This is a genomic window from Vibrio sp. S457-15 (assembly GCF_000960545.1).
In the GTDB taxonomy this organism is placed as follows: Bacteria; Pseudomonadota; Gammaproteobacteria; order Enterobacterales; family Vibrionaceae; genus Vibrio; species Vibrio parahaemolyticus.
Map to the genome: position 1 here is coordinate 115344 of NZ_JYOQ01000005.1, position 57671 is coordinate 173014.

Sequence of the window (57671 nt, forward strand, 5' to 3'; positions counted from 1 at the left end):
AGAATATCTCACGGGTTGCTTTTCGAGCATAAATGCCATCGCGACATACGCTAACACCACTAAGAATGTACCACCTAATAGGGCAGCAGAAATCACTACAATACGAATCAACCAAACTTCTGCACCAAAGTAGTTGGCAAATCCGGCACAAACACCGGAGATTTTGCCATTTACTGGATCACGATACAGTTCTCGATTATTCATACTTACGTCTCCATGTTGGTGACTCAGCATCTAAGATGCGCTCCAATGTATCAACTCGAGACTGCATCGCTTCCGCTTTTTCAGACAGTACCTGAAGGCGCTCTAAGTCTTGGCTCGACAGTGCACTATCCGTTTTGCGTTTACTGCGATAGTGTAAGAAGAGCCATAGTGGAGCGACAAAGATTAAAAAGACAATCACTGGTCCTACTAAAAAAAATGCCGACATAAATGGCTCCTCTCTTATTTATCTTGCGATGACATCTGTTCTTTCAGTTTTGCCAACTCTTTTTCAATTTCGTCTTGAGCCTGAAGCTCTGCAAACTCTTGCTCTAGCGATTTTGCATTCCCAGTTTGAGCGTACAAATCGGCTTCCGCTTCCATTTCGTCAATTTTACGAGAATATTGATCGAACTTCGCCATTGCTTCATTTGTGCGGCTAGTATGCAGATGCTTTTGAACATCGCGACGGTTAGACGCTGTTTGATTACGAATCGCTAGTGCTTGTTGCTTTGCACGTGTTTCTGCGATTTTGTTCTCAAGCTTACCGATTTCACCAGTCAACTTGTTGATCGTTTCTTCCACCAGCGTTTGCTCTGTGTGCAAACCTTTTACGACTTGCTCAAGTTTTTGCTTTTCAATTAGGGCTGCACGCGCCAAATCTTCGCGCTCTTTAACCAACGCTAGGCTCGCTTTTTGACCCCATTCGCCAATTTGCTCTTCTAGCGTCTCAACTTTACGAGCCAGCTCTTTTTTGTCTGCAATCGCTTTAGCCGAGTTAGTACGCACTTCTACAAGTGTGTCTTCCATTTCTTGAATGATAAGACGGATCATTTTTTCAGGATCTTCCGCCTTGTCTAGCAATGCACTGATGTTTGAGTTAACGATATCTGCAAAACGAGAAAAAATACCCATAACGGAACTCCTCTTTTTTCCTATTAAAACTCGACAAGGTGGTGATTCACCTTGTGTCTACCTGAATATATAACAAGTACCATGCCAACTTTTATAATCTATTAAAATCAACAAGTTATCAGTAATCTTGTTGTTATACACCGTTATGCTATGATGTTTTTCACCAACAGTTGGTAAAATTCACCAACTCTGCGCTTAAATTAGGCTAGGTAGCAAAAATAAGAAGGATTTTATGAAGCAAAACCTTATTGGTGAATCTCCCGCTTTTCTTGCTGTATTGGATAAAGTATCACAACTCGCCCCAATTGAACGTCCCGTCCTCATTATTGGTGAGCGAGGTACCGGTAAAGAACTGATCGCTCAACGTTTGCATTACTTATCAAAACGTTGGGATAAGCCACTTCTTTCTCTCAACTGTGCGACCTTAAGCGAAGGTTTGATTGACTCCGAGTTGTTCGGCCATGAATCCGGCTCGTTCACTGGTTCAAAAGGCAAACATAAAGGCCGTTTTGAACGTGCGGAAGGTGGCACCTTGTTCTTGGATGAGTTGGCAACTGCGCCGTTACTTGTGCAAGAGAAGCTGCTGAGAGTGATTGAATACGGTGAATACGAACGCGTCGGTGGCCATACCGCTCTTAACGCGGATGTGCGCTTAGTGTGTGCTACCAATGCAGATTTGCCACGACTGGCTGAGCAAGGTGATTTCCGTGCCGACTTGCTCGATCGTCTAGCCTTTGACGTTATCATGTTGCCACCATTGCGAGAACGCAAAGAAGATATCCTGTCGCTTGCCGAACATTACGCAATGAAAATGTGTCGAGAGTTGCAACTCGAATACTTCGTTGGTTTCACTCATCAAGCGCAACAAGCCCTGCTCGATTACTCGTGGCCAGGTAATGTGCGTGAGCTAAAAAACGTAATTGAGCGCGCTATCTATCAACACGGACTAAATGCAGATCCGATTGATGAGCTGATTTTTAACCCTTTTGCGACTGGTTGGAACAATGCGCTTGGTCATACTGCGGCAAACGAAGATCCTCAAGAAGAAGCCTCGTCTCAAACGACTTCGATCCACTTTCCTCTCGACTACAAACAGTGGCAAGAGGAGCAAGATATCAATCTTCTCAATCGTGCCTTGGAAGAAGCAAAATTCAACCAACGACAAGCAGCCGAATTGCTGGGATTAAGCTATCACCAGCTACGAGGTATGGTCAGAAAGTACGGTTTAGTCGGACAAAGTTAACACAACCAAAAACACCACTAGCCATAGATAGCGCAACTCATGTCTGCAAAATTCGGGCTACAGTGTTAAATAGACATCGTATTTTGATCTAACACCCTACCAGCAAAAGATTTTGTGTTTGGAGCGAGTTCACAAAGGTGTTAAATTAGCGAGATCATTTTCGCTTGTGAGCTCTGGACGAGTAAGATCAAATGAAACAAGCAAAATCCAATGAACATTTCATATTATGAATGCTTTTATAAGATTATCGCTGAGCCTTATTGGTATTAGCTTACTGACTGCCTGTGGTGAAGAAATCGATCACAACGATATTCGCCAAGCAGGTTTTGTGTTTTGTGGGCAAGGTAAACCAACAACATTTAATCCTCAGCTTATAGACAGTGGTATTACAGCCGAGGCGTTAAGCCCTCAGTTGTACGATACATTACTCACGCTTGATCCTAAAACACACCAACCTATTGCAAGCATTGCGGAAAGTTGGTCTGTGAACAAGGAAGGTACTGAGTACACATTCAAGCTCAAACATGGCGTTCAGTTCCAAACGACACCGTGGTTCTCTCCGACTCGCCCGTTAAATTCAAAAGACGTGGTATTCAGCTTTAAGCGAATCATTGATGTAGACCATCCTTTTCATCAAGTTGGTGGTGGTTTTTATCCATGGTTTGCTGGTTTAGATTTTCAAAATCTATTGCAAGATGTGATTGCTGTCGATGATTACACAGTGACGTTTAAACTCGCGCAACCAAACTTTTCATTCTTGGCAAACATCGCCACCAGCCATGCGGTAATACTGTCAGCAGAATACGGTCAACAATTGGCGGCAAAAGACAACAAAGAGCAAATCGACCAACTCCCTATTGGTTCAGGGCCTTACCAGCTCAAAGAGTATCAAGTAAACGATTTGATTCGCTTGGAACGTCACCCGAACTACTGGAACTCGCCAGCGAAAATGGAACAGGTAGTGTTCGACATTTCACACCGTGGTACTGGCACGTTAGCTAAGTTGCTGCGCAATGAATGCGATGTTTTGTCTTCACCTATCTCTAGCCAGATCCCAATCATTCAAGAAGATGAAAACCTTGAGTTGACGGCAACACCAGCAAATAACGTTTCCTTTATTGCGATTAATACCGAGACTCCAGCACTTCGCGACCCAAGAGTCCGCCAAGCTTTGAACCTTGCGATCAATCGTCAAAATATCTTGGATTCGGTTTATTACGGTACAGGAACCCTAGCTTATACATTGCTGCCGCCGAACTCTTGGGCGTATCAAAAAGACAGTGCGAAAATTCGTTATGACCGAAATTACGCTCTCGCTCTACTTCGTGAAGCGGGATACGAAGATGGTCTAAAACTGTCGATGTGGGTGCCGCTAGAGCCAAGAGCATTCAACCCAAGTCCACGCAAAACTGCTGAGCTCATTCAGGCGAACTTTGCCGATATCGGCATCAAGCTGACTCTGCTCACCGACGACCGTTTCGAGCGAGTGGATCTTGAAAACATCAACGATATCGACTTGCTCCTTACTGGCTGGATTGGCGATACTGGCGATCCGGATAACTTCTTCCGTCCTTTACTATCGTGCGAATCAGACCGAGTGGGCCTTAATGTTTCGATGTGGTGTAACGATGATTTCGACTTTTTGCTGGATCTCGCGCTAGAGACGCAAGAGCAACGTTACCGCCTAAACCTGTATCGTCAGGCGCAAAATATTTTGAATGAAGAGTTTCCAGTTATTCCGTTGGCACATGGGGTTCAATTCCGTGTGCACGACAAGTCATTAACTGGCTTCAAATCGAGCCCTTTCAATGCCCAACCGTTTGATAGAGTTGAGAGAATCCACTGATGTTTTGGTACACCGTTCGACGATTTAACCTCTTTTTCATCACTTTGATGATTCTCACTTTGGTGGGCTTTTCTCTGCTGCGCCTTGACCCGCTTTCACATTGGGCAAATGTGGAGTTCTGGTCTGGCTGGCAAAGCTACTTAATTAACCTTTCTCAGCTCGATTTTGGTTTAAGCAAAAACGGCAATGCGATTTACGACGAACTCGCCGTTGTTTTTCCTGCCACATTAGAATTGTGCTTTTTCGCCTTTCTGGTTTCGCTCTTAATCGGTATCCCACTTGGTACGATTGCAGGGATGAAACAGGGTAAGTGGCTCGACACTGGTATCTCGTTTCTTTCGATGTCGGGTTACTCTGCTCCGATTTTCTGGGTGGCACTACTGCTGATCATGGTCTTCTCGTTGGAATACCATATCTTCCCTGTTGCAGGACGCTACGACTTGCTGTACGAAATCGACCATGTGACTGGGTTTGCCATTATTGACGCCTTTATGGCGAAAGGTGAATACCGAGCTCACGCACTGCAAAGTGTCATCGAGCACATGGTTCTGCCGTGTTTGGTTCTGGCGTTAGCACCTACGACTCAAGTTGTTGGTTTGATGCGTGCTTCTGTTGCAGAAGTTATGAGCCAAAACTACATTCGCGCAGCCCGAATCAAAGGTTTATCGAATCGTGAGATCGTCACTCAGCACGTAATGCGTAACGCCATTCCGCCTATCATTCCAAAAGTTGGGGTTCAGCTATCTAGCATGATCACTTTAGCAATCATCACCGAGTCGATCTTTAACTGGCCGGGAATTGGTCGCTGGTTGCTGGATGCGCTTGCCAATCAAGATTACGCCTCAATCCAAGCAGGAGTAATGGTGCTTGCGACTCTCGTATTAACTGCCAATATCCTTTCGGACTTGATTGGCGCCATGATCAACCCTCTGGTGAGAAAGGAATGGTATGCTAACAAATAACGTTTATCAGGAAGAACGCATTCCAACTCAGTTTGAGCGATTTTGGCGTAGTTACCGCGCTAACGGGTTAGCGATGTTTGGCTTGTGGTGTTTAGGCTTGATTGTATTGATCACCATTTTAGCTCCGTGGCTTGCCCCGTTTGATCCACAAGCACAATCTGGTGAGTTACTCGTTCCCCCTTCATGGGCACCAGCGGGCACCGTCGATTACTTTTTAGGAACCGATGACTTAGGTCGTGATATTCTGTCGCGCTTGATCATGGGCTCTCAACTGACTTTTGGCGCAGCAGTTGGCATTACTGCGATTGCGACCATCGTAGGTTGCTTTATCGGAGTGCTGGCGGGGATGACGAAAGGTCTGCTTTCCAGTACTTTGAACCACCTTCTCGACACCGTTATGTCGATCCCATCGCTATTGCTCGCGATCATTTTTGTGGCATTCCTTGGCTTTGGTGAATTTAATATCTTGCTGGCGATTTGTTTGGCTCTGATCCCACGCTTTATTCGCTCGGTGTATATTGCCGTGCATACTGAGGTAGAAAAAGATTACATCATGGCAGCCCGCCTAGATGGCGCAAATGACTTCTACTTGCTGTGGAGCTCGATTCTTCCAAACATTTTAACCGTCATTGCAGCAGAGATTACTCTCGCTCTGTCGGCGGCCATTTTGGATATTACAGCTCTTGGATTTCTTGGCTTGGGTGCTCAAGCACCGAGTACCGAATGGGGTGCCATTTTGGGTGATTCCGTCGAGCTGATTTACATCGCACCATGGACCGTGACGCTTCCGGGTCTGACCATCATGTTCACCGTAATTATCTTAAACTTAGTAGGTGAAGGTGTACGCCAAGCGCTGAATGCGGGGATCGAATAATGCCGTTATTAGATATTCGACATCTGACTATCGAGATCGAAACACCACAAGGGATGGTGAAAGCCGTCGACCGAATGAGCCTAACGCTCAACGAAGGTGAAATCCGAGGCTTGGTGGGCGAGTCTGGCTCAGGTAAAAGCTTAGTTGCGAAAGCGATCGTGGGGGTTTGTAAGGACAACTGGCGAATCACCGCGGACCGAATGCGCTTGGGTAACATCGACCTTTTACAGCTTACGCCGAAAGAGCGTCGACGCGTCATTGCCCGCGATATCGCGATGATCTTCCAAGAACCCTCAACCTGTTTGGACCCTTCCGAAGAAGTAGGACGTCAATTGATTGAGTCTATCCCCTCTCGCGCCTTTGAAGGCAAGTGGTGGGAGCGATTCAAATGGCGTAAAAAACAGGCCATTGCGCTACTGCACAAAGTTGGTATCAAAGATCACAAACGCTTGATGGGCAGCTACCCGTACGAGCTAACAGATGGTGAATGTCAAAAAGTCATGATCGCCATGGCCATCGCAACCAAACCTAAATTGTTGATTGCTGACGAACCAACTAACGACTTGGACCCCATCACTCAATCGCAGATTCTGCGTTTGTTGAGCCGAATGAACCAGCTCAACAACACCACTATTTTGCTGATCGGTCACGACTTGGCTACCATCACGCAATGGGCAAGCCGAATTACCGTCATGTACTGTGGTCAGTCGGTTGAATCTGCCGACACCGACAAAATCATCGAAGCACCTAAACACCCTTACACTGACGCGCTGCTAAAAGCGATGCCAGATTTTAATGATTGGGTACCGCACAAGCAGAAACTGCAATCGCTACCTGGGTCTATCCCTCCTTTGCAGCACCTGCCAATTGGTTGTCGATTAGGGCCACGTTGTCCGTACGCGCAAAAACAGTGTGTTGAAATTCCACACACGCGACGCATTAAAAACCATAAGTTTAACTGTCACTTTCCATTGAACACGGAGAAGAAGTCATGAGTGCGTTACTCGAAGTCGATAACTTATCGAAGCAGTTTGTCACGCGTTCTCGACTGTTCAGACGTCAAGTTAATGAAGCGGTTAAACCCGTGAGCTTTACGCTAGAACCGGGGCAAACTATTGGCTTTATTGGCCAGAATGGCTCCGGTAAATCAACACTTGCACGTATGCTCGCAGGCGTTGTTGAACCGAGCTCTGGTGAGATCCGAGTCAATGGTGAGCGTTTAGAACACAAAGATTACGCAACGCGATGTAAGTTGATTCGCATGATTTTCCAAGACCCAAACACGTCATTGAACCCTCGGATTCAAATTGGACGAATCTTGGAAGGTCCGTTGAAACGAAACACCAACATGCCGCCAGATGCACGAATGAAACGTGTGAAAGAGACGTTGCTTCGCGTGGGGCTTCTGCCGGAGCACGCCTACTTCTATCCTCAAATGCTTGCTGCTGGTCAAAAACAGCGTGTCTGTTTGGCTCGTGCACTCATCCTTCAGCCATCAATCATTGTGGCGGATGAAGCGCTAAACGGTTTGGATATGGCGATGCGCTCACAGATCATCAACTTGTTCTTGGAGCTGCAAGAAGAGATGGGCTTGTCGTTTGTGTACGTGTCTCAGCATATCGGTATCGTAAAACACATCACCGACAAAGTGATGGTAATGCACGAAGGCGAAGTGGTTGAGTTTGGAGAGACAAACCAAGTCCTTACTAATCCAGAACATGCGATTACCCAGCGCTTGGTAGAAAGCCATTTCTACAAAGCGCCAAGCCACTAAACAGACAGACAGCTCACGAAAAACAAAAAGCCTGCTTTCATGCAGGCTTTTTCTATTGGGTGAAGCGAGTAAAGGCAGATTAACGACGGCTTGCTTGTTTACGCAGTTCGAAATCAAACTCGTCAGGAAACAACACCACGCCTTCTTCGTTTTGATTCGGGAATACAACAACCGATAGCTCATCATCTTCTAGGCCAGTAGTCCAACGGCTATGCCATTTGTTAAGAGAGATCGCTTCTGGTTCACACTCTTCCCAGTCACCCGTTGCCCACTGCTTGGCAAATTCTTCATTTGGCCACACAGGAACGCAATCATCGTCTTCTGTGTTTAACATGACACAGCCGTGCTCGTCTTTAAGAATCCAAACTTTACGATTCGCGACAATCTCTTTGACACAATACTTTAGGCGCTGCTCTTCGTTGTAGCGATTAATCGTATCGATTTGTTCTTGGGTGAGTTGCTCAGACATATCAGTCTCCTGTTTCCCATAGAAAAATGCCCGCAGCTAAGCGGGCATTTACAGTATATGCTGGTAATAATGAAATTACGCTAGCTCAGTTTGAAGCCAAGGCCAACCTTGCTTCTTACGGCTTAGTGTATTTTCCATCATTAGCATGCCGTCTTTCTCGTGCTTAACAAGTTTCTCAGCCCACTCACCTTTGTATAGAAGACGAGTTTGAGCAGTTGTGATGTCTGTTAGCATAACAGCAGCGAACGCTAGGTTATCTTTCTCACAACGAGATTCTAGGTCTGCCTCTAGTGCTTCGATCATACCGTCAACTTGCTCAAGAGTTGCAAGTTCAACCTGACCAACCACTACGTCACGACCGTTGAATGGGTAACCTTTAAGGTCCTTTTCAACGAGTTGAGCCGCAGATAGACCTTCGATGTTTGTCTTAGCAATTAGAAGATCTTTCGTGAATGCATCCACATCTTGTACGTCAGCGATTGCAGCTAGCTCAGCAACAGCATCTTTGTCTTTTTGTGTACAAGTTGGAGAAGCGAAGCCTACTGTGTCAGATAGGATTGCTGACATCATTAGCTTAGCGATTTGAGGCTTGATCTCGTGACCTTCAATCTTGAACATGTTGAATAGTACTGTGTTAGTACAGCCAACAGGCCAGATCCATGCTTCCATTGGGTTCACTGTCATCACGTCACCTAGACGGTGGTGGTCAACGATACCCGCGATTTCAGCTTCAGCGATGTCGTCTGGTGCTTGCGCTAGATCTGAGTAGTCTACTAGCCAAACGGTTTCACCCGCTACTGAAGTGCGAAGTTCTGGAACTTCTGCGCCAGCTACTTCGAGAATGTGCTGAGTTTCACGGTTGATTTCGCCCTGACGAATTGGCATTGCTTCAACGCCACGCGCCTTTAGAAGTTCTGTTGCAACTAGTGCACTACAAATACTGTCACTGTCTGGGTTCTTATGACCTACAACTAGAATCATGTTTCTTCCTATCCAAGTCAATTGATACGCTTCCGAACAATGGCACGGTGTGCCGTGGAAGCTGTTTGCTCACAAAGGCCGATACTTTACCTGATTTGAGGGAGTTTGACACGAAGAAAAGTTCACAACCCTATTGCGAATAAATCTCATTTACATATAATGATAATTATTACCATTTGCATTTGAGTTAACGATGAACGCGACCCGATTTTTGCACTCCGCACAGCAGCTATTTCAGCCAACTCAGTTCCAGTTAGCTTATAAGCGACTGCTTATCCCCATTATCATGCTTGTCTTATTAGCGAATGAGAACACCCGAGAGATCACAGTGACCACGCTTTCCGATTCTTTCTGGGCAGTATCTTGTTATGTCGCAGCAACCTTGGCGATTTATCATTACCTCTCCAACTTTATGTCGAAGACGAATCGCATCACTCAGCTCTATCATCGCTCTCGTCATCATCAGGTGTTTTTTGCAGCCCTACTCGGTGCGCTTCCGGGCTGTGGCGGCGCTATTGTTGTTACGACTCAATTTATTAGTGGACGAGTAGGATTTGGCGCAATCGTAGCCGTACTGACATCAACCATGGGCGATGCGGCATTCTTGTTACTCGCGGCAAAACCGTCCGTCGGCGTTGGCGTCGTCGCACTTGGCATTGTGGTAGGTACGGTTTCGGGTTTGATCGTCAACGCATTTCATCCTGATGATTTTCTACGCCCCGAGCCAAAGCAAGCGAGCGCTCACCACCATTGTTGTCAGCATCAAAGCGAGCGATACACACCTTTAGAGCAACGTGCGATTAATCTTCAAGGCGCATTCTGGAAGTGGTTGATAGTCCCTGCGAGCATCGTTGCCGTACTAACCTCACTCCAAGTGGATATCAACCAGCTACTGAATTTGAGTCCAAATAGCATTGAATGGTTAGGATCAATATTTGCGGTGGTCTCCATGTCGTTGTGGGCAATGACAAAAGAGCTGGGAGATTATCAATCGACGGTGTCAGAAGATGAAAAAATCGTTGATTCACACCCGATTCAAAAAGCAGCTCAAGACACCAACTTTGTCAGCGCGTGGGTTATCGTGGCGTTTCTTGCGTTTGAATTAACGACCTATTTTTCAGGCGTTGATTTGGCTGCTACCTTCTCAAATTGGGGCATCTGGATGCCATTGGCTGGCTTAGCCATCGGTATGCTACCAGGCTGCGGCCCACAGATTCTCGTCACCAGTTTGTACATTACTGGTGCCGCACCATTATCCGCGCAGATTGCGAATGCGATTTCTAACGATGGAGATGCACTGTTCCCCGCGATTGCCATGGCTCCCAAAGCGGCATTGATGGCAACGATCTATTCTTCTATCCCTGCGTTCATTGTGGGCTATGGTTATTACTTTCTGTTTGAGTTTTAGTAATTCCGCTCTCAACAAAGAACGCGTAAAAACAAGAAAAGAGCCCAATTGGCTCTTTTCGTTTAATACGTTGTTTTCAATGATCTTTACGCGGTCACTATTGCTTTGGCATTCAGACCTCTATCGACACTCACTAGAAGCAACTGACAAGGATCTTGGTTGAGCTTTTCTCCGGTCCAGTAGTCATACCAATCAACGGGCTGATCCGCTGTGAGAGTAAATTCAGTCGCATTGTGATTCGCGTAATTGAACAAACAATGTAGATCATTCTTGTCCGTCAGTTTCAAAAAAGCATGGCTCAAACTTAACGCCGTGAACTTAGCAGATTCTTGGCTGCGTCGTTGTCGCAACATCAGCTTCGCCAAGGTTTTACTCGCAAATGGCGTGATTTCCGGGAGAGGGTCGCCAGACAAAAGCAAGCCGCCAGACGCCAATAATACGGTACGGTGAAACTCGTAGTCTTCACGTGATGCCGCTTGATTAGCAAGAGAAGTAAACGTCGCGCAGTCTGGGTCAATTTGCCACAACTTACGGTGCTGCCAGCTACGGAAAAACGTCTCTTTAGCGATCTGTTCAAAACGGTGGCTATGGCGCTCGACGTCATCAGACACACGCATCGCATCCACCAGCCCCAAAGATGGCCACATTGGCGCGTTGCAGCCAAGCAACCAAGCGTCTCCTGCGCCTCTGGCGATCGCCTCCATCCCTAATCGATACGCTTCGACACCCGTAATACCAGACTGACTACGTTTTCCTTTTAACGTTCCCCAGTAGTTCGCATCGAGCTTAAACAGCTCTACGCCCCACTCTAGCCTCATCACTGACACAACGTGCGTTAGATGATCTTGCACTTCGGGGTTAGACGTATCGAGAATATACCAAGGCGTGCAACGCCAGCCGCCGTAGGTAACATCTTCAGCTTTAAGGAGCTGACCGTCAGGATGACGAACAAACCATTCAGGATGTTGCTGAAAGACCTCAGATTCTGGCTGCGCGATGAAAGGAGCCATCCAAATCGCCGGCTTTTTGCCTTTTGCGCGAATGTTTTGAATCAGCTCCTTCACACCGCCAGAGAATTTATCCGACGGCGTAAGCCAATCCCCCATGAACGCTTGATAGCCATCATCCAGAAGTACCCATTCTAAGTCTTCGAGCTTGTCTTGCATGCAATCAACATTTTCTAAAACATTTTGCTCGGTCACATCGGCATAGTACGCATACCAAGAACACCAGCCTATCGGTGCATCCTGCGTAACACCGTTGCGAATAGGATGATGCACGGCAATCATCTCGCTGAACTCTTGATACAGATCGGATAGCGAGTTGCCAGTTAAAATCGTAATGGACTCAAGTTGATTGTGTTCCCAATCCGCCACTTGCGTGTGTTCGCCATCGATTGCAGCGGTCAGTATCCACTGCCCATTTCGCTGTTGTATATCAAAGTAACCAGCAAATCGACGGCACGTCGTGAAGCCAAACAAGGTGTAACCAGCAGAATCCTCAATCACTAGATAGTTGTAGTAACGCTTAGGTGCATGTTGCGAGTACACACGGTATGGGGGAATGTTGTCGGGGCATCGACCTATTTCAATCGGGTGCGTGATCGTTCCTGACGTTTGCGCCAACATTTGAAAACCATCACCAATCACGTTGGCTTCGTGCTCGTATAGAAACGGCATTTCGAACAGCACTTCACGGTCAGTAAAGGTCTTATTGTGAAGCCCAGAGAAAGAGAAATGGGCTTGATTACCAATCACATCCACGTGCAGATCGTTATCGATGATCGTCATTTCGGAATGGTTGGCTAACTGAATGGTCTGAGCCATATTGCATCTACTCACTGATTATTATTGTTTTGTGTCCAATTGACCCCACGATGCTTGGTTGCGCGTGAAGCCTTTTGAATATGACTTCATTATCCTGTGAATGATGCGAGCAATTCGTTATTTTCGTCACGAATCCATGCACTCTGACGCTCAAAAACAGTTATTGAGATAACGCTCACTGAAATTTTGGTTAAAAAAATACCAGCCCGAAGGCTGGTATTTCGATTTATGCAAATTGCACTAATTAAGCAACTTCGATTGGACCACCGAATGAAGTCACTGGCGGTACTTTGCCTGTGAACTTCTCGAAGTCTACGATACATGTGTTCGCAGAAGTCGCTTGAGCAAGCTCAGAAGAACCGATGTCCTGCGTTAGCGTATTAGGGTCACCGTAAGTACAGATTGCGCCTTCTTTCTCGTTTAGAGGGCCGTACCATGCACCTTCTTCGATACGGATAACGCCACGTGGGTAGCTGTCAGTTAGAACAGCACCAGCTAGTAGCTGACCGCGGCCGTTGAATACGCGTACCAAGTCACCGTCTTTGATGCCTTTTGCTTTTGCATCGATTGGGTTGATGTAAACAGGCTCACGACCTTGCACCGCGTATGTCGCGCGGAACTCTTCAGACTCACACATTTGAGAGTGCAGACGCTTGTCTGGGTGACAAGACTGCAACCAGAATGGGTATTTGTCTGAACCAGGGCCACCGTGTGAACGCTCTGATTTTTCGAACCACATTGGGTGCTCTTGACAATGTTCGTAACCGTAACGGCCGATCTTACGTGATGTAATCTCGATGAAGCCAGACGGTGTACCTAGAGGGTTAAGCTCAGGGTCTTTACGGAAGTCCGCGTGACGAACCCAAGGTTTACCTTCACCAAAGTCTAGTACGCTCTTCTCCCAGAACTCATTGAATTCTGGCATTTCGAACTTACCTTCGTTCGCTTTCTTACAATCGTTGTATAGGCTTTCGATCCACTCCATCTCGCTCATACCACGAGTGTATTCTTCGCGGCGACCAAAACGCTGAGTTAGTTCACTCATGATTTGGAAGTCAGGCTTAGATTGGAACAATGGATCGACGAGACGATGCATCGCGATCAGACCTTTGTTCGAGTATGAACCGTACACGTCGATGTCGTTACGTTCCCATTGCGTACACGCAGGTAGAACGATGTCAGAGAAACGACATGTTGCAGTCCAAGCAAACTCGATCGTTACAACCGTTTGAAGTTTGCGGAACGCTTTCTTCATGCGGTTACGATCTTGATGGTGGTGCCATGGGTTACAACCCGAGATAACCATCATCTTGAAGTCTGGCAGTTTCACTTTACCGCCGTTGTAGTTGATCTCTTTGCCTGGCTCAAGCAGACAGTCGATCCAACGTGCAACTGGGATAGTACGGCTGTAACCGTTAAAGTCGTTGTTGTCCCACTTCGGCTTCATACCTTGGTCAAGGTTACGAGGGAAGCCACCAGGGCCCGCGAAACCAGTAGAAGGCACACCGATACTTGAGTAGTGGTGACCGTAAGAGATACCACCGCCAGGTAGACCGATTTGACCAACCATTGCCGCAACCACAGCCGCCGCCCAGTATGGCTGCTCACCGTGCTCTTGACGCTGGATACACCAACCCATCAGGATCTGTGTACGGCCGCTTACTAGCATGCGTGCGAATTCACGAATCTTGTCCGCTTTCACGCCACAGATAGCCGCTGCCCATTCTGGTGTCTTCTCTACTTTGTCTTTTGTCTTACCTTGAACGTATTGGATGAACTCTTCAAAGCCTAGACAGTAAGTATCAATGAACTTCTTGTCGTACAGGTTTTCGTTGTACAGAACATGAGCCACAGCCAGCATGAACGCTACGTCTGTCATCGGGTTGATGTACAGGTGATCGTTCTCTAGGTAGCGTTGCGTTTTGTTCTTAACTGGGTCAACAGACAGAACGTTGATCTCGCCTTTCGCTACTTTTTCTTTTAGCTCTGCAAGGTACTTGAATGATTCGTGAGTTTCACAGTTCCAACCTACTTGTAGGTTTTTCACTGGGTCGTTTGCCCACAGAATGATGTTGTCTGAGTTCTCAAGGATTTCAGACCAAGACGTACCTTGTGCGTAAACTTCGGTTGAACCAAGTACGTAAGGCATGATGGTTTGACCTGCACCAGTCGAGTAGTCGCCTACTTTAGTGATGAAGTTACCGTGCATACCTACTGCACGTTGCATGTGCGCGGTACAGTTGTTGAATGAACCTGTTTGGTTCCAACCAGTTTGACCAGCATGCAAAGCCCAAGGACCGTATTCTTTTTGAACACGTTCTAGCTCACGGTAGAACAAGTCTAGAGCTTCATCCCAAGTCACGCGGATGAAACGGTTGTTACCGCGAGTATCCGCGCTGTATTTGTGTTTCTTCAACCAATCTAGACGAACCATTGGGTAACGAACACGTGAAGGGCTGTAGATAATACCCTTGATGCCGTTCAACATTTCTGTTGGGTTTTTGTCTAGTTCTAGCGGTTTGATCTCTTGAACTTTACCCGCGTAGATGTGGGCGCGGAACGCGCCCCAGTGTGAGCCTGTTACTTTCCAAGTACCAGTCGACTCAGCTGCGTTTGCAGAAGCTGACGCCAATAAGCTTGGACCGATAACTGACGCTGCACTTGTGGTTGCTACACCTTTAAGAAAACTTCTTCGTGTAATAGCCATTTAAATTACTCCAATCCGCGCTTATTAGTGGTGGCCTTCAGCATAATCTGAAGAGTGCTTCTGTAGATATTTCAAGATCAGTGCTTCACTGTCTGTATCTAGGTTAACGAACGCAAGCATGCCGTCGAACATACCTGGCCAGGTGTTCGCATCGAAGTGCGCTTCAGCTGGTTGTGTATGACATACAGAACAGTTTGTTTTGTATGCTTCTTTCGATTTTTCCCATACAGGGTTGATGTCGTTCAGCATAGACTCTTTCTTGATCCATACTTTCGCTGCCACTTTCTCCCAAGGAAGACCAGTCAGCTCGTCCACTCGTTTTTCACCAGTCGTTACGATGTTGCTGTCTGTAGACGCTTCTTTAAGTAGAGACGCAGTTGCAATGTTCTTACCGAAATCTTCTTGAATTACGCGACCAAAGCCTTTCGCTTTACGCCAGCCGTCAATTTCGATTTCGATGAAGTCACCTTTATCTTCCAGAACTTTTACTGTTGATGCAGGGTTTAGAAGACCCGCTTCTTTCGCGCCTTGCGCGTCAAAGTAAATTGGAAGGTGACGAATACTTACGAGCTCTTGACCTACTGCGTAGTCAGTACCGGATGTCATTTGCTCTAGATCACCCACGATGCCGCCGATACTATCCATACCTGCTGGTAGGTTGTGCGCGATACCTTTGTGACAGTCAACACAGCTTTGATCTTTTTCTGCCGCTTGCTTCATCTGGATACGAGCAGTTGGAGACATTTGCTCGAAGTCCATAGACTCGTAGTTGTGACAGTTTTTACACTCTAGAGATTTGTTTGCAGAGAAACGATCCCATTCGTGTTTAGCAAGTTCGATACGACGCTCTTCGAAAACGCCAGGTTCAGAGTAGTTGCCAAAAACTTGCGCAAATACTTCTTTAGAAGCCTGCATTTTACGAGCGATTTTGTCAGTCCAGTTATGAGGAACGTGACAGTCAGGACAAGTAGCACGAACACCAGAGTGGTTTTTCCAGTGAACCGTGTCTTGCAGCTCAACGTATACGTTGTCACGCATGGTGTGACAGCTAATACAAAATTCTTCAGTGTTGGTTGCTTCTAGCGCGGTGTTAAATCCACCCCAGAAAATAACACCAGCGATGAAACCGCCCATAGTCAGCACGCCAAGGCTGATATGAACTGCCGGGCGCGTCATCGTACGCCACAGTTTAATGATTAATGATTTCATTATTTGCTCTCTTAAAATCTTTTCAAAAGTGTGGTTGTGAGCTCACTGGCTTACATGCCGTGTGCGCCTGGAGGACCAAAGAAGAACACTTGTAGTGCCCAAACGATAAATCCGTAGCCGCCTACGAAAGCCACACTCAGAATTGGGAAGAGAACAACTGCAATGAAGAGGAAAGACTTCCACTCCAGTGAGCGTTTTTCGCCACTCTCAATTTTATTAACATCACTCATACATTTGCCTATTTTGTATCTAGTGTTATTGAAAAGCCCGTGTAACCAAGCTTAAGTTTTTACAATCTCTAATTGAAAATGTTAGACCATACTAATAGTAAGGTTCAATCAAATAACTCCCTTCAAGCCTTGTAATTCAACACTTTTTTGAGCTCATCCGGAGTTGTGTGGGATTGATATTATTTATTAAAAAACATGAACAGATATGAAAAAATAAGTCTTTTAAAACCTTGTTAAACTTACAACATTTACAAAACATAAATTACATTTGAGCGGTAAAATTCGTGCCGAAAAATTACTCAAATTCCTGAGAAAGATAATGAGTTGTAAATAAAATGATAAAAAACATTTTATAAAACCTCTCGCAATTTCCACCATGAAAAAAGCAAAAATTACCCATTGAGATTCATATAGAGAATGGGGTTGGTTACAATTCTAAGCGGCAATTTCAAGGAGTGATTATGAACAGTGTGGTGGACATTAGTTGGGCAAAATTAGCGGCTTTCAGTTTGATTCTGTTAGTGCCACTTGCGATCAATGCACGCTATAGATTAGGCATCGCGAAAGATGCATCAGTCAGCGTTGTGCGTATGACTTTACAGCTCGTTCTGATCGGGGTTTATCTTGAATATCTCTTTCAATTAAACAGTTTGATCATCAACTTACTTTGGCTTGCGATTATGCTCGTCGTAGGAGCAAGCTCCATTGCAGGGAAAGCACGTTTACCGAAAAAGCCGCTCATGCTGCCACTTCTAACTGGGCTTGTATGTGGCTTGTTTCCACTACTAATTGCGATCACCGCTGGCTTGGTGCGTCCTACTCCGCTTTACAATGCACAATATATGATCCCATTGGCAGGCATGCTGTTAGGCAATAGTCTGAGCAGTAATATCATCGCGCTACAAAACTTATTCTCTGCTTTTGAAGAGCGTAAATCTGAGTACGAAGCTGCCATCTCACTGGGTGCCGCCCCTAAATACGCTTCCTTTCCTTTCGTTCAGGAGGCTCTGAGGAAATCGTTAGCGCCAACGCTAGCCTCAATGACCACGATGGGCCTTGTCACACTTCCTGGTATGATGACGGGGCAAATCCTAGGGGGCGCAAGCCCATTGGTTGCCATTAAATATCAACTGGTCATCATGCTAGCTATTTTTGTCATGATGAGCGTCTCTGTTGCCATCACACTTGAAATGACATTGAGCTTTGTACAAACAAAAGAAGGCCGTGTTACGGTCAAAGTACGCCCAGTTGATGTAATGAAGCGAGGTCAGTAATTGGCCACATAACCCCCTAATTTTATGAAATTTTCTGGATCTTCAGAGATACTCACGATCTTTGATACAGGTTATCCACAGAAAATGTGGATAAGCCACCAAAAGATATACGCAACCAGAAACATAGCCACATTTCTGAGTCTCCTGTCTTATCAACATGCAATGGTCACATTTTAGTCAACTCACTGACATCTTCGGCTTCTACATTGTGCTTAGATACAAAATGGAGCAGATATCATGGACGTATTGATCATGGCGGAAAAACACGATGAGTTACTGTCTGACTTGCCGGTTGAATGGCTTGTGCAAGAGCCACAAGAGATCACTTCTCACTGGTTGCCAAACGAGTTTGGAATCAATGAAGAGCTGATTTAGAAAGCACTTTAAGCCAACTACAATGCACAAAAAAGGCGAGCTACCTAGCTCGCCTTTCTCTTTCTTTGGTCTCTATCGCAGATGCTTGTCTTCATCACGTAGATAGATCATCCAGTACCACATACCGACGAATACACCACCGCCGATGATGTTACCGATCGTGACTGGGATAAGGTTGTTAACGATAAAGCCCATCATGTTCAAGTCCGCATAATTTGCGATATCAGCACCTGTCATTTGCCAGAAGGCTTCTGGCGCAAAGTATTTGATACCAATAGCCATTGGAACTTGGAACATGTTCGCAATACAGTGCTCAAAACCAGCGGAGACGAACATCGCTACTGGCAAAATCATTACCGCGATTTTGTCTGTTAATGTACGGCCACTGAATGTCATCCAAACCGCAATACAAACTAACACGTTACACATGATGCCAAGTGCAACCGCCGCAAAAAAACCATGGTGCAATTTATGTTGTGAAATGGCCATGGCATTCAAACCAACTTGGCCGTGATCGAACATGTATTGCTTTGTCACCAACATGCACGCCACCAGCAAAATAGCGCCAACCATATTGCCGAAATAAACCACAAACCAGTTTTTAACCAGCGTTTTCCATGAAATTTTGCCACTCGCACGCGCAACCAGAGTCAGAACCGAACTGGTAAAAAGCTCGCCGCCAGTAACCACCACCAAAATCAAACCAAGGCTAAATGCTAGACCGCCAATGAGTCGTGTGATGCCCCAAGGCAGATCACCCGCACCTGTCGTTACTGTGGTATAGAAAATGAAAGCAATACCAATATGAAGCCCCGCAGAAATGGCGAGCAGAAAAGATTTGATTGGAGCTTTCGTTGCTTTGCCTACACCTACTTCGGCGGCACGTTCAGCAGCCTGAGGTGGCAATAAAGAGTCAAACTGATTGAAGTTCATGGAAGTGTAACATTTAGAAACAATTAAAGAGGCGCGGATAATCGCTCCATTTCCTGACTTTTTCAAGGGCTATTTTTCATGTTTACTAAAAATGTTGTTGGTAAGACGGAAATCGATAAAACTCAACTATAGTTTGTTGTCTTAACTATCATTGATATTAAACAAGATACTCAGCGTTCGAACAAAAATTCCACGTTATATCAGTCTGATAGCAATGCAGTTAACACTTCTTGTTGTTTTGTGTTGCTCAACACTGGTTTTAAGACTAGCTTGGATAAAAAAGCGCAAAGGAATTATCTATGAAATATTCAGCTGAACACATCGCCGAACTGAACCTTCTTCTTCAATTCGATTTAAGCAGTGCAGCGACAGGCATTAAAGTCCATTCAGATGCCTCAGAAGAGATGCAAGCAGCAGTTGCGCGTCTTTACCAAAAGCAATTGTGTACGCAACCTGATGGTGGTTATCTAACCGACGAAGGCATTGAAGTTGCAGAACACGCAGACAAAATCTTACGCGTACTTTCTGCAGAATAACTACCGCCCACTGACCAATAAAGCCACCGAAATACGGTGGCTTTTTTCTAGTTACGCCAATCGCATTTGGGGAATCTCACTCGGCTACACCAGTAACTTTCTCATTTTCCCAAACGGTTGAACTTTATCGTACAACCAGTTAAAGCCTGTGGCGTAAAACAAGAAGAAGACTAGAAATCCCGCTTCGAGCATCAATGCTTGAAGAAACGTAATCTCCAAGAACCATGCGATCACAGGTATAGAAATAAAGATCAACCCACCTTCAAACCCAACGGTGTGACCAAGGCGCATCGCTAAACTTCTGTCTGCTCGGTTGCTGCCAAACCACTTATCGAAGTACAAGTTGTAAATGTAGTTCCAAACTACGGTGTACAAACTCAAACCGATCCCTACTAACGCCAAATCACTTGAACCTTTGCCTGTGATCAACGCAGCTGCAGGCACAATGATCGCTAACGCCATCAATTCAAAAAGTACTGCGTGGAAAATTCGTTCGTTACGAGTCATGATTATCTACCCATTTGTTCTACTCAATGACTGAAATTTTATCTATGATTGAGATAATAAAAAGTTAGATACCATCGGTAAAAACGATATGTTTACTATCGAACAATTGCAGGCGTTTGTTGCCACATCCGAATCCGGCTCATTTTCCGCAGCAGCGAGAAAGTTAGGTCGAGCCCAATCCGTGATAAGCCAACACATTATGAACATGGAACTCGACTGTGGTGTCGATCTGTTTGATCGATCCGGCCGTTATCCCAAACTGACCGAGAACGGCCATGCACTGATGCCTTACGCGCAAGCGGCAATCAGTCAACTCGACCGATTAAACAATAAAGCAACTCAGCTCTTTTCTGCGCAGGCGAGCGAGCTTGTTCTCGCGATTGATGAAGGGATTCCGCTGACTCGATTACCGGATGTGCTTAAAAACCTAGAGCAACAATTTCCGCAACTACAAGTCGAATGTTTAACGGCATCTAGCCCAGACATTATTGAACTGGTGAAATCTGAACGTGCGACCACCGGAATTATTCTGAGCGATCTGCAAATGCCTAGGCATATCGATTTCACCAATCTTGGTAATATCGCATTCGATGTGTATGTCTCTTCCGATCACCCATTAACGGCTCAGCGAATTACCCATATAGATCAACTCAAACAATATCGCCAACTGGTGATACGCTCAAAGAGTGCAGAGCCAGGTAGCCTCAACCAAGCATTGAGCCCAGATATCTGGTACGCTGATAACTACTACATTTTGTTAGAATTAGCGAACAAAGGGTTTGGATGGTGCTTCCTGCCGGAGCACTTAGTCGCAGACTCACCAAACACGTTAAAAAAAGTTGGGGATGATTTCACAAAGCTGGCTTGGCAAGTCAATGTTGACCTGATTCAACATCAAAAATGGCATTCTGATCCCCTCCATCAACAAGCCAAAGCAGAGCTCATTACTCTCTTTGAGCAAAACAGTTAAGTAGGATAAATAATGGCAAACACATTGATTGTAGGTGCAGGTTGGCTTGGTACTCCACTAGCGCAAGCCTTGTTAGTCGAGGGACATGATGTAGTTATTACGCGTCGTAGCCAAGCTCGGTTAGATGAACGGCCATCCACTATTGCTAACGCCGCCCTGCTTGATCTCAACGATGAAAACGCAGCGCAAAAACTGGATGAAATAATTCAGTCGAATCATATTGAACGTATTGTTGGTGCGTTTCCACCTGGGTTTCGTAAAGGGTCTGGTCGAGAGTATGCGCAGCAATGGTCAACGTTAGTTAAAGCGGCAAAACGGAATGCGATTGAAAAGCTCGTCATGATCAGCTCTACAACGGTCTACCCTAATTTACCAACGGATATGAAAGAAGAATCCGCATCGCTCGCTCTCGCGCAAACCCACCCTCACTTTTCTGACAATGCGAAAATCATGCTCGAAGCGGAGCAATCCGTCATCGACTCTGGCATACACTACGCCATCTTACGTTGCAGTGGTTTGATTGGCCCAGACAGACACCCCGCTCGCTTTGCCATGCGCCTAAAACAAGTCAGCCGTAAAGCCCCAGCCAACATGCTTCATCAAAGTGACGCAGTCGCTGTGGCACAATTTGCATTGGATCACCTGAGTAATCAGATCATTAATGTCACAACGCCTCACACCGTGAGCAAAGCTGAGTTTTACCAAGCAGCAATCACCAAAAGTGGCGCAGAGATTTCGCTACCTCCCGTCACAGAAGATGCCGATAAACGCATCTTAGCGGACAAGCTGGTTTCACTTGGGTATCAATTCCGATTCAATTCAACGCTGGATGCACTATGAAGTTATATCAACATATAGAAACGCTTTGGGATTACATGCAGCTCAAACAGGATTTAAAGCCTGCCGACTGCTTGTTTGTTATGTGCAGTAACGACGTGCGAGTTGCTGAGCACGCCGCTGCGCTTTACCACCAAAAACTCGCACCATTGATTGTGTTCTCCGGTGGTGAAGGCCGTTTTACGGATGGTTTGTTTGAAAAAAGTGAAGCAGAAACATTTGCAGACATTGCGCGTTTAGCTGGCGTACCAAGCGATGCCATCTTAGTAGAAACACGTTCAACCAATAGTGGAGAAAACGTCCGTTTCACCGAGCAGTTATTTAAAGAGAAAGGCATCCAATGCGAATCTATTATTTTAGTGCAAAAGCCATTTATGGAACGCCGCGCCATCGCTACGTTTGAGAAGCAATGGCAATCGCCCTACTCGCAAGTGCAAGTCAGTTCTACCGCTCATCCATTCTTCGAATACATCAACGAAGACATGCCGCTAATGATGGTGTTAGAAGCGCTGATGGAAGATTTTTCCCGCGTCAAAAGCTATCCCGAAAAAGGATTTCAAACTAAGCAAGACATTCCAAAGCAAGTGGATTCATCTTATCAGGTCTTGTTAGAGCGATTCGGTTTTGATCTCGTCTGAGCGAAATGAACAATTAAAAAGCCACCGAATTCGGTGGCTTTTCTGTATTGCTTTGAAGCTGAATGGATAGGTTTATTTACCTAGGGCTTCTTTGTAGTGCTGACGGCAAACCGAGACATAACGGTCGTTGCCACCAATCGCCACTTGGTCACCTTCTTTGATTGCGACTCCGTGTTCGTCGGTGCGGATAACCATGTTTGCTTTTCGGCCACAGTGGCAAATCGTCTTCAACTCAACCAGCTTATCAGCCCAAGAGAGTAGGTACTTACTGCCTTCAAAAAGTTCGCCAAGAAAATCGGTACGAAGACCATAGCAAAGTACTGGAATATGCAGCTTATCCACTACCTCTGTAAGTTGGTAAACCTGCTCTTTCGATAGGAACTGACACTCGTCAATAAGAATACAGTGACGTTTTTCGACTTCATGCAGGGCTGCAATCTCTTGGTATAGGTTCGTATCTGGACGGAACAAATGCGCGTCCGACTGTAGACCAATACGAGAACTTACTTTGCCTACACCATAGCGGTCGTCCAACGCCGCAGTGAAAATCACTGGCGTCATACCGCGTTCTTGGTAGTTAAATGAAGATTGAAGAAGAGTTGTCGATTTACCCGCATTCATTGCTGAGTAATAGAAATACATCTGAGCCACAGAGCATTACCTAAAGTTAAAATTTTATTGATGAAATTGGAAAATAAAAGGGCTGAATCATCAGCCCTTTTAAAAGATTCAATTACTTACGACGCCACGTTGTGCCTTCTGGGCCATCCTCAAGGACAATGCCCATTTCCGTCAGCTTATCACGTGCCATGTCGGCGTTTGCCCAATCTTTCGAAGCACGCGAGTCGTTACGCAGCTTGATTAGCGCTTCAATTTCAGCGACTTCATCATCGTTGCCAGCATTACCTTTTAGGAAAGCTTCAGGATCTTGATAAAGAATACCAATCACGTCTGCTAGTTCGCGCATTAGCGCACCAAGTTCACTCGCTTTCTCTACGCTTTCTGTCTTAAGGCGGTTAACTTCGCGCGCCATATCAAACAGAACTGAGTATGCTTCTGGTGTGTTGAAGTCGTCGTTCATCGCCGCAGTAAAGCGAGATACATACTCCTCACCACCCGCTGGTGCTGCATTTAAATCCAGACCACGCAGAGAAGTGTATAGACGCTCAAGAGAAGCGCGTGCTTGGTTTAGGTTATCTTCACTGTAGTTCAATTGGCTACGGTAGTGACCAGACATTAGGAAGTAACGCACGGTTTCAGCATCGTAGTGACCAAGAACGTCACGAATAGTGAAGAAGTTGCCTAAAGATTTAGACATCTTTTCGCGGTCTACCATCACCATGCCACTGTGCATCCAAGTATTTACGTACTTAGTGTCATGAGCACAGCAAGATTGTGCGATTTCGTTTTCGTGGTGTGGGAACTGTAGATCAGAGCCACCGCCGTGAATATCGAAATGATCGCCTAGGATCGTAGAGTTCATTGCTGAACATTCAATGTGCCAACCTGGACGACCTGGGCCCCATGGAGATTCCCATGTTGGCTCGCCTGGTTTAGACATTTTCCAAAGAACGAAATCTAGTGGGCTGCGTTTTGCAGTTTCGATATCAACGCGCGCACCAGCTTGAAGCTGATCAAGATCTTGCTTAGAAAGCTTACCGTACTCGTCAAACTTACCCACTTCAAACATGACGTCGCCGTTGTCTGCAACGTATGCGAAACCACGTTCGATAAGCTTTTCAACCAATTCGATGATTTCTGCGATAAATTGTGTTGCGCGCGGCTCAACGTCAGGACGCTTCATGTTCAACGCATCAAAGTCTGCGTGCATGTCGCCAATCAAACGTTCTGTAAGTGATTCACAAGATTCGCCGTTTTCTGCTGCACGCTTGATGATTTTGTCATCAATATCTGTGATATTGCGAACAAACGTTAGGTCGTAACCAAGGTAGCGTAAGTAACGTGATACTACGTCAAAAGAAACGAAGGTGCGGCCGTGGCCGATGTGACAGAGATCGTAGATGGTTACCCCACAGACATACATGCCAACTTTACCGGCTGTAATTGGTTTGAATTCCTCTTTCTGTCTTGTGAGTGTGTTATATATCTTTAACATGATCTCTATCTATGATTGTGAATGAATACAAGAACGTCGAGTATATCAAGTCCGACCTTATTAGGTAATAGCAATTAACCGATAAAACGATAATCGGCTAAACTTCAAGCACAAAACGAAGAATTTACTCTTCTCGAGTTTTTAATGCGTTATAACTTAGGCTAGAATCTCGGGCTCAACACAACACAGTAAAGGAAAGTAGCATGATCACCCTTCACACTAATTTTGGTGACATCAAGATTCAACTAAACGAAGAGAAAGCGCCAGAGACAAGCGCAAACTTCCTTCAGTACTGCCGCGACGGCTTTTACGACAACACTCTTTTCCACCGTGTTATTGACGGTTTCATGATCCAAGGTGGCGGCATGGAATCAGGTCTACGTGAAAAATCAACACGTGCACCTATCAAGAACGAAGCAAACAACGGCCTAAGTAACAAAGTAGGTACGATTGCTATGGCTCGTACGATGGAACCACATTCTGCAAGCTCTCAGTTCTTCATCAACGTAAACAACAACACTTTCCTAGATTTCCGTAGCGAAAGCCTAGATGGTTGGGGTTACTGTGTATTCGGTGAAGTTGTAGAAGGTATGGACGTTGTAAACAAGATCAAGGGCGTTAGCACTGGTTCTTACGGTATGCACCAAGACGTACCACTAGAAGACGTGGTAATCACTGGTACTACAATCGCAGAGTAATTCTTGCGAATTATTCCCAAGAGATAAGTAATTGGGGAGGCTTCGCCTCCCCTTATTTCTATGACGACATTATTTATATCAGACTTGCACCTTACGCCGTCACGCCCTGACATCACAGAATGTTTTGTTACATTTATGCGTACGGAAGCCAAAAATGCCGAAGCTCTTTATGTATTAGGCGATCTTTTCGAGTTTTGGGTTGGTGATGATGACAAAACACCGTTTGCTAACCAAATTCGTACCGAGTTCAAAACGCTCACCGACCAAGGTGTCCCGGTTTTCTTTATTCAAGGCAATCGTGACTTCTTGTTGGGCGAACGCTTTTGTAAAGAGACGGGCATCACTTTGCTTGATGACGTTTGCACCATCGACTTATATGGCACAAAAGCGGTGATTTTACACGGCGATACCCTGTGTATTGATGACGTGAAATATCAGAAATTTCGTAAAACTGTGCATCAACCTTGGTTACAATGGATCTTTAAACGCATCCCATGGTGTTTAAAGAAAAAAATTGTCTCTAAAGTTCAATCAGACATTCGCGACGATAAACAGATGAAGTCTTTAGATATCATGGACGTGAATCAAAGCGAAGTTGAAAAAGTGATGTCTCAGAATTGCGTCAACTTGATGATTCATGGCCACACTCATCGCCCAAATACACATTTTTTTGACGCAAATGGTGCTAAAAACACGCGCATCGTCTTAGGGGACTGGTATACGCAAGGCTCAGTTTTACAAGTGAATTCTGATGGTTTTGAACTGCAAAACCGGCCTTTCAACACATAATTTACGCTAAGCATGTCGAACATGTAGAAGATTCGCATTCAAAGCGTAGATATTTTGTAAAAAATCGCTATTATCATATTACTAAGTTAAACAGAACGAAGTACCTAATTGAAGTATTCTTACGTAGCTCGCCAACCGATTCTAGACAGAGAAAAGCGAACCATAGGTTACGAACTTCTCTTTCGAGACGGCCCCAAAAATACCTTCCCTGAAGTAGAACCTGAGCTTGCTACTAGTCGACTGCTATCTGATCATTTTTTGTCGACGCATTACAACACGTTAGGTAACAAACTCGGTTTTGTTAACTTTCCCCACCAAAGCTTGGTCAACCTTGTTCCGACACTGTTTCCGAAAGATTCTCTGGTTATTGAAGTACTCGAAGATTGTGAGCCTACGCAAGAGCTTCTCGATGCAATAAAACATCTGCACGAATGCGGCTACCGAATTGCACTGGACGACTTTGTACCAACTAAGGCTTGGAAACGCTTTCTTCCGTACGTATCGATGATCAAATTTGATATTCGTTTAGTACCAATTGAAAAAGCGGCAATTTTCATCCAAGCATTGAGCCAGTTTAATATCGATTTTTTGGCTGAAAAAGTCGAAACCTATGAAGAGTTTGAACAAGCGCTTGACGCTGGTTTTAACTACTTCCAAGGTTACTTCTTTAGTAAACCAGAAATGATCCAAAAGAAGCGCCTCAACCCGGCGTTTTTAACCGTCATCCAGTTGTGTAAAGAGATTGCTGACAAGCCCATCGACTTCAATGAAGTGGAGCGTCTGTTCTCTATTGATGTGACGCTTTCCTATAAGTTGCTCACTTACGTCAACTCGGGTTACACGCTCACAACCAAAATCAAATCGTTTAGACAGGCGCTGATTTATCTGGGCGAAGAACGTTTACGACGCTTTATTTCACTGGTTGCAATCGCTTCTGTGCAAGAGGACAAGCCCGATTCACTCTACTCGCTAGCTATTCAACGCGCTCGTATGTGTGAAATTTTGCTTAGCCAAATGAAAACCAAGTACGATCCTGGACAAGCCTTTCTGACTGGTATGTTCTCATTACTAGGCTCGCTTCTCGATCAACCTCTGTCGGATGTGATTGAAGACATTCCCGTCGATGAAGACATTAAGCTCGCCCTGACAAGTCGAAAAGGTGTGCTTGGGTATCTCCTTTCTATGTGTATTGCTTACGAACAAGCAGATTGGGAACTGGCTGAAAGATACTGCTCTGTCTTGAAGTTAACGGAAACTCAGCTAGCTGATGCATTCAATGAATCGACAGAGTGGGCTCAAGAACTGCTTTCTCAAACACCTTAACTCGCTATAATGCTTCTCTCCCACTCTATTGGGATTGTTTATTTCATCGCTTTACCTAACGAGATTTCATCTTATGGCTTCTTCTTGTCCTTGCGGCGCTAACCGTACCTACCAACAGTGTTGCGAAATTGCGCACAACAATCACGCTGACGTCAAAACACCAGAACAGTTAATGCGCTCTCGCTATAGCGCTCATGTGCTAGGCCTCGTTAACTACGTTGTGAAAACATATCACCCAAGTTGTAACGCAGAAGAACAACGTGAAGGTATCGCACAATCGATCGACAGCGATTGGTGCAAACTGGAAGTCGTCAAAGCAGAAGCTGGCAGCCATGAAAATGAAGGCTTTGTTGAGTTCAACGCCTATTTCAATGAAGACGGCCAACGCTACTGCCTGAGCGAGCGTTCACGCTTCGTGAAAGAAGATGGGCTGTGGTATTACATTGATGGCACTTTCCCTGAAGAAGAATCCGAGCAAGATCCGCGACTTAATCAATCCATCAGCAGCTTAAAAGTAGGCCGTAACGATCCATGTATTTGTGGCAGCGGTAAGAAATTTAAAAAGTGCTGCGGATAAAATCGCACTATCAAGAAAAAACAAAGGCTTCCAAATGGAAGCCTTTGTTTTATTTCTTTGATTTGAACTACTTGTGACGCTCTTTAAGCTTATTCACCACATCGTTCATTGATAAACCTTGGTCTTGTAAAAGCACCAACAAGTGATAGATCAAATCTGCAGATTCACACACTAACTCCGCCTTATCGCCCGACGTCGCCGCAAGCGCGACTTCAACGCCTTCTTCGCCCACTTTCTGCGAAATACGCTTGGTACCACGGGCATAAAGACTGGCGGTATAAGAGGAGTCTGGATCGGCACTCTTGCGGGCAGCCAGTAGCTGCTCAAGTTGATGAAGCCACACCATTTGTGATTCCTCTTGTGCATCGCCGTCCCAACACGTTGTTGTGCCTGTGTGGCAAGTTGGCCCAATAGGATTCACTCGAACCAGCAAAGTATCATTGTCACAATCTAGAGAGATATTCACGAGTTGAAGAACATTGCCAGACGTTTCACCTTTAGTCCATAAACGCTCTTTAGTGCGTGAGAAAAATGTCACTTGACCCGTTTCACCCGTTTTTGCTAGCGCGTCTTGGTTCATGTAACCCATCATAAGCACTTGGCTCGATTGGAAGTCTTGTACGATGGCAGGTACCAAGCCATCCACCTTTTCCCAATTGATTCGCTCCGACAGCGAACTGACTTCGGCGGCTTTAAAACTCATAGTCGTACCTCAATGCCTTGTTGTTTCAAATACTGCTTTAGTTCACCAATATTGATGACTTGTTTGTGGAATACCGAAGCGGCAAGAGCACCATCCACGTTTGCTTTTTGGTATGCTTCTGCAAAATGCTCCATGGCACCTGCACCACCGGAAGCGATGAGAGGAACTTTACACACTTCGCGTACCATATTGAGCTGTTCAATATCGTAACCGTTACGCACGCCGTCTTGGTTCATCATGTTGAGCACGATTTCACCAGCGCCGCGCTTTTGCACTTCTTGTACCCAATCGCGCGTTTCCCACTTCGTCGCCTTTGTACGTTCTTCGTCGCCAGTAAACTGGTAAACCTGATATTTACCAGTATCTTTGTCATAGTAGGAATCGATACCAACTACGATACACTGAACGCCAAATTTATCCGCTAAATCAGTAATAAGCTGCGGGTTAGCCAACGCTGGCGAGTTGATAGAGACTTTGTCTGCACCAAACTCCAGAATACGTGCAGCATCCTCTGCGGATTTAATACCACCAGCCACACAAAAAGGAATGTCGATCACTTCCGCGACACGAGCCACCCAACTTTTATCTACTACACGACCATCGCTTGATGCAGTGATGTCGTAAAATACCAGCTCATCAGCGCCTTCTTCAGCGTAGCGTTTAGCGAGAGGGACAATATCGCCGATGATCTCGTGGTTGCGAAACTGAACCCCCTTCACCACTTGTCCATCACGAACATCAAGACATGGAATTATTCGCTTTGCCAGCATGCAAATGCCTCCTCTGCTGTGAACTTACCATCTAACAACGCGCGACCAACAATCACGCCTGCCACACCGCTGCCTTTTAGCGCTTCGATATCCGCTAATGAGCCGATACCACCTGAAGATTGGAACTGCACTTGTGGGTACTGTTTACATAGGTCGACGTAAAGCTCTACGTTTGAGCCTTCTAGCGTACCGTCACGAGAAATGTCAGTACACAGCACGTGCTGTAGACCTACCGTCAGGTAATCGTTGATCAGAGCTTCAATAGTCACGCCTGAATCTTCTTGCCAACCAGAGATCGCCACTTTACGCGTGCCGTCTTGGTCGATGTTGATGTCCAACGCGAGAACGATTTTCTCTGCGCCGTATTTTTCCATCCAACCTTTTACTAACTCAGGCTGTTTTACTGCGGTTGAACCAACCACAACGCGCTGTGCACCCGCTTCTAATAAGTCCACAACGTCTTGTTCGGTACGCACACCGCCACCGATTTGGATGTTCGCAGGCGTGCTTGCTAATAGCTTTGCAATCAAATCAAGTTGGCGCGCAGATGTGTCTTTCGCGCCCGTCAGATCCACCAAGTGCAGCCAGTTAGCCCCTGCTTGGTGATACAAGTTGAACTGCTCTGCTGGGTCGACTTTGTACTCGGTTACTTGGCCGTAATCACCTTGATAAAGGCGAACCACCTGTCCTTCAATTAAATCAAGAGCTGGAATAATCACACTAAATCCCTTTTATAATTCTAAGAAGTTTTGAATAAGCTTCGCGCCCGCCTTTGAAGAACGCTCTGGGTGGAATTGCACACCATAATAGTTACCACTTTGAACCGCAGCAGTGAATGGATTTCCGTAATCACATTCTGCAATGGTGTAGTCTCCAACAGGCATCGCAAAGCTGTGCACAAAATAGAAGTACTCACCCTCTTCAATGTCTTTGAACAACGGATTGCCTGCTTTTGCAGAAACGGTATTCCACCCCATGTGTGGCAGTGGCAAATCGCCAGTTTGTAGCAGCTTCACTTCGCCATCACAAAGCCCAAGACACTCAACCAATTCATCTGCTTTTTGGCCTTTCTCTTGAGAAAACTTACCCAATAACTGCATACCTAAACAGATACCGAGCAATGGCTTTTCAACTTGCTTAACGAGATTGATAAGATCACGCTCTTCAAGGTTTTTCATCGCTTCGCTGGCTGTACCCACACCAGGTAGGAACAACTTGTCTGCTGACAACACCACTTGAGGATCTTTTGAAATCGTTACGCCATAACCTAAACGTTCAATAGCAAACTTCACCGAAGAAACGTTGGCACAGCCCGTATCGATAATGACAACTTTTTGTTCTGTCACTGTTTTTCTCCTTGCTCACGTGAGCCTTAAAGGACGCCTTTGCTGCTTGGCAGCTCCGTGCCTTCCACCTTGATAGCTTGGCGTAACGTTCGACCAAACGCTTTGAATAGGCTCTCAATGATGTGGTGATCATTATCGCCAGCAGAAGAAAGGTGCAGCGTACACGCTAGTGTGTCAGTTAAAGAACGGAAGAAGTGAACCACCATCTCTGTCGACAAGTCTCCAACTTGATCACGGCTAAATTTCGCGTCAAATTTCAGGTAAGGACGACCAGACAAATCCAACGCACATTGCGCCAAGCACTCATCCATCGGCAGGCTGAAACCAAAGCGACCAATGCCACGCTTATCGCCCAGCGCTTCTTTTAACGCCTGACCAAGGGCTAATGCGGTATCTTCAATCGTGTGGTGATCATCAATGTGTAAATCACCATCGACTTTGCACACCATTTGGAAACCACCGTGAGTGGCAATTTGATCCAGCATGTGGTCAAAGAAACCAAGACCTGTTGAGATATCATTGCCGCCTTGCTCATCCAGATTAACGGCAACTTTAATGTCGGTTTCTTTAGTAGTACGAATCACTTCGGCAACTCGTGCTTTCACCGTCAGATCTTTCAATATCTGCTTCCAGCCCATGGTTTCTGGATTGTATTGAATACCGCGAATTGCCATGTTTTCCGCCAATTGCAGATCCGTTTGACGGTCACCAATCACGACAGAATTTTGAAAATCCACTTTACCGCCTTGAAGATACTCTTTCACCATGCCTAATTTAGGCTTACGGCAAGAGCAGTTGTCTTCTTCAAAATGCGGACAAATCAGCACATCATCGAACTTCACACCTTGAGACTCGAAGATCTCCATCATCATGTTGTGTGGCGCATCGAAGTCTTCTTGAGGGTAGCTGTCTGTGCCCAGACCATCTTGGTTTGTCACCATCACTAGACGGTATCCCGCATCCTGCAACGACAACAGGCTTGGAATAACAAACGGTTCTAGTTTTAACTTATCCAAGCGGTCAACTTGGAAATCAATCGATGGCTCAACAATCAGCGTGCCATCTCGGTCGATAAATAGGATTTTTTGTTGCTTGCTCACTCGAACTTCCTTATTACTAATCTTGTTTCGTTCTCGGCATGAACCGAGAACGTTGAGAATTCTATTTATGAATAGTAGTTTCTAATGAAACCCAGTGTCTTTTCACACTCGTCGCGGTTACCAACGCTGATACGCACACAGTTTTCAATTGGTGAGTTACGTAGAATGATTCCGGTATCCCACGCCGCTTTAAACAGCGCATCACCATCTGGGAATTTAACCAATAGATAATTGCCCCACCCTTCGAAAACTTGCAATCCTGGAATCATCGACAAACCAACCTGCAGATAAGCACGGTTTGCATTAAGGTCGAGGACTTGGAATTTCGCTCGAGCCAAACCTGCTTCTGACAAGGCTTGAACCGCAATTTCAGCAACAGGCACTGGTACTGGGTAGGGCGCGATGACTTTAAGTAGGACGTTGATTAGCTCCTCGTTTGCAAGCGTGAAACCACAACGTAAGCCTGCAAGCGCGAACGCTTTTGATAACGTACGTAGAATCGCGAGATTTGGATACTGAGCTAACAAATCCACCGTTGACGCCTCAGGGCAAAAATCGATGTACGCTTCGTCCATGACCACGATTGCTCGGTCTTTTGTCATCTCAAGCAGAGAGATAATATCTTCACGCTTAACGAGGTTACCGGTTGGGTTGTTTGGTGAACAAACAAAAACCAGCTTGACGTTATCGAGATTGGATTCGATGCCAGCAAGGTCAAGCTGCCAATCCGATGTTAGCGGTACAGTCTTACGTTCAACACCAATGGTTTCAGCACTGATTGCGTACATACCGTAAGTCGGTGGGCAGTACAAAATCGCGTCTTGTCCTGGCTCACAGAAAGCGCGAACTAAAAGCTCAATACCTTCGTCAGCGCCACGAGAAGTAAGCGTCTGTTCTGGCTTTACACCCGCGTAGGCAGCGTAAGCTGAAATAAGCGCTTTTGGCTGGCATTCGCTGTAGCGGTTTAAGCGAGCAAAATCCGTTTTGTACTCATTATTAAATGGAGATTCATTGGCGTTGAGCCAAACGTCACCCGTGCCGCCAATTCGGCGAGCAGATAAATACGGGGTTAATTCTTGGACTTGTTTGCGTGCTAGCTTTTCCATCTCTTTACTCTCTTATTATCTATTTTTGGTCAGCTTTTCTACTCGGATGGTGACTGCACGTTTGTGAGCGTCGAGACCTTCCGCCTCCGCCATCGTAACCACAGTCGGAGCGAGATTCTGTAAACCTTCAGCCGATAACTCTTGCACGGTCATTCGTTTAGAAAAGTCGGCAAGGCCAAGGCTTGAGAAAGTACGAGTATACCCGTAAGTTGGAAGCACGTGGTTAGTTCCCGACGCATAATCACCTGCAGATTCAGGAGACCAATCGCCAAGAAAGATAGAGCCCGCATTATCTAGTAGTGGAAGTAGCTCACGAGGGTTCTTCGTTTGCACAATTAAGTGTTCTGGGCCGTAATAGTTAGAGATAGAAACCGCTTGTGTGATTGACTCAGAAATAATAATCAGACTTGAAGCCAACGCCTTCTGCGCGATGTCTGCACGAGACAAGGCTTTTAGTTGACGCTGAACGGCATCCGTTACTTGATCCGCGATAATAGGTGATGGTGTCACAAGAACCACCTGTGAATCAGGGCCGTGCTCAGCTTGGCTTAACAAGTCTGCTGCGATGAAGTCTGGATCTGCGGTTTCGTCTGCAATCACAAGAACTTCAGAAGGGCCAGCCGGCATGTCAATCGCAGCACCACGGAAGTCATTGCTTACTTGACGTTTTGCTTCCGTCACATAGGCGTTACCCGGGCCAAAAATTTTATCCACTTTGGAGACGCTTTTCGTACCGTACGCCATTGCAGCGACCGCCTGTCCACCACCGACATTGTAAACTTCATCAATGCCGCACAACTTGGCAACGTACAAAATTTCATCTGCAATTGGTGGAGGAGAACAAAGCACCACTTTACGACAACCAGCGATTTTTGCAGGCACGCCCAACATCAATACTGTCGATGGCAATGGCGCGCTACCACCAGGAATATACAACCCTACTTTTTGAATGGGACGTGTCACTTGCTCACACATCACACCAGGTTGTGTCTCCACTTTAATTGGTTGTGGCTTTTGTGCTTTATGAAATTTAGCAATGTTGCTGTAAGCCTGCTCTAGTGCTTGTTTCATTTCCGCAGAAAGGCGCTCTGAAGCCGCATTAATTTCTTTGGATGGAACTCGGATTGATTCCGGTTTTACACGGTCAAACTTCTCTGTAAGTTCTAATAGCGCTGCGTCACCTTGAGTACGCACCTTTGCGATCACATCCGCAACTGCAGCGGTAATGTTCGCGCCTTCCGCAATGGCAGGACGCTCTAAAATTGCATCTTGTTGCTCTTCACTCAGTGATTGCCATACAACAGTTCTCATTGCCGTTACTCCATCATTTTTTCAATTGGTAGCACTAGAATTGAGCTCGCACCCAGTTCTTTTAGCTGTTCCATGGTTTCCCAGAACAAGTTCTCTGTACTCACCAAATGAACGGCAACTTTCTGTTTGTCTGCTGATAGTGGTAAAACGGTTGGGTCTTCTGCGCCCGGCAGTAATGCTTTAATTTGCTCCAACTTTCCAGCTGGTGCGTGCAGCATGATGTATTTTGATTCTTTTGCCTGTTGAACGCCTTGCATGCGAGTTAGCAATTTATTGATCAACTCTGCTTTGTCTGCATCGAACTCACCAATGCGTTGGATAAGCGTCGCTTTGGATCTGAAAATGACTTCGGCTTCTTTCAGGCCGTTTGCTTCTAATGTTGCACCTGTAGAAACCAAATCTGCAATCGCATCCGCTAAGCCCGCTCGTGGCGCAACTTCCACAGAACCAGTGAGCATACAAGTTGAGAATGGCACGCCGGCTTCATCCATGTACGCTTTAAGAAGTTGAGGGTAAGTCGTTGCGATGCGTTTGCCTGCGAGATCTTGTGGACCGTTGTATTCTTCATCTTTATCGATGGCGATGGACAAACGGCAGCCACCAAAATCCAGTCGACGAAGTTGAACAAACTCACATGGCTCACCCAAAGCTTTGCGATCAAGACGAACTTCTTCTAGTTCGTTTTCTCCGATGAAACCAAGGTCAACCACGCCATCCATGATCAAGCCAGGGATGTCGTCGTCACGAACCAAAAGCAAGTCAATTGGCATGTTCTCTGAGTGAACAACAAGACGCTCACCCATTACGTTAAATTTCACGCCGCATTGCTTTAGTAGAGCTTGGCTCTCTTTGCTAAGACGACCTTTTTTCTGAATTGCAATTCTTAAGCGTTGTGTTTGCATTGCTTTATCCCTGTGCAAGATTTTGATATCTAAGTAATTTTTAAACCAGTAAAACTAAAAAACCCTCGAGAGATTGGCGTCTCCCGAGGGTTTAAAATCTGTTCTTACTTTGATTTTCACCTCCGGGAGTTTCCTGCCTCCCGGGTATGCGTACATCTCCCGAAAGACTAGGCTGGGTGATGATGGTGATGAATGTTCATTACAAAATTACGCATACTTATTTAAGACTTTAGTTAGTTGCTTCGTTAGTAACCACACTAACCAAGGATTCTTAATTTTTCAATACCGAAATTGAACTTTTCTTAACTATTTTTTCAAGACTATGTTTTTTAAGTGTTTATTTTTGGTTTCATTGCGATAGAGTGCAAGAAATGAAGTTGCTATACAACGATTTTCCTAGCAAAAAAAGTCCCTAGTATAAATTTTCCCCGAAACAAACATTTAGACTTTACCACCCACAGTAATTAACAAACTTCTCAATAAAGAGACGTTCACTCACGATTGAGACGGCTAATTCAAAACTATTATTTCAGTGGGGCAAAAATAGTGATTAATGATGAAACTGCGAAAAGGTAGTACCAAACAAACGGTGCAATTCAGCGAGGCGGAGCTATATCCTCTTATTGGGAATAGCGCTTGTATCCACGAGCTTCGAAATGCCATTAAAAAGTACGCGCAATGTGACGCTGAAGTACTCATACAAGGTGAAACTGGTGTGGGTAAAGGGTTGTGTGCTCGACTCATCCATCAGTTATCTAGTCGACGCTCATCACCCTTTGTAGAGGTTAACTGCGGTGCGATTCCAAGTGGCTTGATTGCTTCCGAACTTTTTGGCCACGAAAAAGGTGCATTTACAGGTGCCATTTCTGACCGGATTGGTTTTATTCAAAAAGCACACAAAGGCACTTTATTTCTCGATGAGATTGGAGATATGCCTTCGGATCTTCAAATACACCTCCTTCACTTTTTAGAAAGCAAACAAATACACAAAGTAGGTGCGGATAAATTTATCGATGTTGATTGTCGTGTGATTGCCGCCAGCCACGTGGATTTAAAAAGCGAAGTCGTACAAGGAGAATTTAGGGAGGATCTATTTTATCGACTCAATATATTACCGCTGACTATTCCTCCACTTCGAAAAAGAGGCAAAGACATTTTGATGCTGTCTGAGCACTTTTTAACAGATTTATCTCATGGTCAAGTACACAACATGTCCGAAGAAGTGAAAGCAAAACTGCTTAAACATCGTTGGCCTGGAAATGTACGTGAGCTGCGTAATGTGATTCAGCGAGCAATTGTCATGTGTGAAGACAATACCCTACTCGTTGCTGATTTAGGGCTTGAGAACAGTGAAAGGCAATTACTCCCTTCTGTTGATCAAATTGACCTCGACTATTTGTTACAGGCCATCGAAGAAAATAAACACAATATGAGCGCAGCCGCACGCCATCTAGGTATTTCTAGAACAACACTTTATCGGCTGATTAAGAAGTACAATATCAACAGGTTTTTATCCAAATTAAGGACAACAACTCTTGCGATATCTTCGTTAGCTATCATGTTTGCTGTACCAGCTTTCGCTAGATTAGATGGCGCAATATTCACGACGACACCTGCTGGTGATATCGTCAATGAAAATGTCCGCTACGAGTCTAAACAAGAAGTATTTTTAGATGGAGGCCCTGGGCCTAACGCACCAAGGACAGCCGCAGCACTGCCTGCTGGTTTGTATTATTTTCAAGTTACCGATCCATCAGGTAAATGTTTGTTATCAAGTACTTTAGATAGCGCAGACACCAACGGTGGTACCTGCTATCAAGATGTAAAAATCAAAGGCAAGAACGCTAGAAACGCCGAAGAGTTTTACGCAGAACCATTAGCCTGTCGTCTTTTCTATTTCGACGGTGAAGGTGGTGTGACATATATGAATGACGTCGTCACGCTCACTCAAGAAGTTAAAGTTCGCGGCAAAATGGTCACCCAATCGATAGACATAGAATGTCGACATCAATTGGGAAGTGAGTATTTAGATGTCGACCCTACTTCTCTGCCTGATGGAGAAACCATACAGCTATTTCCATTTGCCAACACACCTAACTCCGGTGGGGTTTACAAAGCTTGGGTATCCACAGCAGCGAGCGTAGAAGCCGCTTGTGAAGGTACTGACCTGTATGGCGAAGAAACTGGTGAAAACTGTGCCGGGTTCTTTGGATTTATCCCTCGATTCTCGAAAACAGATAACTTCAAAGCGAAGACTGCAGAGCCAGAACCGCCAAACTTTGATATTGCTTTTCGTGCGTTCCACGACAGAAACCTGAACTGCCAATATGATCCTATCATCGATGAAGTTATTCCTAATTGGGAGTTCGGTATTCGTGACTTAGCGATGGAAATGGGTGGTATGCGTAATACTAAACTTTCCAATGATTCTCCTGACGAGCCAATCACGTTTAGTGTTTTTGGGGTTGAAGACCATCAATGGAGCTTAGACCAATTCATGTGGTGGGCGAAAAAAGTTGGTTTTACCGCAATGAACACCCCATTCACTCACTTCACAACCTTCGCGGATTTAAGAGACTTTGCACCGACGTTCGAAGATGGCGATCTGCATATAGGCTTTGCAAACGCTCTAGCATGTCAAACCGACTTCGACGAAACCATCAAACGTTCTGCTGGTGAGGACACAGATGAAGCCAGCGGTAATGAGGAGAATGACGTTGGTTTCATGCCTAGTGCTTGGGCTCAACCAACCTTTAGTGATGATCCCGTGTTAACCATCCGTTTTGGTTCTATCGGCATTGCCAATCTTAAAGTGTGTAAGTCGTTCGATATGAACGGTAACGGTATTCATGATGAAGGCGAAGGCTTGATTCCGAATTGGCCGGTCAACCTTTACATACCTGACAGTGTACCCGTTCCTAAACCATTCAACCCTGAGTATCCAGAAAATGGTGAATTCTTAGTGATAGAACAACTTCTTCTTGATGCCGGTGTTCTTCCAGAAGGCGAGAATTTAGCGGAAGTCGATGCCAATGGTTACGTACAGCGGATGACAGGAGAGGATGGCTGTGCCACATTCTTCGTTCTCGTTCCAAATGTTCGCGGTGAAGATCCCGCGCCTTATGAAGTGAGCGAAAGCCTTTCTGCTGCATGGAACAATATCAGTGATCACACCATTTCGTTCGACGTAAAATCTGTCATGAAAATGGAAAATGGCGTCCCTCTCATTATCGGTGAAGTTTACAACCGCAGTGACGCACTTAATGGTAATGAAGTGCACTTCAATAACATTTGTGAAATTACCGCAGACTTTGACACCAAAGGTTACTGGCACAACAAAAATGGCTTAAGTGAACTAACTGAAGCCGATAGAGTATATGTGAATGGATTAGCCCCTTACGCCTCTCCAAGTAACTACTTTGGATCTGGTGACGAGCCATTTGACGGTAAATTTACTGGTGGAGAGCCAGTTGAAGCAGCATTTAGCGGCGATTCTGCTACTTGGATGGCCGGGACTTGGCAATCCGAAGTGTCACAATTCTTGGTCGATAGCAATGGCAACGCGGACCTTAACGAGCATAAAGAGCAGCTAGCTCAGCAACTGCTTGCATTTATCTTTAACACTCGACATCGCCCAACCTCTGAGGGTTTAACCCAAACTACCGTTATTTGGTTTGGCGATCAGTGGATGTCTATTGGAGATATCATTAGTAACGCGGTCAGTGCTTGGGAAGGTTCAGTCATCACTCAAATTGATCAGATCAAGACGGTTTTGGATGGTTTGAATAACAACAATGATGTTCCAATTCTGCCATCGTCGTATGAAGACTGTCCAACACCTGACTTCACACAACCAGAATCTTAAAGGTTATCCCCAAAAACGCGATTGCCCCCCTCACCTAAATCGCGTTAAAAAAAAGCTCCGCTAGTTACTAGCGGAGCTTCCTCTTTTCAACAAATCATATTGCCATTAAGCGCTCTGACATGATGCTATTTTCGATTTCGACAACCATGATAGAACAGCACAGACGATAACAAATGTAATCGACGCTGCAATGAAAGAGAACGCGATTGACGTTGTCATACCAAGTGCAATAAAGCCGACACATGAAACCAAAGCAACTGACAGCGCATAAGGCAACTGAGTCGATACGTGGTCGATGTGATTACAACGAGCACCTGTCGAAGACAAAATAGTCGTGTCCGAAATTGGTGAACAGTGGTCACCGAATACTGCACCGGCCAAAACCGCACTTAGCATAGGAAGCATTAGTGCGATGTCAGTTGCACCCGCCATATCACCAGCGATTGGTAACATGATACCGAATGTACCCCATGAAGTACCGGTTGAGAACGCCATTAGACCCGACAACAAGAACAGGATTACAGGTAACCAATGCGGATTAATGTTACCTTGAGCCATAGTCGATAGGTACGACCCCGTCTTCATGTCACCGATAACAGAACCGATTGTCCACGCAAACACAAGGATAAGAATCGCACCAAACATCGATTTAGCACCAATCCACAGTGTACGAGTAATCTCAGTCAGTGGTAGACCTTGTTTTAGAACAGTAAACAGCGCAACGGCCAAACCAAGCAAGCTACCGTAAATAAGAGACGTACCCACATCGGTATTCTCGAATGCACCTAACAATGCAAACTCTTTACCATCAGCAGCCAACGCTTGACCACCGGTGTACATCATCGAAGCAATTGTCGCGATGATAAGCGTAACAATCGGTAGGATTAAGTCAGAGACTTTACCTTTTTCGCTCTCACGAATGTCCAACTCTTCGTTGAGCTCATGCGCTTCTTGAGTGTCGTTCTCTTTGTCTTTGTCAAAACCACGACCTTGAGACGCTGCAATTTCATGCTCGCGCATCTTGCCGATATCTAGACCAAACCACGCGACTGCAAACACCATTAACAGCGCAAATACAGCGTAGAAGTTCATTGGGATAAGACGCACATACGCCCCAAGCGCTGAATACTCAGTAATACCGTGTGATACTAAAATACCGCCGATGATAGTAATGATGTAAGCACCCCAACTAGAAGCTGGCATGATGACACACATAGGTGCAGCGGTTGAATCTAGGATGTAAGCCAGTTTCGCACGAGATACATAGAAGCGATCCGTTACTGGGCGTGAAATCGCACCTACAGCAAGACTATTAAAGTAATCGTCGACAAAAATGAATACGCCTAAAAAGGCTGCAAGAAGTTTAGAGCCGCGTTTACTTTTCACACGAGACTGTGCCCATTCAGCGAATGCGCGAGTACCGCCAGAAAGTGTCAATAGAGCCGTTGTCATGCCTAATAGAATTAGGAAACCAACAATGCTCATGTTCCAAGTGTTAATTCCACCATCTTCAATGAAGACAGAAGACACTTGAGTACCTACATAGCTTGCAGTACCACCAATTGACCAGCTGTTAAGTAGAACCGCACCAAGCGCGATACCCACACCAAGAGAAACTAATACACGTCGAGTCAGAATCGCCAATGTCAGAGCAACAATAGGAGGCAATAATGAAACAGGAGAATGAGAAAAATCTATTAAATTCATGATCTTCAAAAACCAAAGTTTGGCTAGAGATCTACTGCAGACAAGTCACGCCTTCTTTATAAGAAACGTGCTCATGTTGAACTTAGCGACAGGGAAGCGAACACTCCACCCAACCCTACAGTAGCGCTCCATAGTTTAATGTAAATATACTATGGCAGTGTTGTTCCTTTCAGATACAACCCCAGCAAGGCGTTTTGATATACGACTTACTTCGGCAATCTTCGCCTTCCACTATTATTCATTGGCATCACCCCAATAATAGCTACTCTTCGAGACTGCGCCTCTACGGCAACAACAAACAATTAACCGTCAATTGTACAAATTAACAACAAATTGTCTGCAATATTGCATCAGGTAGCAGCCATTGTACTTATGATGAGAACCAATGCAACACATCAAACTAAATTAAACTAATAAATAATCGCCAACCCAATTTATAAACGTCGAACAAACAAATTGAGTATTGTGCAACTGACATCACGTTAATTTGGTTGTTTATGAAACTTTATTACTACCATAAAAATATCATGGATTATCTAATATCGATAATTTAAAGAAATATGAATAACAAATACCGTACACATTACAGCTTTCGTTTTCTGTTGCGCAAATACAAAGCGTGCCTTTATAAAAAACACCATTCAATAACTCGCTTGATTAGAATAATCACGTAAAACTTGAATTCACTATCTATTAAGATTTATTTCGAGTTAATTAATATTAGTTTTCAGTCAAAAAATAGCTCAATTTAAACAAAATCATGATTTAGCATTTGCACATAAGGAAAAGATAAAGTTAAATATAAGGACTTATCTTTATTTGTAGATTGGTATTATTTAATCGTAACGATTAAAAATGCCAAACACGTTAACCTATTAATAGGAATCGTTATGTCAGAGCTGACTAAAACACTTCTAAATATCCGTAGCCTTCGTGCATTTTCTCGTGAGCTGACTCTAGAACAATTGGAAGAAGCTCTAGATAAACTAACTACTGTTGTTGAAGAGCGTCGTGAAGCTGAAGAAGCAGAGCGTGAAGCACTAGCACAACAAGAAGCTAAGCTAGCAGAGATTGCAGAAAAAATTGCTCAAGACGGTATCGACGTTGAAGCACTAATTAGCGCACTATCTGGCGAAACTAAGACTAAAGCAAAATCTAAGCGTGCTCCTCGCCCAGCGAAGTACAAGTACATCGACACAAATGGCCAAGAAAAAACTTGGACAGGCCAAGGCCGTACACCTTCTGCAATTCAAGAGCAACTTGACGCAGGTAAATCACTAGACGATTTCCTAATCTAATCGTTCTTGTTTAAAAAGGCTCCCGTTGGGAGCCTTTTTTATTTGTCTTGCGCAAATAAAAAATGGCGTATTTTTTCAAACACGCCATTTTAACATTAGTTATAAAGTGGTTAATTCGAGATGAATTAACGTTCCCAGTATGCTTCTTCCAAACTGTCTTCTCGCTCTGGTAAGCCACGAGACAGACGAGGAGAATGTTGCACGAGAACTTCGTAGCTCGCACGGTTCGCATATTTACAAACTTGAGAAAAAGATGAGTAAGTTAAATACTCATTGCTGTGCTTGCTAGAGTTAGGCACATTTTCTTTATGGTATTTATTTGCCGCCATGTCATGAAGAACAGCAGACAACGCAGCATCACCCGCACCGTTTGTGTTCTTAATTTTCTCTGGACCGCCCATGTAAGGAGAAATATGCGAATAAACTCGAATTGGATTCTGACAGGCATCCTTTTTAGCCGGACGGCTGAACTCGTAACGATTAAATTCAGCAATCGAGCCAGGAAGTAATGGCAACGTGGTTTCACGCTTCGCACTGTCTTCAGTGTAACCCGCCATAAACAGACCAACAGGACCTGCGGTACATAACACCATATCAGCCCACTCTAGCGTCTTATCAGAAGCGGCTAGCGGATCCGTTTCGCCTGTTAGCGCTTCTGCTTCGTCTTCGTTCATTGCGACAACAGAAACGTGTTCACGAATAAAGTCTTGCCAGTATTTAGGATCGTCTTGAATAACAAACTTCGTACCTAGCGTTAGTACAACAGGAACGTCGTTCTTCTTCGCAAACTCAATGGCTTTCATTGTTGCTTCAGGCATTGGATCGCCTTCTTTACAACGAACTAAGTAAGATGTCAGTACTAGTGCAGAAGCATTTTTGAAAATTTTCTCAGGAATGCTGTCTGGATGAAGCTGGTTCATTTGACCTTCGCTGATCGCAAAAGTACGTTCACCGTCTTCAGTGATCAAAGCAAAACAACGACCGATAGCACCATCAACACCTTGCAGGTAATTCAGATCCATGCGGCTCGATGTATTACAAAGGTAACGATAGCCGTAGCTGCCGATTTTGATATCCTGGCTCATCACACCAAGCAGCGTAGAACGATCGTCTGCAAGAACCGAGTAGTTATGAAGTGTATTGCCAATCGTACCACCAGCGTATTCGTTAGTGATCAGATTCTCTTCTTTTAGTTGCTGGTATAGCTCTTCTGCTTTTACATCATCAATAACCAGCGAGTGACCTTTACTCAAACCGTACTTTTCAATCACATCTGACGTTACTTTTGCCTCGATATCCACCAAAGTTTGGTCAATACCGATGATGTGAGTGCGCGTCATCTTCTTGCTTTCTTGTGCTTGGCTCACCAAAGGATCACGAGCATGAACAGGAAAATAGTGCTTCGATTTGCGTTGTCCAGGAAATTTCATATTGTTAGTCTGAGTAAGGGGATGAAAAGGAGAACGGATTCTATACCGCTAATAATAAAGCGGCAATAAAAGCAATTATAGCAAACGTTTGCTGGATGCTTTTTTCTTCCGGGTTACTTATTCGCCTTCCATGAAGCTCAGATCAGGCAGCTGATTTAGGTGTTCAGTGTAACGCTTTAAATTGAACTCCCCTTCGTTTTTCATTACATCAAAGATTTCAATCGACATAGCACATGCCATCATAGCTACCGCTTCTTCTCTTGGTGTACCAGTCATCATCAAACGCATCAATGTTTCTTTAACTTTGATAGGGTTCCCATCTTCAAGCTGATTCTCAACAATTTCAATCAACTCAGCTTCTTGCATAAATTGGTTTTCGTCATTCATTTATATTGTCCTCTTGGATTTTTGCCAACTATGCCATATATATCCTTTCTATACTTATGAAATTACTATTTAGTGATGCTGTTGCGGAAAAAGGCAGCAAAAACGAATTGTGATTTCGATCTCGGATCTGTCACCGGTCTGTGGATTCTGTTAGAATCTGCGTCCCGTTTATTTTAGTGGTGTTTAGTAATGTCTGATAACAGCCAAAAGAAAGTCATCGTCGGTATGTCCGGCGGCGTTGATTCATCTGTTTCTGCGTATCTTCTAAAGCAACAAGGCTACCAAGTAGAAGGCCTGTTCATGAAGAACTGGGAAGAAGATGACAACGAAGAATATTGCACAGCAGCAGAAGATTTAGCCGATGCTCAAGCAGTATGTGACAAGCTAGGCATCCACCTACACACCATCAACTTTGCAGCAGAATACTGGGATAACGTATTCGAATACTTCCTTGCAGAATACAAAGCAGGTCGTACTCCAAACCCAGACATCCTTTGTAACAAAGAAATCAAGTTCAAAGCATTCCTTGAATTCGCTGATGAAGTGCTTGAGGCAGACTACATTGCCATGGGTCATTATGTGCGTCGTTCTTTCCCTGAAAACGGCGAAAAGCCACAAATGCTGCGTGGCCTAGATAGCAACAAAGACCAAAGCTACTTCTTGTACACACTAAGCCACGAACAAGTTGCTCGTAGCCTATTCCCTGTAGGTGATTTGGAAAAACCAGAAGTTCGCCGTATCGCGGAAGAACAAGGTCTAATCACAGCGAAGAAGAAAGATTCAACAGGCATCTGTTTCATCGGTGAACGTAAATTTACTGAGTTCCTAGGCCGTTACCTTCCTGCTCAACCAGGCAACATCGAAACGCCAGAAGGCGAAGTTATCGGTCAGCACCAAGGCTTGATGTACCACACACTAGGCCAACGTAAAGGCCTTCATATCGGTGGTCGTAAAGGCGGCGGTGGTAACGAAGACCCGTGGTTCGTAGGTGAGAAAGATCTCGACCGCAACGTGCTTATCGCCGTTCAAGGTAAAGACCACCCGATGCTAAAATCAGAAGGTCTACTTGCATCACAACTTCACTGGGTAGATCGTGAACCAATTCGCGATGTTATGAAGTGCACAGTGAAAACTCGTTACCGTCAACAAGATATTCCTTGTACAATAATTCCTATCGACGACGAGAACATTAAAGTGATCTTTGATGAGCCACAAATTGCCGTGACTCCAGGTCAATCAGCCGTGTTCTACAAAGATGACGTTTGCTTAGGTGGTGGTATCATCGAGCAACGCATTAAATATTCTCAAGCTTAGGAGTTGTTACGTGGCGAATACACTTTATGACCGTACTATCGCTTTCGCTGGTATTTGCCAAGCTGTTGCTTTGGTTCAACAAGTTGCGAGAAACGGACATTGTGATCAAGATGCTTTTGAAACATCCATGAACGCCATTTTGAACACAAACCCAGCCAATACTATTGGCGTATTCGGTCGCGAAGCCGACCTAAAACTTGGCCTTGAGTGTTTGGTGAAAGGGATTGATAGCACCCCATCTGGCAGTGAAATCACCCGATACATCATTAGCCTAATGGCATTAGAGCGTAAACTAACCGCACGCACTGATGCCATGTCTCAGCTTGGTGATCGCATCCAAATGGCGAAACGCCAAACAGAACACTTTGAATTGCTAGAAGATCAAATGATCAGCAACCTAGCAAGCATTTATCTTGATGTAGTGAGCCCAATCGGCCCTCGTATTCAAGTAACTGGCACACCATCGGTATTGCAGCAAACCGCCAACCAACACAAAGTTCGCGCTTTGTTGTTATCAGGCATCCGTAGCGCGGTACTTTGGCGTCAAGTGGGTGGCAAACGTCGCCACTTAATCTTCGGACGCAAGAAGATGGTTGAACAGGCTCAAATCCTGTTAGCCAGAATGTAATTCCATAGCTCGCGTTCATCGCGAGCTAATTTTTTTGACTAAAACAAATCTCGCGCAAACGTTTGCGCAATATTCGTGACAATTGCCACAGTTATTGGTATAAAGCTCACGAAATTTAGAAACCCAATTCAGGAGAACATCATGGAACTGTCAGCATTGACTGCTGTTTCACCAGTAGACGGCCGCTACGGAAGCAAGACAATTGCGTTACGCGAAATCTTCAGTGAATACGGTCTTTTAAAATACCGTACTATCGTTGAAATCCGCTGGCTACAAAAGCTTGCTGCTACTGCTGAAATTGCAGAAGTGCCAGCGTTTAGCGCAGAAGCAAACCAATTCCTAGACGACCTTGCTGCAAACTTCTCTGAAGCAGACGCACTACGTATCAAAGAGATCGAGCGCACAACTAACCACGACGTAAAAGCGGTTGAGTACTTCCTAAAAGAGAAAGTCGCAGACGTTCCTGAACTGCACGCAGTAAACGAGTTCTTCCACTTTGCATGTACTTCTGAAGACATCAACAACACATCACACGCTCTAATGCTAAAAGAAGCGCGTGAAACCGTGATTCTTCCAGAAATCCGCAACCTTATTGACGCTATCAAAGCACTTGCTGTTGAGTACCGCGACATCCCTCTTCTATCTCGTACACACGGTCAGCCAGCTTCTCCATCAACAATGGGTAAAGAAATGGCAAACGTGGCGTACCGTATGGAGCGTCAATACAAGCAAATCGAAAACGTTGAAATCCTAGCGAAAATCAACGGCGCGGTAGGTAACTACAACGCGCACCTATCTGCTTACCCGGAACTAGATTGGCACAAGTTCTCTGAAGAATTCATCACTGAATCTCTAGGCGTAACTTGGAACCCTTACACAACACAAATCGAACCACACGATTACATCGCTGAGCTGTTCGATGCTGTGGCACGTTTCAACACTATTCTGATCGATTTCGACCGTGACGTTTGGGGTTACATTGCACTAGGCCACTTCAAGCAAAAAACCATTGCTGGCGAGATCGGTTCTTCGACAATGCCACACAAAGTTAACCCAATCGACTTTGAAAACTCTGAAGGTAACCTAGGTCTTGCGAACGCCGTGTTCGGTCACCTTGCACAGAAACTGCCTATCTCTCGTTGGCAACGTGACCTAACTGACTCAACGGTTCTACGTAACCTAGGTGTTGGTGTTGGCTACGCAATCATCGCCTACACTTCTACGCTAAAAGGCATCAGCAAACTGGAAGTGAACCGTGACGCGCTTCTTGCTGAACTAGACAAAAACTGGGAAGTTCTAGCAGAGCCAGTACAAACGGTAATGCGTCGCTACGGTATCGAGAAGCCATATGAGAAGTTGAAAGAGCTAACTCGCGGTAAGCGCGTAGACGGTGAAGCAATGCGTAACTTCATTGACGGCCTTGAGCTTCCTGAACACGAAAAAGCACGTCTAAAAGAGATGACGCCAGCGAACTATATCGGTCAAGCAATCGAGCTAACTGACAAGCTATAATCTCTCAATAATGAGCGAAAAACTAAAAAGGTTGACGTGAAAGCGTCAACCTTTTTGTTTGGAAGCTTACCAACCGAGGCATTCCAATAGAGTATTTTCGCCCAATACGTGTTGAGCATCGCGGATTTAGGGTTGTTTTTGAAAGAACAAGGTTATTGTCCCCACCTCCACGCCAAACTTTTTAATTTTGGTCAGGTTGAATACGTGTTTGTCATCTTGTCGGTAAAGCCAATCATCAAAGGCAACAGTCACTGTCGAGTCGTCCATTTGTAACTCAAAGTCATATTGCCATTGCAGAGCGTTACCCTGCTCTTTTCCGTTTGCGAAACCAATAATGTCATCTGCTTTGCCTGTATACCTGCCATCCTCTGCTCGAGAAATAGTCCAAACACGCTGGTCGGTTGCACCATCGTCAAAAACAAAGTCCTCAACAAGAACCAGTTCATCACCCGTTATCGTACCGACAATATCAACCTCAAAGCGGCGTGTTTGTTTCTCGGAATAATCTTGCACCATTCCCCATGCCTTCACATTGCCATCAAAATATTCAAATAAATTAAATGGCGGCGTAGATGCTTGGTAATTGTCTATATCCGCCGAGCAAGCACTCAACGTAACAACAACGCACGCAGCAAAGTATCGCAATAATGTTTTAAAGATGTTCACGGTCTGACTTGTCCTATAAGTTGTTTACGCAGCTTTGGAAATTCCGTTTTTGGTGACAACCAAATAGACAGGAATGCATCGTTCATACGTTCGTCCGTTATTTCGCCAACCATTTTTTGCGTTTTAGTTCCTGCTTTGCGATAGATAATCTGTCCCTTATCTCCATCTGTGACGTAGGTAAGTTCATCGCCATTTTTGATACTTGGGAAGATAACGCTCAATTGAGTAATCCATTGTTGTCTGCTCGACTTAGGAAACCCAAGTTTTTGCCACTGCTCATCCGTCACTTCAAGCAATTGCTGCTTGCTTATGTCTCGCTGATAGTTGATCTCCAAAGCAAATGGATGCGGAGAAACATCCGTAGAAACAAGGTATTGTCCATTGGGTGCTTTTAGGCGAGATCGATAAATATCAAACACAAACCAAGTGAGCTGCGCTTCGCCAACTGTTTCCCATTCCTGCCAGTTTTCTACATTCAGTCTGTCAGTACTTCCTATATCTTGTGCCTGCGACGATATTGCGCCCACTGCAAAAACAAACAAGATACCGCTACCCACACCCCTTACGAGTTTTCTCTTTAAGTTTGCCATTGTTATACACCTTGAGAATCACCAGCATTAACACCAACCATTCCACAAACAAGGCCAGTAACGTAATACTTGTATCGAATCCAAACTCTACCGCTTGAAGCTTGTAGCCAGCGAAGTAGCTGAGCATTCCTCCAAGCCCACCTAATATTGATACGTAGATTTTGGCGAAGCGGTGCAAAAGCACTTTCAGTTGGTAGGCATACCATGCAAACAATACCCATAGACCAATCAACCACACAGGGAGCCAAGGGGTAGGGAAAACCAAAAGCGAGAAGTGTTGATTTAGCGTATCGAGAACTAGCCCGAAAATGGTGACAAAGGAGATCGCTTTCACCGAGTGAAACGCCGTCAGAATGGAATACACCAAAGTCGCCAACGCCAGTATCATCATCAACCATTGCCACTCAAACGTACCAAGCACAGCAATAAACCAGCACAGTTGAAACCAAGTGGACGCAATCAACACTCTCATAATTCTTATGGGCGCTGGAAAGTCATATGAACGGCGCTGATCGTACGAGCAAGAAAACCGCCTTCACAATAACTAAGGTAATAACGCCACATGCGGACAAACCGGTCATCGTACCCAAACCCTCGCACAGCATCCTCTGCGCGGTTAAAACGGCGATGCCACTCATTCAGTGTTTTTGCGTAGTCTAGGCCGATGTCAAACAAATCACGAACCACCAAATCACTGTGCTTAGTGGTCGCTTGTGTCAAAGACGTCACCGATGGCAAGAAACCACCAGGGAAAATGTATTTCTGAATAAAATCGACATTGTTGCTGTAATAGTCGTAACGCTGATCCGCAATCGTAATCGCTTGGATAGCCATCAGGCCGCTAGGTTTTAATAACGACTCGCATTTTTTGATGTAGGAAGCTAAGAACTGTTTCCCCACGGCTTCAATCATCTCGATAGAAACCAATTTATCGTACGTCCCAGTAAGGTTACGGTAGTCTTCTTTAAGTAAAGTAATTCGATCGACTAAACCTCGTTGTACGATTTGCTGTCGAGCATACTCATGCTGCTCTTCTGAAATGGTCGTTGTTGTCACGCGGCAACCGTATTGCTCAGCCATGTATATCGCCATCGCACCCCACCCTGTTCCAATCTCAATCACATGGTCGGTAGATTGAAGATCCAACTGCTGGCACAAGCGTTCCATTTTATTGATTTGAGCTTGCTCTAAGGAGTCGGCACTTGTGTGGTAAAGCGCTGATGAGTACAACATGTTGGTATCTAAAAAAGCTTCATACAAATCATTGCCTAAATCGTAATGAGCATGGATGTTCTTCCGAGAGTTTTCTTGCGAGTTTCGATTCGTCCAATGGCTAAACTTGTAAAGTAACTTGGTAAGCCAACTACCCTGCTCCTCAAGCTTATCAAGGGCCCGCATATTTAGCGCCATCAGCTTCATCAATGCCGTTAAATCTGGACTGTCCCACCAACCATCCATGTACGCCTCACCAGCAGCGATGCTACCGCCTTGCAATATTCTGGAGTAAAAACCTGGGTGCTTAACCTCAATGGTCGCAACGACAGGTTGGCCACTGTATTCCCCGTTTGGCGCAGTAAAACGTTCACTGCGCTCCTTTGTCTCGGTATGAAACGATTCAATAATGGTTAAGCAACCCATTTCCATCTTTTGCAGACATTGAAAAATAACTCCGCGAGCCGCTTTCTGAGTCGTCGTCAGTTTGCCCGGCAATGTTATAGAAGTCGTATTTAACATGCAGAATTCTCCTTGTGCTTATTATTTTTCTTATCTGATTTGTCGCTAGAGGCTTGACTTTCATTGGACGCCAAATATTTAGGGTGAGAATAAAACGGCGCACCTTTAATCCATAACTTCAACGCATGCCAGTATATTCCAACCATCACTTTTACTGTTTGAATTGGTGTCCCGATCAAGCACTTCAATAAAGAACCGCTGGAAAAAGGCTGTGCTTTCATAGCCATTGTGGCGTCGAAGTGTTTTTCACCTTTATGGCATTCAAGATGGATATTTAACTTGTCTGTAAGCGGTTTTATTTTCCAGCGGTACAATTGGCCTATCGGGTTGAACGGTGACACGTGGAATGCTTTGTCTTGCTCCCAACCAAAATCTTCATCCTTTGGGTCAGCCGCTATCGCGTAATAATGGCGCTCATTCCAAGGTGTATTGCTGACTTCGGCGAGAAGATATTGCCATTCACCATTTTGATCATACAGGTAGTAAAAATTCACCGGACTAAAATAGAGCCCGAGATAACGCAAGTGACAGACAGCCAGTACTTTGCCGCTGCAACGTACGCCCGTAAGTTCTGCGACTTTATCTTGCACCGCTTTTTTCAAACTCCCTTCACCGAGGTAATCATCGCGTTTGAATCGAGCCCAATGCCACCAGCGAGTCCCAAAGCCCCAAACTTTTTTCTCAAGTACGCCAATTTCATCCAAATCAATCGCTGGCATAAACATTGAGTAATTCAGCTCGTGTTTAACGGGCGTAAAACGACGATGCCTTACATTGCCTATAAATAACTGGCTGTGAGAAGGGATACTCATATTACGCGGCACCTTGTTCATAAAGTGTGTCGTTTTTCTCGTGATGTTTAGCGCAAATTCCTTTCACAACATCCAATGCACTGCGCACGCCATCTTCATGGAATCCGTTGTACCAATAAGCGCCACAAAACCACGTATTTTGAGTTCCTTGTATTTCTTCTTTGCGTTGCTGGGCAGCGATAGACTCCGTCGTAAAGACAGGGTGATGGTAGGTGAACTGACGCAGAATCTTGTTCTCGTCGATATCTTCAGTACGGTTTAAGGTAACGCAGAATGTGTGTGAAGAGTCGATATGCTGCAAAATGTTCATGTTGTACGTCAGGGACGGCAATCGTTGCTTCTCCTCTTCGCCTCCTTCCAGCAAATAGTTCCACGATGCCCATGCAGATTTTCGTTTCGGTAATACACTCGTGTCAGTGTGAAGAACCACATCATTTGCTTGGTAAGCCATATTCGACAAAATGTCGTTTTCACATGACGAGGCATCACTGAGCATCGCTAAAGCCTGGTCGCTATGACAAGCAAAAATGACTTCATCAAACCACTCACACTGCCCATTTGCATAAATCGCTACACCTTGTTCACTGCGAACAACTTTTTCAACCGGACTATTCAATCGAATTTTGTCTGCAAACCCTTGCGTTAAAGGTGGAATATAAGCACGTGAACCACCCTTGATAACATACCATTGCGGACGATTCATCACGTCTAACAAACCGTGATTGAGGAAAAAACGTAAGAAGAACATCAATGGAAATACACGCATATCAGCGAGGGAAGATGACCAAATCGCCGCGCCCATTGGCAGAATATAGTTGTCAGAAAAGAAATCACTAAACTGGTGCTCATCCAAAAATGCACCCAGCGTTTGAGAACTCGATATTTGCTCAGTAGCAGACGCTTTTGCTAGTTTATTGAAGCGTAAAATCTCAAGAATAAAGCGATAGAATTTTGGATTAAGCCAATTTCGCTTTTGTGCGAACAATGTTGTTAATGTGTGGCCATTATATTCCAAACCATTGCCATCGTTTCTCACGCTGAAACTCATTTGCGTCGGAATACCTTCCACGCCAATTTCATTCATCATTTTGATAAAATTTGGATATGTACGGTCGTTGTATACAATGAACCCTGTATCAATCGCATAATCCTCATTCCCGACACGTACATCAACCGTCGCCGTATGGCCACCAATATAATCGTTGGCTTCGAACAAAGTGATATCGTGTTGTTGGTGCAGATAGTACCCACATGTCAGTCCAGAAATTCCAGTGCCTACAATAGCGATTTTCATGCTTCTTCCTTTTAAGATACGAGTTTAGCCGTCAGCCTTGCTTGCCAACTGTATGGAAGCAACGAGATAAAGCGGAGAATGCCTGTAAATCTCGCCGGAAAATAAATGTGGCTTTTATTCGCCGCTAGCTGCTTTCTCAATAATTGAGACGCTTGCTTGGTTGAAATGATCATAGGCATCTCAAAGGTGTTTTTATCCGTTAGGGGCGTTTCAACAAACCCAGGAAACACAGTAATCACTTTGATGCCTTTCTTCTTAAGATCCACAGCGAGCGTGCGCGCAAAGTAGCTCACTGCCGCTTTTGACGCGCCGTACGCTTCCGCTCTTGGCAGCGCGACTTCGGAGGCAATGGAGCCAACAATGACAACGCGGTGCCCTCGCTGAAAATACGGTTGGCAAGCTTCAATACAGTTAGCTACACCTACGACATTAACATTCATCACTCGCGCCATAAGTTGCGCATCCACAATGCCATCATCCATGTATTCGCAATCACCCGCGTTGAAGATCCATGTATCTGGAATCGTCTTAAGCGAAGACAGTACTCGCTTCGTCTCCTCATAATCGGTTACATCAAACTTCAGCGTTTCAATAGATGAAGAGGTTGCCGCTAGCTCAGCAAGTACAGCTTCATTGCGTCCACATGCGATGACACGCCAACCAGAATCAGCAAAATCGAGAGCCAGCTGTTTACCTATCCCGGAGGTCGCCCCCGTAATTAAAACGACACTATTCATCGCCCCAACCTTTGCTTAATAGTTTTGATGACAGAGCCAAGCAAAGGCAAATGCTCATAAAGCATTTCACCCAAATCAAAGTAATCTCGGTGATAAATGACTTGGCCATCGGAGAACTTCATGTGGGAAACGCCGCTCACAGCGATTGGAGCCCCTTTGTGTAATTTCGGATGTTGAAGATCCATAGTCCAAGTCAGGAAACCCGTGTCCCCAACCTGCTGATGATCATGGATGATGAAATCACAGCGAATCACATTCTCGTACAATGACTGGAAATAATCAGAAAGAGCAGGCAGTCCTTCTAAGCGATGAGCCGAATCTTCAAACACCACATCTTGGTGATAAACGTCTTTCAGAAGATGCAGGTTCGCTTTGTTAAGCTTCTGGTAAATGTCTCCAACCGACTGTATGTCCATTCTTTCACTCCCAAATGTCACTGATGGTTGTACAAAAGTATTATATGTACAAGATAGACTAATTAGAAAAAGTTGTACAAAAAAAAACTTGTATAACTTTGTTTCTGCGCTTTGATTTTTAGAAAGTAGTACGTAATCAAATTGGTGAGCGATCATCAGGCAAAAAAAAAGGCTTGGTAAAAACCAAGCCTTTTCAAAAAACTATGCAAGTCGTATTACTGGTTGCGTAGGGCCGCAATACGTTTATCTAGTGGTGGGTGGCTCATCAGTAGCTCTGTTAGAGACTGCTTACCGTTGATACCGAACGCCATCATTGTGCCATCGAGTTTCGATTCTTGGCTCATCTTCAAACGCTCAAGAGCAGCAATCATTTTCTCTTTACCTACTAAGCGCGCTGCACCTGCATCGGCATGAAATTCACGGTGACGGCTGTACCACATAGTGATGAAGCTTGCTAAGAAACCAAAGACAAGTTCCAACACCATAGACACACCAAAGTACACCATCATGTTCGTGCCTTGGCCTTCTTCATCGTCGTTCGATGCCACGATATTGGCGATAAAACGCGATAGGAAGATAACAAACGTGTTCACAACACCTTGCATTAGCGTCATCGTGACCATGTCGCCATTCGCAATGTGGCTCACTTCGTGTGCCAGAACGGCTTCAGCTTCATCACGCGTCATATTGTGTAGAAGACCAGTCGATACAGCAACCAGTGAATCATCACGCTTAGCCCCTGTCGCGAATGCGTTGATGTCTGCAGAATCATAAATCGCTACTGTTGGCATACCAATGCCCGCTTGTTGCGCTTGACGGCCTACCGTCTCAAGCAACCAATGCTCTGTTTCGTTACGTGGGCTTTCAATCACCATGCCGCCAACTGAGCGTAGTGCCATGCCCTTTGACATCATTAACGAAATCAATGCGCCACCAAAGCCAAATACGGCTGCCATGACAAGTAAACCAGACAGACTGCCTGGTTGCATTCCAGTGGTCGCGTAAACAATATTCAGAACAACACTAAGAACCAGCACAACAGCTAGGTTAGTTGCTAGGAATAACATAATTCGCTTCATTACTTTTCTCCGAGGAAGCTTATCGTTTTTTTAAAACGGATTGTTATATGGAACATCTTTTAAGGGAAATCAAACGCTGTAAAAGCCGATTCCACTTAGTTTCGTGCTCCGTTGCGTTATAGATATAGTCTATCCGCGATAAAAACAAGGTTAAGCAATAAATTGCAACATTTGTTTTCGAGACTGAAAAATCATAAACAAGTTACCAACCTAAAAACAGCACCTTAGGCTAAGTATAGACTTTGGTCTTATTGTGATGACAAATGAACATGCTAGATTCAAGCGAGATGAACAAAACAGAGCACGCTCTAAGAGCGTTATTGAAGCTCGAAACTTCCATGTCTTGAGGGAAATATCATGGTAGAAACTAACGACTATCAAATGGCTATCGATTTACTACGTTGTCACCTAGGGATCTCAGAGGATGAGGCCAAACAGCAACTCGGTATTTCAACCGATCATCACTTGTCTAAACGTGTTGCTGAGACACAGCAAGCGCTGATGGGACTTAGCCAAGAAAAGTAGCAGTAATCTTATTAAGCTACACCAATAGAAAGGGCTGCAAATTGCAGCCCTTTGGTTTTGAGTACGTTTACAAGAAATGCTCTTAATCGATATTCAGTAATGGCTCAACATTGATGTATTTACCCAATTCTTTGCGCTTCGCACTTGGAATGTAAGGGATCTCACCTAACTTCGGTGCATCAATGCGCGATTCAAGCATTTCAATAATGTCCGCGTAATGCTCTGTGCCTGGGTTAACTCGGTTCGCAATCCAACCCACTAGGTTTAGACCATCTGCTTTGATGATTTCCGCCGTTAATAAAGCGTGGCTCAAACAACCCAGTTTAATACCCACGACAAGTACCACTGGTAGCTGCTCTTGCTGTACCCAAGTAGACAAGCTGTCTGTGTCTGACACAGGAACACGCCAACCACCAGCACCTTCTACCAATACAACATCGGCTTGCTCTTTATGTTGAGCGAGCTTTTCACTCAGCAAATCGTATTCGATTTCAACCTGCTCGTGCTTGGCTGCGATGTGAGGAGAAGCTGGTAATTCCAAAGCGTATGGGTTCACATCTTCATAAGCCACTTCTAAGGTTGCGGCTTTTTGCAAGTGCAGTGCATCTGAATTGCGCCAACCTTGCTCTGTTTTTTCGCTTCCTGCAGCCACTGGTTTGTAGCCAATGGTATTTAGTCCTTTTGCTGCGAGTGCTTGCAAGACGGCTTTCGACGCCACCGTTTTGCCTACATCAGTATCCGTACCAGCAATAAAAAATGCATCAATCATAAATGTATGACTCCAAAACAAACCTGATAAGTTGCAGGTAGAAGACCTTGATCGTTTTTGAATGCTTGGTACGCGCGCTCGACTTGCAACAAAGTACGACGACTTGTTAGACCAGGTGAGCGCCCGCTTACGTGATTTGCACCAATACCTTTGAGATCACGCATAACAGAAAATGCTGAGTCGTACCAAACTGTGATGGTGGTCGAGTCTAGATGATGGTTATGGCATCGAGATTGCGCTAACGCAATTTTTACCTGATTGAGAGTAATAAAGTTATTCACGTGTTGATATGTGTCAATTTTTGCCCACGAATCGCGCAATTCGCATAGCGAGCCATCAACTAGTGTTGAGAAACACCCTTTCCCATTAGCAGCTAATATTCGGCGAATTTCTCTCAACGGATAACTTAAATCGACACACCACTGTAGCGCGAGACTTGAAAACACATAGTCAAAACTAGCGTCCTCGAATGGCAAGCTTTCCGCGTCTGCTACCACATAACGAACATTATGGTCACCACAACGCTCGCGCGCTTTGTCCAACATTCCTTGCGAAAGATCGGCACAAACAACGCTTGCGCCTCGCTCTAGCAATAGCTGAGAAAAATATCCGGTTCCACCCCCCAAGTCCAAAACGCGCTTGTTGGTAAGATCGCTTGGGAGCTTTTCTAACAAACGATGGCCAACATCTCGTTGAAATGCAGCATGTTTGTCATAGGTGTCAGCCGCTTTGCCAAAAGACGAAGCAATCGCCTCTTTGTCTTGGTGTACGTTGTCCAACACCATGTTTTCGGCATTATCCATTACAGCGCTCCTAATGCTTGTTTCAATGCGATTGAAAGCGTTTTAACTTGTTCTGTACTATGGTTCGCAGTGAGTGTGATACGAAGGCGTGAGGTACCTTTCGGAACGGTTGGTGGACGAATCGCGGTGACCCATATGCCATTTTGTCGACAAGCGTTCGCAACCTGCAAAGCAAGTTCTGATTCGCCAATCACAAATGGCTTGATCGGGGTATCTGTTTCAACAAAGCCATCCAGATCGCTTAGATTCGTTTGATAAACCTCATTTAGCTCCGCCAGCTTTTCGCGTCGCCAAAACTGCTCTTGAATCATAGAAACCGCATGTGTCAACGCGTAGGCCTGCGCAGGTGGCATTGCTGTTGAATACACATGGTGACGAGCAAACTGGGTCAAAAAGTCACCCGTTGCTTGGTCACACAAAATCGCCGCACCGGACATGCCAAACGCTTTACCGAAGGTCACGACCAAAATCTCTGGTTTGACATTAGCAAGTTCACAAGAGCCTCCACCCGATTCGCCGAGCACGCCAATACCGTGAGCGTCATCCACTGCTAACCATGCTTTACGTAAGCGAGCTACTTCCGCAATGTCTTTCAACGGCGCGCAATCGCCGTCCATGCTGAAGACACCTTCAGTCACGACCAGATGAT

General features: G+C 45.1%; 58 protein-coding genes, 1 pseudogene, 1 riboswitch and 1 other annotated feature (2 of these 61 cut by a window edge). Of the genes and pseudogenes, 23 read left to right on the top strand and 36 right to left on the bottom strand.

Going from position 1 to position 57671, the window contains the following annotated elements; all coding sequences use genetic code 11:
• The 3 genes in view from pspC to pspA are tightly spaced (at most 14 nt apart) and all read right to left on the bottom strand, a layout consistent with a single transcriptional unit that may run on beyond the window.
• Positions 1 to 204: the 5' portion of an envelope stress response membrane protein PspC gene (gene pspC / locus UF05_RS00765; RefSeq protein WP_021485402.1), read on the bottom strand. Its footprint begins 186 nt before the window's first position; the window shows 204 of its 390 coding nt (coding positions 1–204); it begins with the start codon at positions 202 to 204; its stop codon lies off the left edge, out of view.
• Complete coding sequence (pspB, locus tag UF05_RS00770) at positions 197 to 430, bottom strand: envelope stress response membrane protein PspB (protein WP_005462365.1); 234 nt, start codon at positions 428 to 430, stop codon at positions 197 to 199. The genes pspC and pspB overlap by 8 nt, the downstream gene beginning before the upstream one ends.
• Before the next feature lie 14 nt (positions 431 to 444).
• Positions 445 to 1116 (bottom strand): phage shock protein PspA, encoded by a 672-nt coding sequence (gene pspA, locus UF05_RS00775; RefSeq protein ID WP_025515743.1) that lies wholly within the window; start codon positions 1114 to 1116, stop codon positions 445 to 447.
• Positions 1117 to 1348: 232 nt separating this feature from the next.
• Here pspA and pspF point away from each other — a divergent pair, with 232 nt between their 5' ends.
• The 6 genes from pspF (at position 1349) to UF05_RS00805 (ending at position 7815) form a co-directional block, all read left to right on the top strand.
• Positions 1349 to 2359, top strand: a complete 1011-nt coding sequence (gene pspF / locus UF05_RS00780; protein ID WP_025521290.1) for a phage shock protein operon transcriptional activator — start codon at positions 1349 to 1351, stop codon at positions 2357 to 2359.
• A 226-nt stretch (positions 2360 to 2585) separates the two neighbouring features.
• Entirely contained in the window at positions 2586 to 4205 is a 1620-nt protein-coding gene (sapA, locus tag UF05_RS00785; protein ID WP_005462340.1) for an ABC transporter substrate-binding protein SapA, read from the top strand.
• The gene (locus UF05_RS00790) at positions 4205 to 5167 is read left to right on the top strand and encodes an ABC transporter permease (RefSeq protein WP_005478933.1); all 963 of its coding nucleotides are present in this window, start codon (positions 4205 to 4207) and stop codon (positions 5165 to 5167) included. Before sapA ends, UF05_RS00790 begins: the two co-directional genes overlap by 1 nt.
• Positions 5154 to 6041 (top strand): ABC transporter permease subunit, encoded by an 888-nt coding sequence (locus UF05_RS00795; protein ID WP_005462338.1) that lies wholly within the window; start codon positions 5154 to 5156, stop codon positions 6039 to 6041. The genes UF05_RS00790 and UF05_RS00795 overlap by 14 nt, the downstream gene beginning before the upstream one ends.
• Positions 6041 to 7036 carry a peptide ABC transporter ATP-binding protein gene (locus UF05_RS00800; protein ID WP_005462378.1) on the top strand — a complete coding sequence of 332 codons (996 nt, stop codon included), beginning with the start codon at positions 6041 to 6043 and terminating at the stop codon, positions 7034 to 7036. The genes UF05_RS00795 and UF05_RS00800 overlap by 1 nt, the downstream gene beginning before the upstream one ends.
• Complete coding sequence (locus UF05_RS00805) at positions 7033 to 7815, top strand: peptide ABC transporter ATP-binding protein (protein ID WP_005462331.1); 783 nt, start codon at positions 7033 to 7035, stop codon at positions 7813 to 7815. Before UF05_RS00800 ends, UF05_RS00805 begins: the two co-directional genes overlap by 4 nt.
• A gap of 79 nt (positions 7816 to 7894) precedes the next feature.
• Here UF05_RS00805 and UF05_RS00810 read toward each other — a convergent pair whose 3' ends face one another.
• Together UF05_RS00810 and UF05_RS00815 are read right to left on the bottom strand one after the other, a co-directional pair.
• Positions 7895 to 8284, bottom strand: a complete 390-nt coding sequence (locus UF05_RS00810) for a DUF2750 domain-containing protein (protein WP_005478908.1) — start codon at positions 8282 to 8284, stop codon at positions 7895 to 7897.
• 75 nt (positions 8285 to 8359) lie between these two features.
• Positions 8360 to 9265, bottom strand: coding sequence for a manganese-dependent inorganic pyrophosphatase (locus tag UF05_RS00815; protein WP_005462364.1), 906 nt, complete (start codon positions 9263 to 9265; stop codon positions 8360 to 8362).
• A 193-nt stretch (positions 9266 to 9458) separates the two neighbouring features.
• On the opposite strand from UF05_RS00815, the gene UF05_RS00820 reads away from it, so the two are divergent.
• Entirely contained in the window at positions 9459 to 10673 is a 1215-nt protein-coding gene (locus tag UF05_RS00820; protein ID WP_045546128.1) for a putative manganese transporter, read from the top strand.
• 86 nt (positions 10674 to 10759) lie between these two features.
• Here UF05_RS00820 and UF05_RS00825 read toward each other — a convergent pair whose 3' ends face one another.
• From UF05_RS00825 to torE, 4 genes are all read right to left on the bottom strand, one after another.
• On the bottom strand, positions 10760 to 12499 hold the full coding sequence (locus tag UF05_RS00825) for a glycoside hydrolase family 36 protein (protein ID WP_045546129.1): 1740 nt from the start codon (positions 12497 to 12499) through the stop codon (positions 10760 to 10762).
• Positions 12500 to 12743: 244 nt separating this feature from the next.
• Complete coding sequence (torA, locus tag UF05_RS00830; RefSeq protein ID WP_005462326.1) at positions 12744 to 15206, bottom strand: trimethylamine-N-oxide reductase TorA; 2463 nt, start codon at positions 15204 to 15206, stop codon at positions 12744 to 12746.
• Between the two features lie 24 nt (positions 15207 to 15230).
• Positions 15231 to 16415 carry a pentaheme c-type cytochrome TorC gene (gene torC, locus UF05_RS00835; RefSeq protein WP_005462368.1) on the bottom strand — a complete coding sequence of 395 codons (1185 nt, stop codon included), beginning with the start codon at positions 16413 to 16415 and terminating at the stop codon, positions 15231 to 15233.
• Between the two features lie 50 nt (positions 16416 to 16465).
• Positions 16466 to 16645: a trimethylamine N-oxide reductase system protein TorE gene (gene torE, locus UF05_RS00840; protein WP_005450728.1), complete on the bottom strand. Its 180-nt coding sequence runs from the start codon at positions 16643 to 16645 to the stop codon at positions 16466 to 16468.
• Positions 16646 to 17106: 461 nt separating this feature from the next.
• Between torE and UF05_RS00845 the strand changes: the two genes are divergently transcribed.
• Both UF05_RS00845 and UF05_RS23780 read left to right on the top strand, forming a co-directional pair.
• Positions 17107 to 17919 carry an ABC transporter permease gene (locus UF05_RS00845; RefSeq protein ID WP_045546130.1) on the top strand — a complete coding sequence of 271 codons (813 nt, stop codon included), beginning with the start codon at positions 17107 to 17109 and terminating at the stop codon, positions 17917 to 17919.
• A gap of 237 nt (positions 17920 to 18156) precedes the next feature.
• Positions 18157 to 18294, top strand: coding sequence for a hypothetical protein (locus tag UF05_RS23780; protein WP_005462421.1), 138 nt, complete (start codon positions 18157 to 18159; stop codon positions 18292 to 18294).
• A 72-nt stretch (positions 18295 to 18366) separates the two neighbouring features.
• Here UF05_RS23780 and focA read toward each other — a convergent pair whose 3' ends face one another.
• Positions 18367 to 19227 (bottom strand): formate transporter FocA, encoded by an 861-nt coding sequence (gene focA / locus UF05_RS00850; RefSeq protein ID WP_005462425.1) that lies wholly within the window; start codon positions 19225 to 19227, stop codon positions 18367 to 18369.
• Between the two features lie 299 nt (positions 19228 to 19526).
• On the opposite strand from focA, the gene UF05_RS00855 reads away from it, so the two are divergent.
• Complete coding sequence (locus UF05_RS00855) at positions 19527 to 19763, top strand: TIGR02647 family protein (protein WP_005462432.1); 237 nt, start codon at positions 19527 to 19529, stop codon at positions 19761 to 19763.
• 84 nt (positions 19764 to 19847) lie between these two features.
• On the opposite strand, the gene UF05_RS00860 is transcribed toward UF05_RS00855, so the two are convergent.
• The gene (locus UF05_RS00860; protein ID WP_015296537.1) at positions 19848 to 20270 is read right to left on the bottom strand and encodes a PACE efflux transporter; all 423 of its coding nucleotides are present in this window, start codon (positions 20268 to 20270) and stop codon (positions 19848 to 19850) included.
• Between the two features lie 88 nt (positions 20271 to 20358).
• Between UF05_RS00860 and UF05_RS00865 the strand changes: the two genes are divergently transcribed.
• Genes UF05_RS00865 through UF05_RS00875 form a run of 3 tightly spaced genes read left to right on the top strand, consistent with a single transcriptional unit; the run spans position 20359 to position 22715 of the window.
• A complete protein-coding gene (locus UF05_RS00865; RefSeq protein WP_020840394.1) occupies positions 20359 to 21240 on the top strand; it encodes a LysR family transcriptional regulator in 882 nt (293 codons plus the stop codon).
• Positions 21241 to 21252: 12 nt separating this feature from the next.
• On the top strand, positions 21253 to 22080 hold the full coding sequence (locus UF05_RS00870; RefSeq protein WP_045546131.1) for an NAD-dependent epimerase/dehydratase family protein: 828 nt from the start codon (positions 21253 to 21255) through the stop codon (positions 22078 to 22080).
• A complete protein-coding gene (locus tag UF05_RS00875) occupies positions 22077 to 22715 on the top strand; it encodes a YdcF family protein (protein WP_025540429.1) in 639 nt (212 codons plus the stop codon). The genes UF05_RS00870 and UF05_RS00875 overlap by 4 nt, the downstream gene beginning before the upstream one ends.
• 72 nt (positions 22716 to 22787) lie before the next feature.
• On the opposite strand, the gene UF05_RS00880 is transcribed toward UF05_RS00875, so the two are convergent.
• The gene (locus UF05_RS00880; protein WP_005450744.1) at positions 22788 to 23366 is read right to left on the bottom strand and encodes a thymidine kinase; all 579 of its coding nucleotides are present in this window, start codon (positions 23364 to 23366) and stop codon (positions 22788 to 22790) included.
• Between the two features lie 82 nt (positions 23367 to 23448).
• Positions 23449 to 24831, bottom strand: coding sequence for a cysteine--tRNA ligase (cysS, locus tag UF05_RS00885; protein ID WP_005478905.1), 1383 nt, complete (start codon positions 24829 to 24831; stop codon positions 23449 to 23451).
• Positions 24832 to 25034: 203 nt separating this feature from the next.
• Between cysS and UF05_RS00890 the strand changes: the two genes are divergently transcribed.
• The 4 genes from UF05_RS00890 to UF05_RS00905 all read left to right on the top strand — a co-directional run bounded on the left by UF05_RS00890 (position 25035) and on the right by UF05_RS00905 (position 28218).
• Entirely contained in the window at positions 25035 to 25529 is a 495-nt protein-coding gene (locus UF05_RS00890) for a peptidylprolyl isomerase (RefSeq protein WP_005487618.1), read from the top strand.
• A 60-nt stretch (positions 25530 to 25589) separates the two neighbouring features.
• Complete coding sequence (gene lpxH, locus UF05_RS00895; protein WP_025631696.1) at positions 25590 to 26318, top strand: UDP-2,3-diacylglucosamine diphosphatase; 729 nt, start codon at positions 25590 to 25592, stop codon at positions 26316 to 26318.
• Between the two features lie 108 nt (positions 26319 to 26426).
• Positions 26427 to 27641 (top strand): EAL and HDOD domain-containing protein, encoded by a 1215-nt coding sequence (locus UF05_RS00900; RefSeq protein WP_005459985.1) that lies wholly within the window; start codon positions 26427 to 26429, stop codon positions 27639 to 27641.
• 73 nt (positions 27642 to 27714) lie between these two features.
• Entirely contained in the window at positions 27715 to 28218 is a 504-nt protein-coding gene (locus UF05_RS00905; RefSeq protein WP_020840390.1) for a YchJ family protein, read from the top strand.
• Between the two features lie 67 nt (positions 28219 to 28285).
• Here UF05_RS00905 and hisIE read toward each other — a convergent pair whose 3' ends face one another.
• The 8 genes from hisIE to hisG all read right to left on the bottom strand — a co-directional run bounded on the left by hisIE (position 28286) and on the right by hisG (position 35456).
• Complete coding sequence (gene hisIE / locus UF05_RS00910; protein ID WP_005460001.1) at positions 28286 to 28921, bottom strand: bifunctional phosphoribosyl-AMP cyclohydrolase/phosphoribosyl-ATP diphosphatase HisIE; 636 nt, start codon at positions 28919 to 28921, stop codon at positions 28286 to 28288.
• Positions 28918 to 29691: an imidazole glycerol phosphate synthase subunit HisF gene (hisF, locus tag UF05_RS00915; protein ID WP_020840389.1), complete on the bottom strand. Its 774-nt coding sequence runs from the start codon at positions 29689 to 29691 to the stop codon at positions 28918 to 28920. Before hisF ends, hisIE begins: the two co-directional genes overlap by 4 nt.
• Positions 29673 to 30410, bottom strand: a complete 738-nt coding sequence (gene hisA, locus UF05_RS00920; protein WP_005495717.1) for a 1-(5-phosphoribosyl)-5-[(5-phosphoribosylamino)methylideneamino]imidazole-4-carboxamide isomerase — start codon at positions 30408 to 30410, stop codon at positions 29673 to 29675. The genes hisF and hisA overlap by 19 nt, the downstream gene beginning before the upstream one ends.
• Positions 30411 to 30422: 12 nt before the next feature.
• Positions 30423 to 31037, bottom strand: coding sequence for an imidazole glycerol phosphate synthase subunit HisH (gene hisH / locus UF05_RS00925; RefSeq protein WP_021453955.1), 615 nt, complete (start codon positions 31035 to 31037; stop codon positions 30423 to 30425).
• A gap of 26 nt (positions 31038 to 31063) precedes the next feature.
• Positions 31064 to 32137 carry a bifunctional histidinol-phosphatase/imidazoleglycerol-phosphate dehydratase HisB gene (hisB, locus tag UF05_RS00930; protein WP_045546132.1) on the bottom strand — a complete coding sequence of 358 codons (1074 nt, stop codon included), beginning with the start codon at positions 32135 to 32137 and terminating at the stop codon, positions 31064 to 31066.
• A 65-nt stretch (positions 32138 to 32202) separates the two neighbouring features.
• Complete coding sequence (gene hisC, locus UF05_RS00935) at positions 32203 to 33243, bottom strand: histidinol-phosphate transaminase (protein WP_031818556.1); 1041 nt, start codon at positions 33241 to 33243, stop codon at positions 32203 to 32205.
• Positions 33244 to 33258: 15 nt separating this feature from the next.
• Positions 33259 to 34554, bottom strand: a complete 1296-nt coding sequence (hisD, locus tag UF05_RS00940) for a histidinol dehydrogenase (RefSeq protein WP_045546133.1) — start codon at positions 34552 to 34554, stop codon at positions 33259 to 33261.
• Between the two features lie 5 nt (positions 34555 to 34559).
• On the bottom strand, positions 34560 to 35456 hold the full coding sequence (hisG, locus tag UF05_RS00945) for an ATP phosphoribosyltransferase (protein ID WP_005480403.1): 897 nt from the start codon (positions 35454 to 35456) through the stop codon (positions 34560 to 34562).
• 54 nt (positions 35457 to 35510) lie between these two features.
• Positions 35511 to 35648: a sequence feature (His leader region), on the bottom strand.
• A gap of 364 nt (positions 35649 to 36012) precedes the next feature.
• Here hisG and UF05_RS26215 point away from each other — a divergent pair.
• Positions 36013 to 36957 (top strand): annotated as a pseudogene (locus UF05_RS26215) (sigma-54 interaction domain-containing protein); the annotation flags it as partial.
• Positions 36958 to 39426: 2469 nt separating this feature from the next.
• Here UF05_RS26215 and tet(35) read toward each other — a convergent pair.
• Complete coding sequence (tet(35), locus tag UF05_RS00960; protein WP_005495724.1) at positions 39427 to 41028, bottom strand: tetracycline efflux Na+/H+ antiporter family transporter Tet(35); 1602 nt, start codon at positions 41026 to 41028, stop codon at positions 39427 to 39429.
• Positions 41029 to 41141: 113 nt separating this feature from the next.
• A riboswitch (Lysine riboswitch) is annotated at positions 41142 to 41322 on the bottom strand.
• Between the two features lie 596 nt (positions 41323 to 41918).
• On the opposite strand from tet(35), the gene UF05_RS00965 reads away from it, so the two are divergent.
• Positions 41919 to 42326 (top strand): DNA-binding protein H-NS, encoded by a 408-nt coding sequence (locus UF05_RS00965; protein WP_005460020.1) that lies wholly within the window; start codon positions 41919 to 41921, stop codon positions 42324 to 42326.
• 125 nt (positions 42327 to 42451) lie between these two features.
• On the opposite strand, the gene UF05_RS00970 is transcribed toward UF05_RS00965, so the two are convergent.
• Together UF05_RS00970 and UF05_RS00975 are read right to left on the bottom strand one after the other, a co-directional pair.
• Positions 42452 to 43756 carry an inosine/guanosine kinase gene (locus UF05_RS00970; RefSeq protein ID WP_005459989.1) on the bottom strand — a complete coding sequence of 435 codons (1305 nt, stop codon included), beginning with the start codon at positions 43754 to 43756 and terminating at the stop codon, positions 42452 to 42454.
• A gap of 117 nt (positions 43757 to 43873) precedes the next feature.
• Positions 43874 to 44143 carry a hypothetical protein gene (locus UF05_RS00975; protein ID WP_020840382.1) on the bottom strand — a complete coding sequence of 90 codons (270 nt, stop codon included), beginning with the start codon at positions 44141 to 44143 and terminating at the stop codon, positions 43874 to 43876.
• Positions 44144 to 44332: 189 nt separating this feature from the next.
• Here UF05_RS00975 and mnmA point away from each other — a divergent pair, with 189 nt between their 5' ends.
• From mnmA to purB, 3 genes are all read left to right on the top strand, one after another.
• Complete coding sequence (mnmA, locus tag UF05_RS00980) at positions 44333 to 45457, top strand: tRNA 2-thiouridine(34) synthase MnmA (protein WP_005459992.1); 1125 nt, start codon at positions 44333 to 44335, stop codon at positions 45455 to 45457.
• A 10-nt stretch (positions 45458 to 45467) separates the two neighbouring features.
• Complete coding sequence (gene hflD, locus UF05_RS00985) at positions 45468 to 46085, top strand: high frequency lysogenization protein HflD (RefSeq protein WP_005459996.1); 618 nt, start codon at positions 45468 to 45470, stop codon at positions 46083 to 46085.
• A 141-nt stretch (positions 46086 to 46226) separates the two neighbouring features.
• Positions 46227 to 47597: an adenylosuccinate lyase gene (gene purB, locus UF05_RS00990; RefSeq protein WP_005460028.1), complete on the top strand. Its 1371-nt coding sequence runs from the start codon at positions 46227 to 46229 to the stop codon at positions 47595 to 47597.
• Between the two features lie 126 nt (positions 47598 to 47723).
• On the opposite strand, the gene UF05_RS00995 is transcribed toward purB, so the two are convergent.
• The 9 genes from UF05_RS00995 to htpX all read right to left on the bottom strand — a co-directional run bounded on the left by UF05_RS00995 (position 47724) and on the right by htpX (position 54925).
• Positions 47724 to 48263 (bottom strand): DUF3833 domain-containing protein, encoded by a 540-nt coding sequence (locus tag UF05_RS00995; RefSeq protein WP_045546134.1) that lies wholly within the window; start codon positions 48261 to 48263, stop codon positions 47724 to 47726.
• Positions 48260 to 48853, bottom strand: coding sequence for a chalcone isomerase family protein (locus UF05_RS01000; RefSeq protein ID WP_020840380.1), 594 nt, complete (start codon positions 48851 to 48853; stop codon positions 48260 to 48262). The genes UF05_RS00995 and UF05_RS01000 overlap by 4 nt, the downstream gene beginning before the upstream one ends.
• Positions 48813 to 49325: a DUF2878 domain-containing protein gene (locus tag UF05_RS01005; protein ID WP_020840379.1), complete on the bottom strand. Its 513-nt coding sequence runs from the start codon at positions 49323 to 49325 to the stop codon at positions 48813 to 48815. Before UF05_RS01005 ends, UF05_RS01000 begins: the two co-directional genes overlap by 41 nt.
• Positions 49326 to 49330: 5 nt before the next feature.
• On the bottom strand, positions 49331 to 50587 hold the full coding sequence (locus tag UF05_RS01010; protein ID WP_020840378.1) for an SAM-dependent methyltransferase: 1257 nt from the start codon (positions 50585 to 50587) through the stop codon (positions 49331 to 49333).
• Positions 50581 to 51399: a DUF1365 domain-containing protein gene (locus UF05_RS01015; protein WP_045546135.1), complete on the bottom strand. Its 819-nt coding sequence runs from the start codon at positions 51397 to 51399 to the stop codon at positions 50581 to 50583. Before UF05_RS01015 ends, UF05_RS01010 begins: the two co-directional genes overlap by 7 nt.
• A gap of 1 nt (position 51400) precedes the next feature.
• Positions 51401 to 52693, bottom strand: a complete 1293-nt coding sequence (locus tag UF05_RS01020; protein WP_045546136.1) for an NAD(P)/FAD-dependent oxidoreductase — start codon at positions 52691 to 52693, stop codon at positions 51401 to 51403.
• Between the two features lie 11 nt (positions 52694 to 52704).
• Positions 52705 to 53430 carry an SDR family oxidoreductase gene (locus UF05_RS01025; protein WP_045546137.1) on the bottom strand — a complete coding sequence of 242 codons (726 nt, stop codon included), beginning with the start codon at positions 53428 to 53430 and terminating at the stop codon, positions 52705 to 52707.
• Positions 53427 to 53846, bottom strand: coding sequence for a nuclear transport factor 2 family protein (locus tag UF05_RS01030; protein WP_031850281.1), 420 nt, complete (start codon positions 53844 to 53846; stop codon positions 53427 to 53429). The genes UF05_RS01025 and UF05_RS01030 overlap by 4 nt, the downstream gene beginning before the upstream one ends.
• A gap of 215 nt (positions 53847 to 54061) precedes the next feature.
• On the bottom strand, positions 54062 to 54925 hold the full coding sequence (gene htpX / locus UF05_RS01035; RefSeq protein ID WP_005459987.1) for a protease HtpX: 864 nt from the start codon (positions 54923 to 54925) through the stop codon (positions 54062 to 54064).
• Positions 54926 to 55282: 357 nt separating this feature from the next.
• Here htpX and UF05_RS23790 point away from each other — a divergent pair, with 357 nt between their 5' ends.
• The gene (locus UF05_RS23790) at positions 55283 to 55450 is read left to right on the top strand and encodes a hypothetical protein (RefSeq protein ID WP_005459995.1); all 168 of its coding nucleotides are present in this window, start codon (positions 55283 to 55285) and stop codon (positions 55448 to 55450) included.
• A gap of 82 nt (positions 55451 to 55532) precedes the next feature.
• Here the strand turns inward: UF05_RS23790 and bioD are convergent, their stop codons facing one another.
• The 3 genes in view from bioD to bioF are tightly spaced (each overlapping or abutting the next) and all read right to left on the bottom strand, a layout consistent with a single transcriptional unit that may run on beyond the window.
• The gene (bioD, locus tag UF05_RS01040; protein ID WP_005460040.1) at positions 55533 to 56219 is read right to left on the bottom strand and encodes a dethiobiotin synthase; all 687 of its coding nucleotides are present in this window, start codon (positions 56217 to 56219) and stop codon (positions 55533 to 55535) included.
• A complete protein-coding gene (gene bioC, locus UF05_RS01045; protein WP_045546138.1) occupies positions 56216 to 57022 on the bottom strand; it encodes a malonyl-ACP O-methyltransferase BioC in 807 nt (268 codons plus the stop codon). The genes bioD and bioC overlap by 4 nt, the downstream gene beginning before the upstream one ends.
• Positions 57022 to 57671 carry the 3' portion of an 8-amino-7-oxononanoate synthase gene (bioF, locus tag UF05_RS01050; RefSeq protein WP_045546139.1) on the bottom strand. It continues 502 nt past the right edge of the window, so only the last 650 of its 1152 coding nucleotides appear in the window; the start codon falls outside the window, past its right edge; the stop codon is at positions 57022 to 57024. Before bioF ends, bioC begins: the two co-directional genes overlap by 1 nt.

Coding starts and splice junctions, on each gene's coding strand:
- UF05_RS00875 (WP_025540429.1), top strand. CDS start 22,077: ATGAAGTTATATCAACATATAGAAACGCTTTGGGATTACATGCAGCTC.
- UF05_RS00790 (WP_005478933.1), top strand. CDS start 4,205: ATGTTTTGGTACACCGTTCGACGATTTAACCTCTTTTTCATCACTTTG.
- torA (WP_005462326.1), bottom strand. CDS start 15,206: ATGGCTATTACACGAAGAAGTTTTCTTAAAGGTGTAGCAACCACAAGT.
- bioD (WP_005460040.1), bottom strand. CDS start 56,219: ATGATTGATGCATTTTTTATTGCTGGTACGGATACTGATGTAGGCAAA.
- UF05_RS00845 (WP_045546130.1), top strand. CDS start 17,107: ATGAACAGTGTGGTGGACATTAGTTGGGCAAAATTAGCGGCTTTCAGT.
- UF05_RS01020 (WP_045546136.1), bottom strand. CDS start 52,693: ATGAAAATCGCTATTGTAGGCACTGGAATTTCTGGACTGACATGTGGG.
- htpX (WP_005459987.1), bottom strand. CDS start 54,925: ATGAAGCGAATTATGTTATTCCTAGCAACTAACCTAGCTGTTGTGCTG.
- cysS (WP_005478905.1), bottom strand. CDS start 24,831: ATGTTAAAGATATATAACACACTCACAAGACAGAAAGAGGAATTCAAA.
- torE (WP_005450728.1), bottom strand. CDS start 16,645: ATGAGTGATGTTAATAAAATTGAGAGTGGCGAAAAACGCTCACTGGAG.
- UF05_RS01010 (WP_020840378.1), bottom strand. CDS start 50,587: ATGTTAAATACGACTTCTATAACATTGCCGGGCAAACTGACGACGACT.
- UF05_RS00825 (WP_045546129.1), bottom strand. CDS start 12,499: ATGGCTCAGACCATTCAGTTAGCCAACCATTCCGAAATGACGATCATC.
- bioC (WP_045546138.1), bottom strand. CDS start 57,022: ATGGATAATGCCGAAAACATGGTGTTGGACAACGTACACCAAGACAAA.
- UF05_RS00865 (WP_020840394.1), top strand. CDS start 20,359: ATGTTTACTATCGAACAATTGCAGGCGTTTGTTGCCACATCCGAATCC.
- UF05_RS00975 (WP_020840382.1), bottom strand. CDS start 44,143: ATGAATGACGAAAACCAATTTATGCAAGAAGCTGAGTTGATTGAAATT.
- UF05_RS23780 (WP_005462421.1), top strand. CDS start 18,157: ATGGACGTATTGATCATGGCGGAAAAACACGATGAGTTACTGTCTGAC.
- UF05_RS00800 (WP_005462378.1), top strand. CDS start 6,041: ATGCCGTTATTAGATATTCGACATCTGACTATCGAGATCGAAACACCA.
- pspA (WP_025515743.1), bottom strand. CDS start 1,116: ATGGGTATTTTTTCTCGTTTTGCAGATATCGTTAACTCAAACATCAGT.
- lpxH (WP_025631696.1), top strand. CDS start 25,590: ATGACGACATTATTTATATCAGACTTGCACCTTACGCCGTCACGCCCT.
- UF05_RS00805 (WP_005462331.1), top strand. CDS start 7,033: ATGAGTGCGTTACTCGAAGTCGATAACTTATCGAAGCAGTTTGTCACG.
- hisD (WP_045546133.1), bottom strand. CDS start 34,554: ATGAGAACTGTTGTATGGCAATCACTGAGTGAAGAGCAACAAGATGCA.
- torC (WP_005462368.1), bottom strand. CDS start 16,415: ATGAAATCATTAATCATTAAACTGTGGCGTACGATGACGCGCCCGGCA.
- UF05_RS23790 (WP_005459995.1), top strand. CDS start 55,283: ATGGTAGAAACTAACGACTATCAAATGGCTATCGATTTACTACGTTGT.
- UF05_RS00855 (WP_005462432.1), top strand. CDS start 19,527: ATGAAATATTCAGCTGAACACATCGCCGAACTGAACCTTCTTCTTCAA.
- hisF (WP_020840389.1), bottom strand. CDS start 29,691: ATGCTGGCAAAGCGAATAATTCCATGTCTTGATGTTCGTGATGGACAA.
- UF05_RS00870 (WP_045546131.1), top strand. CDS start 21,253: ATGGCAAACACATTGATTGTAGGTGCAGGTTGGCTTGGTACTCCACTA.
- UF05_RS00860 (WP_015296537.1), bottom strand. CDS start 20,270: ATGACTCGTAACGAACGAATTTTCCACGCAGTACTTTTTGAATTGATG.
- UF05_RS00815 (WP_005462364.1), bottom strand. CDS start 9,265: ATGATTCTAGTTGTAGGTCATAAGAACCCAGACAGTGACAGTATTTGT.
- UF05_RS01005 (WP_020840379.1), bottom strand. CDS start 49,325: ATGAGAGTGTTGATTGCGTCCACTTGGTTTCAACTGTGCTGGTTTATT.
- UF05_RS00905 (WP_020840390.1), top strand. CDS start 27,715: ATGGCTTCTTCTTGTCCTTGCGGCGCTAACCGTACCTACCAACAGTGT.
- UF05_RS00795 (WP_005462338.1), top strand. CDS start 5,154: ATGCTAACAAATAACGTTTATCAGGAAGAACGCATTCCAACTCAGTTT.
- sapA (WP_005462340.1), top strand. CDS start 2,586: ATGAATGCTTTTATAAGATTATCGCTGAGCCTTATTGGTATTAGCTTA.
- UF05_RS01000 (WP_020840380.1), bottom strand. CDS start 48,853: ATGGCAAACTTAAAGAGAAAACTCGTAAGGGGTGTGGGTAGCGGTATC.
- pspF (WP_025521290.1), top strand. CDS start 1,349: ATGAAGCAAAACCTTATTGGTGAATCTCCCGCTTTTCTTGCTGTATTG.
- hisG (WP_005480403.1), bottom strand. CDS start 35,456: ATGCAAACACAACGCTTAAGAATTGCAATTCAGAAAAAAGGTCGTCTT.
- hisC (WP_031818556.1), bottom strand. CDS start 33,243: ATGGAAAAGCTAGCACGCAAACAAGTCCAAGAATTAACCCCGTATTTA.
- UF05_RS00890 (WP_005487618.1), top strand. CDS start 25,035: ATGATCACCCTTCACACTAATTTTGGTGACATCAAGATTCAACTAAAC.
- focA (WP_005462425.1), bottom strand. CDS start 19,227: ATGAACTTCAATCAGTTTGACTCTTTATTGCCACCTCAGGCTGCTGAA.
- UF05_RS00965 (WP_005460020.1), top strand. CDS start 41,919: ATGTCAGAGCTGACTAAAACACTTCTAAATATCCGTAGCCTTCGTGCA.
- hisIE (WP_005460001.1), bottom strand. CDS start 28,921: ATGAGTTTTAAAGCCGCCGAAGTCAGTTCGCTGTCGGAGCGAATCAAT.
- UF05_RS00970 (WP_005459989.1), bottom strand. CDS start 43,756: ATGAAATTTCCTGGACAACGCAAATCGAAGCACTATTTTCCTGTTCAT.
- mnmA (WP_005459992.1), top strand. CDS start 44,333: ATGTCTGATAACAGCCAAAAGAAAGTCATCGTCGGTATGTCCGGCGGC.
- purB (WP_005460028.1), top strand. CDS start 46,227: ATGGAACTGTCAGCATTGACTGCTGTTTCACCAGTAGACGGCCGCTAC.
- UF05_RS01025 (WP_045546137.1), bottom strand. CDS start 53,430: ATGAATAGTGTCGTTTTAATTACGGGGGCGACCTCCGGGATAGGTAAA.
- UF05_RS00820 (WP_045546128.1), top strand. CDS start 9,459: ATGAACGCGACCCGATTTTTGCACTCCGCACAGCAGCTATTTCAGCCA.
- UF05_RS00810 (WP_005478908.1), bottom strand. CDS start 8,284: ATGTCTGAGCAACTCACCCAAGAACAAATCGATACGATTAATCGCTAC.
- UF05_RS01030 (WP_031850281.1), bottom strand. CDS start 53,846: ATGGACATACAGTCGGTTGGAGACATTTACCAGAAGCTTAACAAAGCG.
- UF05_RS01015 (WP_045546135.1), bottom strand. CDS start 51,399: ATGAGTATCCCTTCTCACAGCCAGTTATTTATAGGCAATGTAAGGCAT.
- pspB (WP_005462365.1), bottom strand. CDS start 430: ATGTCGGCATTTTTTTTAGTAGGACCAGTGATTGTCTTTTTAATCTTT.